Source organism: Nonomuraea sp. NPDC049309, from assembly GCF_043196965.1.
Classification (GTDB): Bacteria; Actinomycetota; Actinomycetes; order Streptosporangiales; family Streptosporangiaceae; genus Nonomuraea; species Nonomuraea fastidiosa.
Genome location: NZ_JBICSH010000004.1, coordinates 581,308 through 638,978 on the forward strand (window position 1 = coordinate 581,308; position 57,671 = coordinate 638,978).

Below are 57,671 nucleotides of genomic sequence, written 5' to 3' on the forward strand. Positions count from 1 at the left end.
GGAGCTCGTACGCGCCCAGTGGGAGCTGCCCGACCGCAGCCACACCGCCGCCATCACCCATGCCATGGACCGCATCAGGGCCGACGCCGCCCGCCACCGCGCCAGCGTGGTGCTGTCGCACTGCTTCGTCACCGGCGGGCAGGCCAGCGACAGCGAGCGCGACATCAGCGTCGGCGGGGTCGCCCACGTGCCGCTGAGCGCGTTCGACGGGGTCGGCTACGTCGCGCTCGGCCACCTGCACGGCCGCCAGCGCATGTCCGAGACCGTCCGCTACTCCGGCTCGCCGATCGCCTACTCCTTCTCCGAGGCCGGCCATGTCAAGGGCTCGTGGCTGGTCACGATGGGGGAGAAGGTGGAGGAGGTCGACTTCGTGCCCGCGCCCGTGCCCCGCCCCGTCGGCCGGCTGCGCGGCGACATCGACGACCTGCTCACCGACCCCCGCTACGCCGCCTACGAGGACCACTGGCTGCAGATCGTCCTCACCGACCCCGTGCGTCCCAAGTCCGCGATGGACCGCCTGCGCGCCCGCTTCCCCCACACGCTCGCCCTCTCCTTCGAGCCGGTCGGAGCCGTCGCCACCGCCGAGCCCGTACGCGTCACCGGGCGGCCCGAGGCGGAGGTCGCGCTCGACTTCGTCAAGGAGGTGCGCGGCGAGCCTGCCGCGCCCGAAGAGGAGGAGCTGCTAAGACAGGCCATCGAGGCGTCCAGGGTGAAGGAGACGATGGCGTAGATGCGCCCCCACAGGCTCACGCTGACGGCGTTCGGCTCCTTCCCCGGCACCGAGACCGTCGACTTCGACGCGCTGGCCGAAGCCGGGCTCTTCCTCGTCCACGGCCCCACGGGGGCGGGCAAGACCACCATCCTCGACGCGCTCTGCTTCGCCCTCTACGGCCAGGTGCCCGGCCAGCGCAACAGCGCCCGCAGCCTGCGCTGCGACCACGCCCCGCCCGGCACCGGGCCGTCCGTCACCCTCGAGGTGTCCATCAGGGGGCGTTTACTGCGCATCCAGCGTTCGCCAGCCTGGCAGCGGCCCAAGCTGCGCGGCACGGGCTTCACCGAGGAGAAGGCCAAGGTGGTCGTCTCGGAGCGGCAGGGCTCCGGCTGGCACGGCCTCACCACCCGCCTCGACGAGGCCGGCGACCTCATCGGCGGGCTGCTCGGCATGAACGCCGACCAGTTCTGCCAGGTCGCCATGCTGCCCCAGGGCGACTTCGCCCGCTTCCTGCGCGCCGGCGGCGACGAGCGCGCCAAGCTGCTCGAACGCCTCTTCAGCGTCAAGGTGTTCACCGCGGCCGAGTCCTGGCTCGCCGAGCACCGCAAGCAGGCCTGGCGCGAGGCCCAGGAGCTGCGGCAGGAGGTCGACTTCGCGGTCAAGCGCGTCGAGGAGGCCGCCGGCCCCGACCTCCTCGCCCGGCTCACCTCTTCCGCGCCGGTGAGCGCCCCCGGGGCCGACGCCCAAGGCACCTCGCCCTCCGCCGCAACCGCATCGGCGGGAGGCCGCGCAGGAGACGCCGCCGCCGACGGGGAGGTGCCGTCGCCGGAGGAGGAGCCGCTGCGGTGGGCGGGCGCGCTGCTCGACGCCGCGCGGGCCGTCGTGACGCGGGCGGAGGAGGAGCACGCCGCGGCCGGTGCCGCCCTGCGGACCGCGCGGACGCGCTTCGAGCAGGCCGCCGCCCTGGCCGAGCGCCAGCGCCGGTACGCCGAGGCGCTCACCCTGCGCCGCACCCTCGACGAGCGCGCCGACGAGCGCGCCGACCTGCAGGCCATCCTCGACGACGCCGCCAGAGCCGACCGCGTCGTCCCGCTCATCACGGCCGCCCGGCAACGCGCCGAGGCCGCCGCCAAGGCCCGCGCCCTGGCCGCCGACGCCATCGCCCGCGCCCGCCCCCTCCTGACCGCCGCCCCGCCCACCGGCACGCGCGAGGCCGCGTCGCCGTGGTCCGCAGGGGAGGCGCCTGCCGCGCAGAGCGCGGCCGGCCAGAGGCGGGTCGATGCGGATGCGCCGAGCGTCGGAGAGCTGGCGGCGCTGGAGCGGGCGCGAAAGGACGAGATCGCGCGGCTGCAGGAGCTGCTGACCGAGGAGGCCAGGCTCTCGGTGGTCAGGCGCGACCTGCTGAGGGTGGAAGACGAGCTGGCCGAGCTGTTGCGCGCCGACGAGCGGGTGAGCGCCCGGCTGGCGGAGCTGCCGGCGTTGATCGAGCGGGCCGAGGCGGGGCTGGCGGCGGCGCGGACGGACGCCGCGCGGATCCCCGCGGCCAAGGCCGCGCGCGACGCGGCCGCGCATCTCATCGAGATCGACCGCGAGCTGGCCGCCCTGGCGGAGGAGCTGGACGTCCTGGCGCAGCGGGAGGCCGAGGTGGCGGCGGCGGAGGCCGAGCTGCCGGGCAGGCTCGCCGAGGCGGAGGCCGCGCTGGACGACGTACGCGCGCAGGCCGCCGCGATCCCCGCCCAGACGGCGGCGCTGGAGGCGGCCAGGGCGGCGCTCGAGGCGACGCGCCGCAGGCAGGCGCTCGCCGCCGAGCTGGAGGAGGCGCGGGCCGTTCACCAGGAGCTCGTCGACCGGGCGCAGGCGGCCCGCGAGCGCTGGCTCGACCTGCGGCAGGCCCGCATCGACGGCATGGCGGCCGAGCTGGCGCGCGACCTCGCCGACGGGCGGCCGTGCGCGGTCTGCGGCTCCGAGCACCATCCCCAGCCCGCCAAGCCCGCGCCGAGCGCCCCGTCGGCCGACGACGAGCGCGAGGCCGAGGCCGCACACGACGCCGCGCTGAGCGAACGCGAGGCCGCCGAACGCGCCCTGGCCTCGCTGGAGTCCCGCCACGCCGACGCGGTCGCGGCCACCGGCGATCTCGACGTGGCCACCGCCGAGGAGCAGGTGCAGCAGGCCGAGCAGGAGCTGGCCCGCCTCCAGGCGGTCGCCGACCGCGAGCCCGCGCTGGCGCAGGCGCTGGAGCGGGTCGAGGCCGACCGCGAACGCGTCCGCGACCAGGCCCGCGAGATCGCCGAGGCGCTGGCCGCCACCCGGGCGCACCGGGCGCAGCGGGAGGCCGAGCGGGCCCGCGTACGCGCCCGGCTCGGCCTCGGCCCCGGCGCGGCGGCCGCGTCCGTGCGTGCCGAGCTCGGCCCCGGCGCGGACGCCGTGGCAGGGTCCGTGCCGGCCGAGTCCGTGCCGGCCGCGTCCGTGCTGGAGGAGGCCGGGCGGGAGCTGCGCAGGCTCCAGGAGTCGGCCGCCGCCGAGCCCCGGCTGGCGCGGGAGGTGGCCGGGCTCGGGCGCGAGCGCACCGAGCTGGAGGAGCAGCGCCGCCAGGTGGCGGCGCGCATCGCGGCCGCCCGTACCAGGCAGGAGGAGCTGAGCGGCGACGCCGGGCGGCTCACCGCGCGGCTCGACGCGGCCCGGGGCGGCGACGCCACGCTGACCGCCCGCCTGTCCCGGCTGAGCGACGAGGCCGAGCTGCTGCGCGAGGCGCTGGAGGCCACGCAGGCCGCGGTGTCCGCGCACGACGAGCTGGCCAGGGCGAAGCAGGCGGCCGAGGAGGCGGCGGCCGAGGCCGGGTTCGGCGACGTACGCGATGCGGAGGCCGCGTACCGGAGCCCGGCCGAGCGCGAGCACAAGGCGGAGCTGCTGCGCCGGCTCGACGACCAGCACGCGGCCGTCAGCGGCGTGCTGGAAGACCCCGAGCTGGTGGCCGCGGCGGCCGAGCCCGCGCCCGACCTCGCCGCCCTGCAGTCCGAGCGCGACGCGCTGGAGGAGACGTACACGCGGCTGGCGAGCGTGCGCGACAGGGCGGCGGCCAGGGCGCGGCGGCTGGCCGAGCTGCACGACGAGCTGGCCGCCCACCTCGAACGCTGGCGTCCCGCCGCCGACCGGCACCGCCTGGCCGAACGCATGGCCTCGCTGGCCAGCGGCACCTCCAGCGACAACCAGTGGAGCATGAGCCTGTCGTCGTTCGTGCTCGGCGAGCGGCTGCGGCAGGTCGTGGCCGCCGCCAACGAGCGGCTCGACCACATGTCCGGCGGCCGCTACCTGCTCAGGCACGACCTGGGCAAGACGGCCGGCTCCCGCACGCGCGCGGGCGGCGGCCTCGGCCTGCGGGTGGTGGACGGCTGGACCGGCGTCGACCGCGACCCGGCCACGCTGTCCGGCGGCGAGAGCTTCATCACCTCGCTGGCCCTGGCGCTCGGCCTCGCCGACGTCGTCACCGCCGAGGCGGGCGGCGCGGAGCTGGGCACGCTCTTTGTGGACGAGGGGTTCGGCACGCTCGACGAGGACACGCTCGACGGCGTGCTCGACATCCTCGACGGGCTGCGCGACGGCGGCCGCGCCGTGGGCATCGTCAGCCACGTGTCGGAGCTGCGCTCCCGGATCACGGCTCAGCTCAAGGTCATCAAGACCCGTACGGGCTCCACGCTGCGCGCCGTCGGCACCGGCTGACCCTCGCGGGGCCGGCCGCCGGGCCGGGTATAGGTTGTGGGCGAGATCGAGGGTTCCAGCTTGCGAGGAGCGGCTCATGCGCGTCGTCGTCACCGGAGCACACGGCAAGGTCGGCAGGGCCGCCGTCAAGGCCCTGCAGGAGGCGGGGCACGAGGTCACCGCCACCGACCTCACCCGCCCGGTCTGGGAGCGCCACGATCCCGGAGAGCCCCGCTACAAGCAGGCCGACCTGACCGACGCCGGGCAGGCGTTCGCCGTGACGCACGGGGCCGACGCCGTGGTGCACGCGGCGGCCATCCCCGATCCCACCATGAACGCGCCGCACGTGGTGTTCCAGAACAATCTGATGGCCACGTTCAACATGATCGAGGCGGCGGTACGGCTGGGCGTCAAGCGGTTCGTGAACATCTCCAGCGAGACCGTGCCCGGGTTCTTCTTCGCCGAGCGGCCGTTCCTGCCGGACTACGCGCCGGTGGACGAGGAGCACCCGATCCGGCCGCAGGACCCGTACGCGCTGTCGAAGTACTTCGGCGAGCAGCTCATGGACGCGGCGGTGCGCCGGTCGGACATCAGGTGCATCTCGCTGCGGCCGAGCTGGGTGCAGCACGAGGGCAACTACGAGCGCAACCTCGGGCCGGAGGTGCGCGGCGAGGCCGAGGTCGGGGCCGGGCTGTGCAGCTACACCGACGTGTACGACCTCGCCGACGCGATCGTGCTGGCCGTCGAGTCCGACCTGCCGGGGCACGAGGTGTTCTACATCGCCGCGCCCGACAACGCGGGCGGGCACGACTTCGCGGCCATGGTACGGCGGACCTACGGCGACAAGATCGAGCTGCGGCCGCTGTCCAGGGTCGACTCGTCGGGCATCTCGTGCGAGAAGGCGTACCGGATGCTCGGCTGGAGGCCCAAGCGGACGTGGCGCGACTACCTGGACGAGAACGGCCGCTCCCGCCAGAAGTGACGGCCGCGCGCGCGTAGCCGGCATTGCGCACGGCCGGCCTCGCTGTGCCGGCCTCAGGCACGGCCGGGCGCATCCGAGTCGGCATTGCGCACGGCCGGGCGCGCGTGTGGCGAGGTGGTCAGGTGAGCGCGCCGATCAGGTCCGGCAGCTCGGAGGGGTGGCGGAAGAGCGTCGCCCCCAGCTCTTCCAGGCGTGCGATCGGCGTGAGGCCGCCGGCGTAGGCGAAGCAGCGCATGCCCGCCCTGATCGCCGCCGTCACCCCGATGGGGCTGTCCTCGACCACCACGCACGCGTCCGGCTCGGCCCCCATCGTGGCGGCGGCGTGCAGGAACAGGTCGGGCGCGGGCTTGCCCGCGGCGACGTCCTCGACGCTGAAGATGCGCCCGTCGAAGTGGTGGGCCAGCCCGGCCAGCCGCAGGTTGCGGCGGATGGTGGGGTGGCGGGCGTTGGAGGCCACGCAGAACGGGATGGTGAGCCGTTCGAGCACGTCGGTGATGCCTTCGACGGCGCGCAGCTCGTTGTGGATGGCCGCGCGGTACTCCGCTCTGAACTGGTCGCGCCAGCCGGGCGGGGCGGACCCGATCTCCTGCTCCCAGGTGCCGCTGGTGGCGCCGACGAACTTCTCGATGTACTCGCTCTCGGTCATCGTCCGGCCCAGGCGGCGCAGGGCCGCCAGCCCGACGCGTACGGAGATGGACTCGCTGTCCACCAGGACGCCGTCACAGTCGAAGATCACCAACTCGACGGGCAAATGACCCCCTTTCTACGCGAATGTTCTGTATGTGAAACCTAACATTGCGCAGGTGATAGCGTCCTCGTATCGCTTCACAAGACGAACGTCCGTATAGTGAGACACCCTATGAAGGTTTCCCCTCAGACCGGCGCCCCCAGCCGGTCGAGGATCGCGGCGGCCAGCCTCATCGGCACCGCGATCGAGTTCTACGACTTCTACATCTACGGCACCGCCGCCGCCCTGGTGCTCAACACCGCGTTCTTCCCCGACATGGACGACATGGCGGGCGACCTGGCCGCGTTCTCCACGTTCGCCGTGGCCTTCATCTCCCGCCCGCTCGGCTCCGCGCTCTTCGGGCACTGGGGCGACCGCATCGGCCGCAAGTCCATGCTCGTCGTCTCGCTGCTGGTGATGGGCCTGTCCACGGTCCTGATCGGCCTGCTGCCCGGCTACGCCGCCCTCGGCGTGATCGCGCCCTTCCTGCTCGTGCTGCTGCGCTTCACCCAGGGCATCGGGCTCGGCGGCGAGTGGGGCGGCGCGGCGCTGCTGGCCACCGAGCACGCCCCGCCCGGCAAGCGCGGCCTGTACGCGATGTTCCCGCAGCTCGGCCCGTCGGCCGGGTTCATCGTCGCCAACGGGATGTTCCTGATCCTCGGCGAGGTGCTGAGCGACGGGCAGTTCGACAGCTGGGGATGGCGGCTGCCGTTCGTGGCCAGCCTGCTGCTGGTGATCGTCGGCCTGTACGTCCGGCTCAAGATCTCCGAGACGCCCGTCTTCCAGGCCGCCATGGACCAGCACCGCATCGCGCGGGTGCCGTTCGCCGGCCTGATGAAGCACCAGTGGCGGCGCGTGCTGCTCGGCGCCGGCGCCATGACCATCGCGTACACGCTCTTCTACACCGCCACCACCTACTGCCTGGCGTACGGCACCGACACCCTCAAGATCCCCAAGACCACGATGCTCGCGCTGTCGATGGTCGGCGTGGTGTTCATGGCGGCCGGCACCGTCGCCTCGGCCATGGTGTCCGACCGGCTCGGCCGCCGCCGCACGCTGATCACCGGCACGATCGGCGCCGTCGTGTGGGGGCTGGTGATGTTCCCGCTGATGGAGACCCGCAACACGTTCCTCGTCGGGCTGGCGCTCGCGGGCGCGCTCGCGCTCATGGGGCTGGTCTTCGGGCCGATGGGGGCGTTCCTGCCCGAGCTGTTCAAGACCGAGTACCGCTACAGCGGCTCGTCCGTCGCCTACAGCCTCGGCGGCGTGCTCGGCGGCGCGGTGCCGCCGCTGGTCGCCACCAGCTTGCAGGCGAGCGGCCTCGGCGTCATGGGGATCGGCGGTTACGTCTCCGCGATGGCGATCCTGAGCCTGCTCTGCCTGCTCGCACTCCCGGAGACCGGCGACCGTACCCTGTGAGGTGTCGTCGACGGAGGGTTTCGCCGGGTGGAGTGGATCGACGCGGCCACGGCGGCCGAGCGGCTCGGGATCAAGCCGGCCACGCTGTACGCGTACGTGAGCCGTGGCGTCGTGCAGCGCCGGCACAGCGAGGACGGCCGGCGCAGCCTCTTCTCCGCCGAAGAGATCGAGCGTCTCGCCCGCCGCGGCCGTCCGCGCGCCCAGCCGCCGGAGCTCGTCATCGAGTCCGCCGTCACCTCGCTCGGCGTGGACCGGCCCTACTACCGGGGTGCGGACGCGCTCGCGCTGGCGCGCACGGCGGCGTTCGAGACCGTCGCCGAGTGGCTGTGGACCGGCGACCCCGGCGTGTGGCGGCGGCCCGCGCCGGGCGAGCGGCGGCTCACACCGGACGGCCGGAGGTCCGAGCCCGGCGAGGGGCTGGAAGCCGCGCCGGGCGGGTGGCGCTTCGAGCCCGGCGAGGGGCCGGGAGCCGCGCCGGGCGGACGGCGCTTCGAGCCCGGCGAGGAGCCGGGGGCCGCGCCGGGCGGGTGGCGCTTCGAGCCCGAGGACGGGCTGCGGGCCGCCGTCGCCGCCCAGCGCGGCCTGCCCGGCGACCTCATGCCGCTCGACCGCCTCCAGGTCGTCGTCACCGTGCTCGGCGCGTCCGACTCGCTGCGCTACCAGCTCGACCCCGGCTCGGTCACCGCCACCGCCCGCCGCCTCATCGCGGGCCTGGTGGACGCGCTGCCCCCGCTCGGCGAGCCGCAGGGCGACACGATCGCCGAACGCCTGTGGTCCCGCCTCTGCCCGCACCCCGCCACGCCCGGCCTGCTCGGCGCGCTCAGGGCCGCGCTGGTGCTGCTCGCCGACCACGAACTCGCCGCCTCCACCCTCGCCGCCCGGGTGGCCGCCTCCGCCAAGGCCGACCCGTACGCCGTCGTCCTCACCGGGCTCGGCGTGCTGGGCGGGCCGCTGCACGGAGGGGCCTCGTACGCCGCGGAACGCCTCCTCGACGAGATCGGCCACCCCGGCGAGGCGCCCCGCGTCATCGGCGAGCGCGTACGGCGCGGCGAGCGCATCCCCGGCTTCGGCCACAGCGTCTACAAGAACGGCGACGCCCGCGGCGCCCTCCTCCTCGACCTGATCAGGAAGGCCGTCGCGGCAACCGGCACCCGCACCGCACCCGGTCCGCCGGCCGAGCACGCGCGTCGGGGCGAGCCCGCGCGCCCTGGGGATCCGGGAGAGGCCGTGCTCCGGCCGGATCGGATCGAGGTCGTGGACGCCGTGCTGGCCGAGATGCGGCGGCGCCGCCTGCCCCACCCCAACGTGGACCTCGCCCTCGCCACCCTCGTCACGGTCAGCGGCATGACGCGCGGCGCGGGCGAGGCCGTCTTCGCGGTGGCCAGGGCGGCGGGCTGGCTGGCGCACGCGATGGAGGAGTACCGCCGCGGCTCCCTCCTCCGCCTCCGCGCCTCCTACACCGGCCCGCCACCGAAGTGACCACGAAGGCCCGGACGCCACCGCCGCCCCCGCGCGGCCCGTCTCCGGCGCCCCGCCCTGCGCGCGTGGGCTCACGCCGTGACCGCGGGGGTGCCGCGCTCCACGTACGCCGCCAGCGCCCGGACCCGCTCCGCGTGCTGGTCGTGCCCCACGATGACGGGCGGCTCGTTGTACGGCATCGCATCCGACGACCGCCGCAGCTTGATGTACTGACCGCACGCGTCGATCGCGTACGGCTCCATGTCGTCCTGGAGCGCCCCGATCACCGTGATCCCGTACGTCTCGCCGATCCGCCGGAACAGCGCCACCGCCTCCCGCCGGTGCTCCTTGCCGAGGTTGCGCCCGAGCTCGTCGAGCACCAGGCACAGGTGGCCGCCCCCGGACGAGGCGATGGCCGCCGCGCACACCAGCTTGACGGCCTTCTCGTCCATGAGCGCGGTGTTGGCCCGCCGGTTGTACGGCACGAACGCCTGCCCCTCGCCCCGCCGCCACTTGGGCGTGACCCGCCACTGCCAGCGCTGCTCGGGGTCGGCGGGCGCGGGCGGGACGGGGAACTCCAGCGTCGCGCCGTAACCGCCGTAGGAGGTGTCGAGCTTGTCGAACTCCTCGGCCACCCGCGCCAGCCGCGCCTTGATCGCGGCGGTCAGCGCGGCGCGGTGCACGGCCGTGGACTGGGCGGCCTCCTCCGCGCCTCTGGCCGCCGCGGCCAGGTCGCGCTGCCGGGAGACGAGCTGGGCCTCGATCTGGCGGCGCTGGTGGCGTTCGTACTCCTCCTGGCCGCGCAGATAGGACGACAGCGACCCGCAGACCGCCGCGAACGTCGCCTGCTCCCGCGCCGTGCTGCCCTCCCGCTCGCTCAGCAGGAAACGCAGCTCCTCGGGCAGCTCGGCGTCCTCGTCGGGGAACGTGTCGCGCAGCGCCTGGTCGAGGTGGCGCTCGGCGATCCGCCACCACTCGTCGGCGGTGCGCGTGCGCTCCTCCTCGGGCAGCGCGTCCAGCCACTCGCGGGCGGCGTCGATGGTGCCGCCCCAGTCTTCGGCGAGCGCGTCGAGCTTGAGCGCCTCGCGTTCGGCGGTGACCTTGGCCTCCTGCTCGCGTGCCTGTGCGCGCTCGCTCTCGTGCCGCTGCCTGCGCCCCTCCAGCCGCTCGATCTCCATGTCGCGGGTACGGGCGCGGAAGTCGAGCGCGGCGGCCTGGCGTTCGGCCTCGGCGACCTTGGGGGCCAGCTCTTCGATGGCGGCGTTCAGCTCGGCCAGCTTGGCCCGCCGCTCGCCCAGCTTGACCTCCAGCTCGGCCAGCCGCACCCCGGCCCGCGCGCCTTCGAGCCGCCGCTGCGCCTCGGCGACCGCCTCCTCCGCGTCGCGCACGGCCTGGGCCGCGCTCTCCTGGACGTCCTTGGCGCGGTTGAGCCGCTGCTCGGCGGCCTTGATGCGGGCCTCACGCCCGGTCGCCACCCCCTCGAACGTCCCGACCACGCTCACCCCGGCCGCGCTCACCAGCACCGAGCCCGGCAGGCCGGACAGGGCTTCGGCGGCCGCGCCGAGCTGGGCGGCGTCCACGATCACGGCGTGCTCGTGCGGCCATCCGCGCAGGCCGCCTGAGGTGGCGGTGTCGCGGGCCTGCTCGGCCACGTCGAGCGCGTCGAGCAGCCCGGTCGCGCCGACCCCCGCCGCCGCCAGCGCGTTGAGCTGGGCCGCCGCCGGGCCGCCCTCGGCGTCGTCGAGCGCCGCCTGCGCCGAGGCCACCTCCTGGTCGGCTACGCCGAGGGCCTTCAGTGCCTCGTTGAGCCGCAGCCGCGCCTCGCCGAGCTCGCGTTCGGCCGCCGGCACGTCGCGCCCGTCGGCGAAGCGGCGGGTCTCCTCCAGCGCGGGGATGAGCCCGCGCAGCTCGTCGGCGGAGTTCTCGGTCACGGCGCGGTCGGCGTCGAGCTTGCTCGCCCGCGCCTGCAGCGCCGCCAGCTCCTTGCGAGCCTGCGACACCTGCCGGTCCAGCGTGTCCTCACGCAGGGTCGCGATCTCCGCCTTGACCAGGGCGACGGCCTCCGCCGCCGCCTCGGCCGCCGCGCGGTGGCGTTCGAGGTCGGCCGCCAGCGCCTCGTCCTTGGCGGCGGCGTCGGCCAGCCTGCGCGCCTGCCGGCCGCGCCAGCACCGCTGCGCGTCGGCCAGCCGGATGCGCGCCTGGTCGCGCCGGTCGAACGTGCTCAGCAGCGCCTTCGACTCCGACTCGAACTCGGCCAGCCGGTCGGCCGCCTGCGCCGCCCGCACCCGCTTGGCGTGCTCGTCGCGGCGGGCCTCGCGCTCCTGCTCCAGCTCGGCGTCCAGGCCGGTCAGCGCGGCGATGGCCTCGAAGACCCGCTCGGGCGAGATCTCGTTGAGCGGCTGGGAGAGCAGGTTGGTGGCGACCTTGCTGCGTACGGACGTGGACAGGAACGACACGCACCTGACCTTGTCGCCGTACAGGACCTTGGTGAGGTCGCGGGCCACGACGTCGCGCCGGCCCGCGGAGCGCGGCAGCGACGCCCAGATCTCGTCGGCCCGCGCCACCCGCTCGGCCTCCGACGGCGACGCCGCGAGGTGGATCCCCTCCCGCCAGCGGATCTCCAGGTGGGGCGCCTCCTGGTTGACCCGCAGCCACACGGTCAGCGCGCCGCCCGAGGTGTCGGGCACGTCGAACAGCTCGCCGTCGGAGGGCTCCCCGCCGAACAGCTCCCCGCCGGACGTCTCCGCGCCGGACGGCTCCCCGCCGGACGGGCCAACGCCGGGCGCCGCCTCCAGGGACGCGGCGGCGGGCGGGGCGAACCCGTCCATCCCGGGCGGCGCGAAGACCCCCACGATGTAGCCGTGGTCGGCGCTCGCCCACTGGCGCGACCCCGCGCCGCTGGCCAGCTCCGCGTTGAACAGCAGCTCCGACACCGCCTTCGCACCCGAGGCGAACCGCCACTGCTCGTCGCCCAGCAGCGCCGTGATCGAGGCGATGAACGACGACTTGCCCGCGCCGTTGGAGTCCTTGGGCCCCGCACCGGCCACCACGATCAGCGTGCCGGGAACGGTGGGCACCGGATGGGTCGACAACCGCGAGATGTTGACCGCCTGCACGGCGATCAGCACGCGGTCCCCGACGACGTTCTCCACCTGCGACACCTAAACCCCCGTAACCCTTCCATCCCTCATCAACGCTGACATGTGACTCATTTGGCAGATCTTCGGGCGAGCACCGCCGCCGCGAGCGGCGTGTTCGGCCCGGCCGCCAGGATCAGCTCCTCCTGCAGCCGCCGCCGCGCCGCCGGAGTGAGCCGGTGGAACTGCGGCCCGGGCACGTAGCCGCCCGCCTCCTCGCCCGCCTTCACCTGGCTGATCAGCCCCGCGTGCCGCAGCACGCGCAGCGCCGACTCCAGCTCGCCGATCGGCAGCTGGGTGTGGCGGCGCAGCTCGTCGGCCGGTGTGGGGTGCGGCGAGAGCCAGGAGTCCTCGGGCAGCAGGCCCTCGGCGCGCGGGATGGCGACCGAGTGCACGAGGATGAGCGTCAGCACCGCGCGCTCGCTCACCCCCAGCCGGGCCGGGCCATCGGCGGCGACGCGGGCGGCGACGGCGTCGTCGTAGCCGGAGATCCAGCGGTCGCGGTGCTGGATCAGCGTACGGCCGCGCCTGGCCAGCATCTCGGCCAGCGTGTGGCGCAGCGCCGGGTCGCGCAGGGCGGCGAAGCGCACCTCCTGCACCGGCTCGGCCGCGTGCTCGACCACCATGAACGCCGCCACCAGCTCGGCCCTGCGCCGCTCGTCGTAGCCGCTCAGCAGGTCGTCGAACTCGGCCATGGCCGGCTCCGCCCTGCCGCCCGCCTCGCCGCCGACGGCGCTCTGCCCGGCGGCCACCAGGTCGTCGTCGGGCACCACGGTCAGCTCGGGACGCGCGGGCTCGGGCAGCCGGCGTACGAGCTCTTGAAGCTGCGCGTGCGACTCGGGCGGCCACAGGGCGCAGCGCGGGCCCAGCGTCACCACGCCGTCGTCCAGCACCACCCACGCGGAGTCGTGCAGCCGCCGCAGCGCGCCCACCGCCCAGTTGCGCATCAGGTCGTCGGTACGGCCGATCAGCTCGCGATAGGTGTCGAGCACCACGTCGACGGGGGCGGGCCGGCCCGGCCACGGGCCGGCCGACAGGTCCTGCCAGCAGCACTTGAGCACCGCCGCCAGCACCCGCCGCGTCTCGCCGGAGCGCTCCACCGGCACCGGCGCCACCTGATGCTCGTCGAGCAGCGACGGCGTCACACCGTCAGGCCACACCGGCAGCGCTTCGCCGGTGGAGTCGGCCCTGGTCAGGCGCATCATGCCGGGCGGCGCGGGCTCGGCGGCGCCGAGCTTGACGGGACCGCCCGAGCGGGCGCGGGCGTGGGCGAGAGCCGCGGGCTCCGGCACGGGACGTTCAGCCATGGACGCGCTCCAGGTAACCCTCGGACAGCCAGGTGGGCTCGCGGTCGGGATCGATGGCGAGCCCGTCGGACCAGACCAGGCGGTAGGGAAGCTCGGGCCGCAGATCGACGGTGGTCAGGTCGGCCAGCACACGCCGCGCCGCCGCCCAGTCGGAGCCCAGCGCGTCGCGCAGCGCCACCCGGTCGGCATCGCCGAGCAGCGACTCCGCCGTCTGCCGCAGCCGCTCGAGCGCGGCGTCCTGCGAGGTGTCCAGCTCGGACTCGGGACCCGGATCGGGCAGGTTGGAACGCGGGGGAGTGGGCTGCGCGGGCGCGGGACGCGGCGCCTCGTCGACCGCGCGGGCGATCGCCGCGGGATCGTGCCAAGGCGCGGGCGCGTCGAACACGAACCCGTCGAGCACCGCCGCCAGCCGCTCCTTCGACGCGGTCTGCGCGAACGTGCGCCACGTCTCGGTCGGCAGCAGCGTGAGATTACGGGTGGTGCCCGCCGAGTCGGCCAGCCGGCCGGCCGCCCGCCGTGAGGCGTCGCTGTAGGCGTAGATGGCCGCGCGCAGGTCGGTGCAGACCCGGTCGAGCTCGGGCCAGCGGGTCAGGATCGTGGCGTGCAGGCCCTGCGCCCGCTGGGCGATCTCCTCGGTGCCCCACAGCTTGGGCGCCTGCTCGCGCAGCTCCTCGATGGTGCCGTGGGTGAGCGTGATCAGCTCGAGCGCCCACAGCCGGAACGCCCGCGCCAGGTTGAGCGCGCTCTGCCTGGCCTCCTCCATCGTGGTGCGCGGATCGGCGACGTTGAGGTCCTCGAGCGCGAGCAGCCGGTGCATCTCCGACTGGCCGCCGTCGTCCATCATCCGCCTGATGAACATCAGCCCCACCACGCTCGTGAACGACGCGCGGTAGCGGAGCTGGTTGGGCTTGGGGAACACCTCGCGGATCGCGCCCAGCCCCTTGAGCACCCGCAGCCGGTTGTCGAACTGGTCGGTGGGGTAGGCCCGGCAGGCGAAGCGCATCTGCTCGTGCGTCAGCCACTCCTCGCCCGCCTCGGCGAACGCCGCGAACAACGTCTCGGCGATGTCGACCATGGCCGGATCGTCGACCACCGCCCCGCTGTCGCGGGCCAGCGCGGCGAACATGCGGCGGTAGGTCGACAGGACCGCCTCGTCGGTCAGCACGGAGTCGAGGGTCAGGGGCTGTTCGGACACGGGCACTAAGGTACGGCTTCGGACCGACACTCCATGCACGCCCGCACCGCCGATCCCATCGCTACCAGCCGGTACGTCCACGCGAGTGATCGGTGAGCGCTAGGGTGATGCACGGTAATACGGGGGCAACGGTGCGCAGTCGTACATGTCGGGGGTGCGGGACTTTGTCCAACTCGCAGCGTGGCGCGACCGCCGGAGCCTCCCCCGGAGGGGCCGCTCTCCGAGGACGCCGGCTGAGAAGGGGACTCAGTTGACCCAGTACCACTACCAGGACCACGCCGAGCAGGCCGCCTACCGCTACCCGGACCCTGCCGAGCAGGCCGCGGCGCCGTACCAGCACCAGCAACCGGCCGTACACTCCCAGCACACCGGGCCGTACGACGCCTCCGCCCAGCAGCAGAGCGCGCAGCTCGCCGGCCAGTTCGCCCAGCGCTTCCACCTGCTCGCGAACAACATCGAACGCGTCATCAGGGGCAAGCACGAAGCCATCGAGCTGGCCCTCATCTGCCTGTTCGCCGAGGGGCACCTGCTGGTCGAGGACGTCCCCGGCACCGGCAAGACCACGCTCGCCCGCTCGCTCGCCGCCAGCGTGGACGCCGAATGGCGGCGCATCCAGTTCACGCCCGACCTGCTGCCCAGCGACATCACCGGCGTGTCGATCTTCAACCAGGCGCAGCAGACGTTCGAGTTCCACCACGGGCCCGTCTTCGCCAACATCGTGCTCGCCGACGAGATCAACCGCGCCTCGCCGAAGACCCAGGCCGCGCTGCTGGAGGTCATGGAGGAGCGCCGGGTCACCGTCGACGCCCAGTCCCACCCGGTGCCCAGGCCGTTCCTCGTCGTCGCCACGCAGAACCCCGTCGACATGGACGGCACGTACCCGCTGCCCGAGGCCCAGCTCGACCGGTTCCTGATGAAGATCTCCGTCGGCTACCCCGACCACGCGTCGGAGGTCGAGGTGCTCAAGGGCATGCCCACCGGGCCGCAGGTGGACCGGCTGCCCGTGGTGGCGCGCTCGTCCGACGTGGCCGGGATGATCGACTTCGCCTCCCGCATCCACGTCGCCGACCCCGTCTACGACTACATCGTCTCGCTGTGCGCGGCCACCCGTACCAGCCCGCACGTCCGCCTCGGCGCGAGCCCGCGCGGCAGTCTCGCCCTGCTGCGCGCCGCCCGCGTCAAGGCCGCCGCCGCGGGGCGGCACTACGTGGTGCCCGAGGACGTCAAGGCGCTCGCCGTACCCGTGCTGGCGCACCGCCTCATCCTCACCCCCGAGGCCGAGCTCCGCGACATCACCCCCGCCGCCGCACTCACCGAACTCCTCACCGCCATGCCGGTCCCCCAGGCGGCCTGAGCTCTGGCCAGGGCCCTCGGGGGAGTCGAGGAGCAACGGCTTCGACCGCCGGAAGAACTCGACCGCATCCGCCACCGCATCCCGCCCCGGCGCACCCGGCGACGTAGGGGTCGTTCTCGTGGTGTTCGAGGGCGGCGGCGGTCTCGGGGGTCAGGGCGCGGGCGAAGAGGTCCTTGACGGCGCGGTCCCAGGAGCGAAGGTCGGCGGTCGGCCGGTCGCCGGCGGCCCTTTGAGCGCGCCCGCCTCGACCAGGCGGGCGAGCGCGATCACGTCGTCCTGGTGGTGGTCGCGCAGCCGTTCGATGTGCCGCCGGGCGGTGTCGATGTGTTCCTGCGGTGTTCCTGCGGTGTTCCTGCGTCGCCATTCCTCGCCTGGTGTGAACGCTCGTAGGGGACGGCGGGGCAGAAAGGCGTCGTAAACGCAGGTGGGAGCGGGCCGTGGTGGAAAAGCGGAAAGCCGTCCGAGGGGGCGTGACAGGTTTCGTGAAATATCCGGAAATCAGAGCCAGTCTCGGCGCTTGAAGACCATGTACAGCACCAGGCACACCACGCCCATGAGCACGATCGCGAACGGATACCCGAACACCCAGTGCGTTTCCGGCATGAAATCGAAATTCATCCCGTAAATGGTCCCGACCAGCGTCGGCGCGAACAGGATGGCCGCCCAGGCGGAGATCTTCTTGACCTCCTCGCCCTGCTGGATGCTGGCCTCCGTCATGCGCGCCATCTCGGCGTTCTGCGCCTGGGTGACCAGCGTGGAGTTGACGACGAGGATGTTCTGCAGCATCTGGCGGAAGGACGAGATGCGCTCGGTCACGGTGATCGCGTGGTCGGCGACGTCGCGCAGGTAGCTCTGCAGCTCGTCGGTGACGCCGTACTTGCGGGCGCCGGCGATGAACCCGTGGATCATGCCGACCAGCGGCGCGGTGGCCCGCTGGAACTCGATGACCTCGCCGGACAGCTCGTAGACGCGCCGCGACACCGACGGGTCGCCGCTGAAGACCTGGACCTCGATCTCCTCGATGTCCTTCTGCAGCCCGGCCACGACCGGCGCGTACCCGTCCACGACGGCGTCGAGTATCGCGTACAGGACGGCCTGGGGGCCCTGGCGCAGCAGGTCGGGGTCCGACTCCATGCGCTTGCGCACGCTCTGCAGGTCGGGCGCCTCGGCGTGGCGCACGGTGATCACGAAGTTGGGGCCGACGAAGACGTGCAGCTCGCCGAACGCGACCTCCTCCACGTCGTCGAGGTAGCGGGCGGCGCGCAGCACGACGAAGAGGGTGTCGCCGTAGCGGTCGGCCTTAGGCCGCTGGGAGCCGACGATGGCGTCCTCAAGGGCCAGCTCGTGCAGCTCGAACTCCTCGCCGAGCTTGACCAGCTCCCACTCCTTGGGCCGGTACAGCCCGATCCACGCCATGGCGTCGGGCATCTGCTTGAGGCGTTCGAAGGCGTCGGCGAGCGAGCCGGGGTTGTCGACCCGCTCGCCGTCGCGGTAGATGGCGTTGTCAATGACGGTGGGCCGGTAGGGAGGCTCCTCCACGGCGCGCGGGTCCATCGAGTGTTCCGGCGCTTCCTCGCGGGGTTCTCCGCCGCGCCTGAGACCCTTCACCCTGGCCATGGGCAACCTCCCAACGGAAACGATCTAGGACGAGCTCATCAGCTCGTTGAGCTGCTGTGTCGCACGGTCTCTGATGGTCTTGCGCCACATGGGCGTCCAGCCGAACACCAGCCCGTGCGGCCGGCCCAGAGCCATCTTCGACCAGCGTTTGAAGTCGAAGTCGTCACGATGACGGACGATCAGGTCGTCTTCGAACCTGAACAGCGCGTCGATCTCGTTGACGACCTGGCGGCCCGTGCTGGAGAAGGTGTAGCGGGCCGTCCAGTGGGCGGTGCCGGTGAAGTCGTCGGCTGTCACGTCACGATATTCGGACTTCAGCCCGTCGCGCACGCCGAGCTGCAGCCGCCACATCCTCATCACCCGGTCGCGCCCCTCGACCTCCTGGAAGATGGGATCGCTGAAACTGACTTCGGGGTGGTAACAGCGCTCCATGGCCGCGAAGTCCGCGCGGCCGAGAGCGTCGTAGAAAGCGCTGATGAGCGCCACGTGCCGATCGTTCACCCTTCTATCAGATCACGGCAGCACCGTTGTCCCAGCACACGGCCCTCAGCCAGGCATCGCCCAGATCGAGGCGGGCCAGCGCGTCGAGCTGGTGCGCGTAGGGGTACGGGATCGTGGGGAAGTCCGTGCCCAGCACCACCTTCCCCGCCAGGCCGAGATCACGCAGCGCGGGCCGCAGCCGGGCGGGGAACGGCATGCGCTGCTCGCTGAAGCCGGTGAAGGCCATGGTGGTGTCCAGCGCGACCCGTTCGTAGCGGGCGGCCAGCGCGAAGAACGGGTCGTACTCGGGCATGCCGAGGTGCGCGATCACCGCCCGCAGCGCCGGATGGCGGCGCAGCACCCCGGCGATGGGTTCGATCCCGACATGTCCCCCCGGTACGGGCACCGAGCTCGCGTGCACCACGACAGGCACCCCCGACTCGGCCAGCAGTCCCCACACGCCGTCCAGCTCGGGCACCCGCGGATCGAACCCGCCCACCTGCAGGTGCACCTTGAAGATCCGGGCGCCGTCGTCGAGCGCCTTCCGCACGTACGTCTCCACGCCCGGCTCGGGGTAGAAGGTCGCGGACGGCAGGCAGCCGGGGGTGCGGCGGGCGAAGCCGAGCGTCCAGGCGTTCAGGTCGGACGCCATGCCGGGCTTGTGCGCGTACGCCAGCGCGGGGAACCTCTGCACGCCCAGCTCGCGCAGCCGCTCGACCCGTCGCCCGACCGGCCACTCGTACGTGATGGGCCACCCGTCGCCCATCAGCGGCCCGCCGTGGTGGAAGTGGTGCCACACCCGGCGTTCCATGCGTTCGGGCAGGAAGTGCACGTGCAGGTCGATCAGGCCGGGCAGCCCCAGCCGCCGCCACCAGCCGGGCACCTCGGCGTCAGATTCCACGCACGACACCCTAAACACCCCGAAGGGCGCTCACCAGGTGGAGATCTGCGGGATCACCTCGCCGCCCAGCAGCTCGATCGCCTTCATCTGGTCGCCGTCGCGGACGGTCACGTACACGGCGGTGAAGCCCAGCTCGTGCAGGCTTCTCAGCTGGTCGAGCACGCGGCCCGCGTCGTCGCCCGGTGCGATCGCCAGCACGCTCGTCTTCTCGATCTCGCCGTAGTCGCGTCCCTCGCGCTCGCAGTGGCCGCGCAGCACCTCGAGCTTGCGGGTGACGTCGGGGCCGCCGAAGATGTTGCAGGCGTCGGCGTACTTGGCGACCAGGCGCAGCGTCTTCTGCTCGCCGGACCCGCCGATCATGATCTTCGGATGCGGGCGGCTGACGCTCTGCGGCGAGTTCAGCGTGCGTTCCAGCCGGTAGTGCCGCCCCTCGTACGGCTCCTCGCCGCCGCTCCACATCTGCCGGCAGATCTGCAGCGTCTCCTCAAGGCGCTCGAAGCGCTCGGCGAGCGGCGGGAACGGCAGGCCGAGCCCGCGCGCCTCCTCCTCGTACCAGGCGGCGCCGATGCCGAGCCACGCGCGCCCGCCGGAGAGCACGTCGAGCGTGGTGACGGTCTTGGCGAGCAGCCCGGGCGCGCGGTAGACGACGCCGGTGACCAGCGTGTGGAGCTGGACCCGCCGCGTCGCCGCGGCGAGGAAGCCGAGCGTCGTGTACGGCTCCAGCATCTCCTGCTCGGGCGGCCCCACCACGCCGATCTGCCAGACGTGGTCCATGACGGTCAGCCGGGCGATGCCCGCGTCCTCGGCCGTACGCGCGATCTCGGCCAGCGTCGGCCCGAGCCGCTCGGCCCCGCCCGGCCAGGTGAAGTGCTGAATGTGCAGTCCGAGTTCCATGGGCCGGTCCCCTCATGATCGAAGTGGCTCCGGCCATTATCACTGCGCGTGCGCCGCCGCTTCCGTAAGGACGTCGCGGCCCCGGCGAAGCGGTTAGGGTTTGTCCTCGATGGACAAGTTCTGGGCCCACCTGATCGCCACGCAAGCCGACCCCGAGCCCTGGGTGGTGGCGGGCTCGGCGCTCGCGGCGCTCGTGATCGTCGGCTTCCGCATGCCCTGGCAGGTCTCCCGCGGCCTGATCACGATCGCCCATGAGGGCGGCCACGCCCTCATGGCGCTGCTCACCCGGCGCAAGCTCGAAGGCATCCGGCTCCACTCCGACACCTCCGGCGTGACCCTGACCAGGGGCAGGCCCACCGGGCCCGGCATGGTGCTGACCGCGATGGCCGGCTACATCGCGCCGCCGCTGCTCGGGCTGGGCGCCGCCTGGCTCACCGAGCGGGGCCACATCACGCTGCTGATCTGGAGCGTGCTGCTGCTGTTAGTGTGCATGCTCCTGCTGATCCGCAATCTGTACGGCGCCCTCATCCTCCTCGTCACCGGCGGCGCCGTCTTCGCGCTGATCATGTACGCCCCCGCCGAAGTCCAGCAGGTCGTGGCCCTCGTCGCGACCTGGTTCCTGCTCTTCGGCGGCATCCGGCCGATCATCGAGCTGCAGCAGAAGCGGCGCCGCAGGCAGGCCAGAGACTCCGACGCCGACCAGCTCGCCCGGCTGACCTTCCTGCCCGGTGGCTTCTACGTGTTCTTCTTCCTGCTCGTGGCGCTGGCCTCCATGGTGTTCGGCGCGTACCTTATGAATCCCCTCTGATCCCGTTATTTCCCACTAAACTCCACAGCAACGGGGGGAGAGTGGAGTGCTGCCAGTCGAGGACGCACCCGGCTACCGGGTACTCGATCAGGTGGGCCAGGGCGGATTCGCCGTCGTTTACCGCGCCTACCAGGAGCGCCTCGACCGGGTCGTGGCGCTGAAGGTGCTGTCCGTCGACCGGGTCGACCAGCGGACCATGCGCAGGTTCCAGCGCGAGCTGCAGCTCACCGGCCGCCTCACCGGCCATCCCAACGTCGTCACCGTCTTCGACACCGGCATGACCGCGTCCGGCAAGCCGTACATCGCGATGGACTTCTTCGAGAACGGCTCGCTGCGCGACAGGATCCGCAAGGAAGGGCCGCTTCCCGTCCCCGACGTGCTGCGCACCGGCGTCAAGCTGGCCGGGGCGCTGGCCGCCGTCCACGAGGCCGGGGTGCTGCACGGCGACATCAAGCCGCAGAACATCCTCATCTCCCGCTACGGCGAGCCGGCGATCGCCGACTTCGGCGTGGCCAGGGTCGTCGACGCGGCGGAGATCTCGGCCACCTCGCAGGCGTTCACGCCGCTGCACGCCGCCCCCGAAGTGCTCACCGGGCAGCCGCACTCGGCCGCCACCGACGTCTACTCGCTCGGCTCCACCCTTTACCACCTGCTGGCCGGGCAGCCCGCCTTCCACAACCCGGCGGACCCGTCGATCGCGCCGCTGATGTACCGGGTGCTGAACGCCGATCCGCCGCCGATCAACCGCCCCGACGTGCCGCCCGCGGTGCTCGCGCCGGTGCTGCGCGCGATGGCCAAGCAGCCGGAGGCCCGGTACGGGTCGGCGCGCGAGCTCGCCCGGCACCTCCAGGCCGTGCAGGCGGAGCTCGGCCTGCCGGTCACCGACCTGATCGGCATCGGCACCGCCTCCCCCGCGTCGCTGAGCGGCACCGCCTTTCCCGCGACGGGCCCGCAGCACTCCGTCCCTTCAGGCACCGGCCCGCAGCACTCCGCCCCTTCAGGCACGGGCTCGCAGTACGTCATCCCTTCCGGTACCGGCGCGCACCACGCCGCACCCTCCGGTACGGAGCCGCACCACTCAACGGGTGCCGGCGCCTTTCCGGCGACAGGGCACCAGGCACAAACCGGAGCCGCCGCGGCCACGAGCGGGGCGTTCCCCGCGACGGGCCAGTACCTTCCCCCGCCTCAGCCGCCCATGGCAGGGCCGCCCGCGCAGGGAGCGTCGCCGATGCAGGGGCCACCGGCAGTGCAGGGGCCGCCGCCGGCGCAGGGATCGCCGTCGTTACCGGCGCCGCCGCCCCAGCCCTCCCAGCCCGCGACGAACCCGGGCGGGAGCAGCGCGCGCACCCGCACCATCGCCCTGATCGCCGCCGCGGTGGCGGTGATCGCGGCCGGCGGCACGGCGCTGGCCGTCTTCCTCTCCCAGCCGCCGGACCGGCCCCGCACCGCCACTCCCACGGCGGCCACGGGCACGCAGCGCCCGGAGGGCGGGCAGGACGTCGCGGCCTACGCGCCCCGGGAGGTCAAGCTGACCGCCGACCAGGGCGCGCTCATCGAGCTGACGTGGAAGCTCCCCGCCGCCGCCCGCCGCCACCCGGTGGTCATCCAGAGTTCACCGGGCGGGAAGGGCAAGCAGACCGTCACCGCGGTCGGGCAGGGCGCGACCTCGGCCAAGGTCACCGGACTCGACCCGGACAGCGGCTACTGCTTCCTGGTCGGCGTGCCGGTGACGATCTCGGAGAACTCGGCGGTCGCCTGGTCGGAGCCGTACTGCATCAGGGGAGCGGTGGCCCGCTCAGCCGAGTAGCTTGCGCGCCGCCTGCTCGATCTCCTCCTCCGACAGCAGCACGTGATCGGCGGCCGGGCCGAGCGGGATGAAGCTGTCGGCCGAGGTCACCCGCGCGACCTTGCCGGTGAAGCCGGCGTCGAGCAGCTCGGCGATGATGCCCTCGGAGACGCCGCCGGAGTGGCGGGTCTCGTCGGCGATCAGCACGCTGCCGGTCAGCTCGGCCGAGCGCAGCAGGTCGTCGATCGGCAGCGGCGCCAGCCAGCGCAGGTCGAGCACGCGGCAGCCGTACCCCTCCTGGGTGAGCCGCACCGCGGCGCGCAGGCTCATCCGCACTCCGTTGCCGAACGTGACGATCGTCAGGTCGCGCCCGTCGCCGTAGGAGCGTGCCTTCCCGATCGGCACGTGCGTCTCGGCCCAGCGCGAGGGCGGCGCGTACGGGGCCAGCCAGCCGCCGTCGCCGTCCTCGAACAGGTCACGGGTGTGGTAGAGCGCGATCGGCTCGAGGAACACGCACACCGACCCCGCCGTACGGGCCGCCGCCAGGCACGTGCGCAGCATGGCCGCGGCGTCGTCGGGCCGTGCGGGCGAGGCGATGACCAGGCCGGGGATGTCGCGCAGCGCGGCCACCGCGTTGTCGTTGTGGAAGTGGCCGCCGAACCCCTTCTGGTAGGCGTAGCCGGCCACCCGCACCACCATCGGGTTGGTGTAGGCGCCGCGCGAGAAGAACGACAGCGTCGAGCCCTCGCCGCGGATCTGGTCGAGCGCGTTGTGCAGGTAGGCGAGATATTGGATCTCGGGTACGGGCAGGAGCCGCGACACGCCCTGCCCGAGCGCGAGGCCCAGGATGGCCTGCTCGTCGAGCAGCGTGTCGAAGACCCGGCCGGGGCCGAACCGCTTCTGCAGCCCCTTGGTCACGCCGTAGACGCCGCCCTTCTTGCCGACGTCCTCGCCGAACACGGTCAGCTCGGGGTAGACGGCCAGCGCGTCGGCGAGCGTGCGGTTGATGGACTCCGACAGGGTCAGCGGCTTGGCGTTCTCCGGCAGCGACCCGGCGAACGCCTTCTCCCGCACCGCGGGCGAGGCCGCCATCGGGCTGATCTTGGCGATCAGCTCGGGCTTGCGCGGCGCGATCGTCTCCATGACCTCGGTGGCCGAGCCGAGCCGCGGGCGGCGCGCGGTCTCCTGGGCGAGGAGCAGGATGTGCTCGCGCGCCAGCTCGTACTGCTTGAGCAGCTCGTCAGGCGTCTCGAGACCCGCCTCCACCAGCATCGCCGCCGTGCGCAGCAGCGGGTCGCGGGCGAGATCGGCCTTGATCTCGCGCTGCGTGCGGTAGGCGGACTCGACGTCGGACCCGGCGTGCCCCATCAGCCGGACGGTCCGCAGGTGCAGGAACGCGGGGGAGCGGTGCTCGCGTACGTGCTCGACGGCGCGCACCGCCACGTCGTACGTCTCGGCCAGGTCGCACCCGTCGGCGGCGAAGTATTCGATGCCCGGACGCCGCACCGCGGCCTCCACCCAGCCCTTGGGCGTGCGGACGCTGATGCCGATGCCGTTGTCCTCGCAGACGAACAGCAGCGGCATGCCCAGCCCCTGGTAGGTGGCGTAGGCGGCGGTGTTGAAACCGGTCTGGGCGCTCGCGTGGTTGATCGAGGCGTCGCCGAAGCTGCACACCGCGATCGCGTCCTCCGGCCAGGCGGACGGCACGCCCAGCGACCGCGCCCGCTCGATCGCGAACGCCACGCCCACCGCCCGCGGCAGGTGGCTGGCGATCGTGGAGGTCTGGGGGATGACGGCCAGGTCGGGATGGCCGAACACCTTGTGCCGCCCGCCCGCGATGGGCTCTTCGGAGGAGGCGGTCAGCCCCAGCAGCACGTCGCGGATGCCCTGCTCGGGCAGCCTGCCCGCCTGCTCGGAGCGGGTGAGGTAGAACGCGCCCGAGCGGTAGTGGAGCAGGGCCGGGTCGCCGGGGCGCAGGGCGGCGGCCACCGCCGCGTTGCCCTCGTGACCGGCCGAGCCGATCGTGTAGAAGCCCTCATCGCGCTCGCGCAGCCACCGGGCCGCGATGTCGAGCAGCCGGCTGTCGAGCTGGCGCCGGTAGAGCGTCCTGCACTGCGCGCCGGTCAGTGACGTGCCGTCGCGGATCGGAAGCCCCGGATCTCGCGGAGTGCCCGCTTCGAGCATTGCAACGGCTTGGGTGAAATGAGTTTCTACTGTGTCGCGCGCCACAACCCCGATTATGTCGTTGATCGGCGCCGACGTCTCCCGGACGTAGGGGAGATGTTGTGGAGCGGTCCGATTAACCCCGAGAGATGACTGTTTGTCAGATTTCACAACGTTCACCATGGGCGCCGCGTCTACTAGGAGGACACGCGTGGCACCCTCAATGCCGCGTTGAAACCAAAGGGGTCTCCAGAAAGGAACCCGCATGTTACAGCGCATCCGTGTAGCCGCCCTCGCCCTCGTCCTCGGGGCAGGGGCACTCGCCGCGGGCCCGGCCGCGGCCGCGGCGGCTCCCGCGCCGAGCATCGGCACCGTCGGCCTCCGGCCCGCGGCCCCGATCGTGGTGTTCGACAAGGACGTCGCCGTCACGTTCACGTTCACCACGAGGAACGCGGAGAAGGCCGAGCTCAAGCTGAACGGCGACGCCGTGCCCGTCACCTCGTCGCGCATCCCGGGCGGCCTGAAGTGGACCGGCACCAAGTCGTTCGGCGCCAGCGCCGCCGGCAAGTGGACGTACACCGCCACCGCCTTCGGCGACGGCACCGCCACCAAGACCGGCTCCTTCGAGGTCGTCAAGGCGCTCACCACCCGGATCGCCGGCTTCAGCGCCGAGCCCGGCCGGGTCACCAGGGGCAAGACCATCAAGGTCACCGGCCGGCTGCTCGCCGGCGGCAAGCCCTACCCCGGTCAGAGCGTCGCCATCACCTTCCGTGAGCGCGGCTCCGGCGCCTACCGCGAGGTCACCAAGGTGACCAGCGGGCGCGGCGGCCGGTTCTCCGCGAACGTGCGCGCCCTGTCCACCGGCTGGTGGCGGGCCGAGTTCGCGGCCACCGCGACGGCGCGGGGCAGCGTCAGCGCCCCCGACCGCGTGGACGTCAGGCGCTCCGACCTCGCCAGCCGGATCTCCGGCTTCGACGTCCGCCCCGAGCCCGCGAACAAGGGCGACAGGCTCCGCTTCAGCGGCTCCCTGACCGCCGAGGGCCGCGGCGGCCTGTCCGGCCAGCGGGTCTCCATCTACTTCCGGGCCGACGGCTCCCACCGGTGGGAGTACGTCACCAGCGACGTGACCGGGCGCGGCGGCCGCTTCCTCGCCACCGCCAGGGCGCAGAAGTCCGGCTGGTGGCGCGCCGAGTACCGCGGCACCCGCGGCGTCAACGGCACCGTCAGCCGCCCCGACCGGGTCCAGGTCAACGAGCCCAAGAAGGACACCCGGCTGATCAAGTTCGACGCCTACCCCGAGCCGGCCAAGCGCGGCGGCACCCTGAAGTTCAGGGGCGTGCTGCTGGCCGAGCACGGCCGTTCGTGGGTGGGCCACGCCGGCAAGGTCGCGCTCTACTTCAAGCCGCTCGGCTCCAAGAAGTGGCAGTACGTCAAGACCACCGCCTCCGGCGGCAGCGGCCGCCTCTCCACCACGGCCAAGGCCTGGCGCTCGGGCCACTGGAAGTTCGTCTTCCCCGGTGACGCGCGCGCCAAGGGCGACGACAGCGCCACGGACTTCGTCCGCGTACGCCGCTGACGTCGCCGGCCTTCGTGCACTGACCTCCACTGACCTCGCGGAGCGTGCACTGACGAGGCCCGGGGGGCACCTCCCCGGGCCTCGTCCTGTCGCTTACCCGGCCACTAGCCGGCCTGCTGATCGGACAGCCTGGCGTCGATCTTGACGAGCAGTGCCTCGAGCCCGCCGAGCTGCTGCTCGATCTTGTCGATCCGGAGATCGCGGCGCTCGCTGTCGCTGTCGATCTTCGTGAGCGTGAGGCCCATCTGGAAGGTCTCGCTCTTGAGCTGCTTGACCTCCGTGGCCAGCGACGCGATGCGATGGTCGACCTCGACGAATCTCTGGTCGACCTGGTCGAGGCGCTGGTCGATCTGCTCGAGGCGCTGGTCGACTTGCTCGAAGCGCTTATCGACTTGCTCGAAGCGCTGGTCGACCTGGTCGAGGCGCTGGTCGACTTGCTCGAAGCGCTTATCGACCTGGTCGAGGCGCTGGTCGACTTGCTCGAAGCGCTTGTCGACCTTGGCGAAGCCGGCCCTCATCTCGGCCCTGATGGCTTGGGCCTCGCGCGTGATCCTCGCGTTGACGTTCTTGCCGACCTGCGAGATGCGGGTGTAGTGGACGTCGAAGCGTTCGGCGATGCTCTGGTGCGGCACGCCACTCACACTAGCCGCCTCGAGCTTTCTTACCCGGCTCTCCAGGTCAAGGTACTTCTCCTCGAGATCCAACATGTCGTTGCGCTCCTCAACGCATTTCCGGGGGGTAGTTGTGACGTGCCGCGCGGCGCATCAGGAAAGCTACCCTCCGTACAAGATCGTGCGCAGGGGGATGTGAAAGTCCTTCCCGTCGCATCGGCGGGCGCCGGGAAGTTAATGAGCCTTAACGGCGGCGTCGATGGCGGAGCGGGCCATCGCGTGCAGCAGCGGCCGCATCTCGCCCGCCGGGAGCTCGCCCGCGCTGTGCGGGGTCGAGTTGAGCAGCCCGAAGACGGCGTGCGTCGCGGCGCGCAGCCGGGCGGCCGGGCATGAGGGGTGCAGCTCGGCGAGCACGGTCACCCACTCCTCGACGTAGAGCCGCTGCAGCCGCCTGATCTGGCGGCGCTGGGGCTCTGGCACGTTGCCCAGCTCCCTGTCGTGCACGGTGATCAGCGCGGGCTGCTCGAGCGCGAACGTGATCTGCACGTCGAGCAGCGCGTCCAGGGTCTGTCTGGGGTCGGGCGATGAGGTGGCGACCGCGACGGCCGACTCGCGCAGCCGCGAGCTGACGTCGAGCAGCATCTCCGACAGCAGCGCGTCCTTGCCGTCGAAGTGCCGGTAGAGAGCGGGGCCCGAGACGCCGACGGCGGCGCCGATGTCCTCGATCGAGACGCCGTGGAAGCCGCGCGCCGCGAACAGCTCGGCGGCCGCCTCCAGGATCTCCGCGCGCCTGTTGCGGCGGCTGCGGGTAGAGGGGGCGGAGGCGGTGGTCACGTCTCACATGCTAGACGATGACGTTAATGGTGACTAACATCCGAGCCATGGGAGGGGAGCCATGAGCAGCGACTGGCCGGTGCTGAAGTCGGCGATCGAGCCGGGCGGCGAGGCGTACAAGCGCAACGCCGAGCTCAATGAGCGGCTGGCCGCCGAGCTGCTCGAACGCCTGGCGGTGGCGGCGCTCGGCGGATCCGAGCGGGCGCGGCGGCGGCACGTCGAGCGGGGCAAGCTGCTCCCGCGCGACCGCGTGGACGGCCTGCTCGACCCGGGTTCGCGCTTCCTGGAGCTGTCGCCGCTCGCGGCCTGCGGCCTGTACGACGACCAGGCGCCCGCCGCCGGCATCATCACCGGCGTCGGCCGCGTCTCGGGCCGCGAATGCGTGATCGTCGCCAACGACGCCACCGTCAAGGGCGGCACGTACTACCCCATGACGGTCAAGAAGCACCTGCGCGCCCAGGAGGTGGCGCTGCACAACCGCCTGCCGTGCGTCTACCTCGTCGACTCCGGCGGCGCGTTCCTGCCCAGACAGGACGAGGTCTTCCCCGACCGCGAGCACTTCGGCCGCATCTTCTACAACCAGGCCACGATGTCGGCGCGCGGCATCCCGCAGATCGCCGCCGTGCTCGGCTCGTGCACGGCGGGCGGCGCGTACGTGCCCGCGATGAGCGACGAGGCGGTCATCGTGCGCAACCAGGGCACGATCTTCCTGGGCGGCCCGCCGCTGGTGAAGGCGGCGACCGGTGAGGAGGTCACGGCCGAGGAGCTGGGCGGCGGCGAGCTGCACGCCCGGGTCAGCGGCGTCACCGACCATCTGGCCGAGGACGACGCTCACGCCCTGGCCATCGTCCGCGACATCGTCGCCACGCTGCCGCCGCGCGCCCCGCGCCCGTGGGAGACGATCACGCCGGAGCCGCCCCGCCATGACCCCCGCGACCTGTACGGCATCATCCCGGCCGACACGCGGCAGCCGTACGACGTGCACGAGGTGATCGCGCGGATCGTCGACGGCTCGCGCTTCCTGGAGTTCAAAGCCGAGTACGGCCCCACCCTCGTCACCGGCTTCGCCCACATCCACGGCCACCCGGTCGGCATCCTGGCCAACAACGGCATCCTGTTCAGCGAGTCGGCGCTCAAGGGCGCCCACTTCATCGAGCTGTGCGACCAGCGCGGCATCCCCCTGGTCTTCCTGCAGAACATCAGCGGGTTCATGGTCGGCAAGGCGTACGAGGCGGGCGGCATCGCCAAGCACGGCGCGAAGATGGTGACGGCGGTGGCGTGCACGCGGGTGCCCAAGTTCACGGTGGTGATCGGGGGCTCGTTCGGCGCGGGCAACTACGCGATGGCGGGGCGGGCGTACTCGCCCAGGTTCCTGTGGATGTGGCCGAACGCCCGCATCTCGGTCATGGGCGGCGAGCAGGCCGCGAACGTGCTCACCACCGTCGGCGACGCCGACCCCGACGCGATCAGGGCGCAGTACGAGCATCAAGGCAACCCGTACTACTCCACGGCCCGGCTCTGGGACGACGGCGTGATCGACCCGCTCGACACCCGCACCGTCCTGGGCCTGGCGCTGTCCGCGGCGGCCAACGCGCCGTTCGAACCCGCCGGCTTCGGCATCTTCCGGATGTGACGCATGTTGTTCGACCGTGTTCTGATCGCCAACAGGGGCGAGATCGCCGTACGGATCATCCGCACGCTGCGCGCGCTCGGCATCGCGGCGGTGGCGGTGCACACGCCGTCCGACGCCGCCTCCAGGCACGTGCGCGAGGCCGACGTCGCGCTCCAGGTGCCGTCCTACCTGGACGCCGAGGCGATCATCGGGGCGGCCCGCGCGTCCGGCGCGCAGGCCGTGCACCCCGGTTACGGGTTCCTCGCGGAGAACGCCGCGTTCGCCCGCAGGTGCGCCGAGTCCGGACTGGTCTTCGTCGGGCCGCCCGCCGCGGCGATCGAGGCCATGGGCGACAAGATCCGCGCCAAGGACACCGTGTCGGCGGCCGGCGTGCCGGTGGTGCCCGGCGTGACCGGGCCGGGCCTTGCGGAGTGGAGCGACTTTCCCGCCCTCATCAAGCCGTCGGCGGGCGGCGGCGGCAAGGGCATGATCCTCGTACGGTCGGCCGCCGAGCTGCCCGAGGCGCTGGCCTCGGCCAGGCGTACGGCGCGGGCCGCGTTCGGCGACGACACCCTGCTCATCGAGCGGTACGTCGAGCGGCCACGCCACATCGAGATCCAGGTGCTGGCCGACGCCCACGGCGGCGTCGTGCACCTCGGCGAGCGCGAGTGCAGCCTGCAGCGCCGCCACCAGAAGATCATCGAGGAGGCGCCGTCGCCGTTCCTCACCCCCGGGACGCGCGCGAGCATGGGCGCGGCGGCGGTCGAGGCCGCCCGCGCCGTCGGCTACGTCGGGGCGGGCACCGTCGAGTTCATCGTGGACGGCGTCACTGGCGCGTACCACTTCATGGAGATGAACACCCGGCTCCAGGTCGAGCACCCCGTCACCGAGCTGGTCACCGGGCTGGACCTGGTGGAGCTGCAGCTCAGGGTGGCGGCGGGGGAGCGGCTGCCGTTCGCGCAGGAGGACGTGCGGCTCGACGGGCACGCGGTGGAGGCCCGGGTGTACGCCGAGGACCCGGCGCGCGGCTTCCTGCCGACCGGGGGGCGCGTGCTCGCACTGCGCGAGCCGGACATGCGCGACCAGGCGGGCCGTACGGTCGTGCGGGTGGACTCGGGGCTGGCCGAAGGGTGCGTGGTCGGCAGCGAGTTCGACCCGATGATGGCCAAGGTGATCGCCTGGGCGCCCGACCGCGCGGCGGCGTACCGGACGCTGGACCGCGCGCTCGCCCGCACGGCCGTGCTCGGCGTCGTCACCAACGTCCCCTTCCTGCGTGCGCTGACCGCGCACCCGGCGGTCGCCGCGGGAGAGCTGGACACCGGCCTGGTCGAGCGGGTCCTGCCCGAGCTGCTGCCCGATGCCGAGACGCCCGAAGAGGTGCGGGCCGCCGCGGGGCTGGTCTTCCACGACCTGCCGCGCGGCGACGACCCGTGGGAGGTCGCCGACGGCTGGCGGATCGGCGAGCGGGCCTGGACGACGTGGCGGCTGGAGTCGCGCGACGGCGTGCACGCCGTGCGGGTGCGCGGCCTGCCCGCCGAGGCGGCCGAGGTCCGCATGGGTGAGGAGGCGGTGCCCGCGCGCATCGACCGCGACGGCGCCGGGCTCGCCGTCACCCTCGGCGGGCGCGGCGAGCGCTACCTGTGCGTACGCGACGGCGACACGCTCTGGCTCGGCCGCGACGGCGCGTCCTGGTCGTTCACCCGCCACCGCATCGGCGACCCCGGCGACCGTCCCGGCGCGGCGACGGCCGGCGACGGCGTCGTCAGGAGCCCCATGCCGGGCACCGTCCTGCTGGTCAAGGCCCAGCAGGGCGAACGGGTCAGCGAGGGACAGCCGCTGGTCATCGTCGAGGCCATGAAGATGGAGCACACGGTCACCGCGCCGCGCGACGGGGTGGTCTCCGAGCTGACCGTCCAGGCGGGGCAGCCGGTGGACATGGACGCCGTCCTGGCCGTGGTCACCGCCGAGGAGGCGTGATGCCGTACCCGATGAGAGGTCTTCCGCAGCAGGTCACGATCTACGAGGTCGGGCCGCGCGACGGCCTGCAGAACGAGTCCGCCGTCGTCCCCGTCGAGGTCAAGGCCGAGTTCATCGACCGGCTCGCCGACGCGGGACACAAGGTGATCGAGGCGACCAGCTTCGTGCACCCCAAGTGGGTGCCCCAGCTCGCCGACGCCGACGAGCTGCTGCGCCGCCTGCACCGGCGCACCGGCGTGCGCTATCCCGTGCTCGTGCCCAACGAGCGCGGCCTCGACCGGGCGCTGGAGCTCGGCGTCGACGAGATCGCCGTTTTCGCCAGCGCCACCGAGACCTTCGCCGCCAAGAACCTCAACCGCAGCCTGGAGAGCCAGTTCGACATGTTCGAGCCGGTCGTGGCCAGGGCGCTGGACAACGGCATCAAGGTGCGCGCGTACGTCTCCATGTGCTTCGGCGACCCCTGGGAGGGGCCCACCCCGATCGCGCAGGTCGTCTCCGTCGGCGAGCGGCTGCTCGGGCTCGGCTGCTACCAGCTCTCCCTGGGCGACACCATCGGCGTCGGCACCCCCGGCCACGTCACCGAGCTGATCCGCGCCTTCCGCTCGCCGGACCGGCTCGCCGTGCACTTCCACGACACCTACGGGCAGGCGCTGGCCAACACCCTGGCCGCGCTCCACTGCGGCGTCACCACCATCGACGCCTCCACCGGCGGGATCGGCGGCTGTCCCTACGCGGAGTCGGCCACCGGCAACCTCGCCACAGAAGACCTCGTCTGGATGCTGAGGGGACTCGGCATCGAGACGGGGCTCGACCTGGGCAAGCTCGTCGCCACCAGCACCTGGCTGGCGGAGCTGCTCGGGCGGCCGAGCCCGTCCCGCGTCGTACAGGCGCTGTCGAAAGGCTGACCATGCTCAATGACGAGTACGAAGAGCTGCGCAAGACCGTCGAGGCGTTCGCCCGCGAGGTGGTCGCGCCCGTGATCGGGGACTTCTACGAGCGCGAGGAGTTCCCGTACGACATCGTGCGCCAGATGGGCGCCATGGGGCTGTTCGGCCTGCCCATCCCCGAGGAGTACGGCGGCATGGGCGGCGACTACTTCGCCCTCTGCCTGGCCCTGGAGGAGCTGGCCAGGGTCGACTCCAGCGTCGCGATCACCCTGGAGGCGGCGGTCTCGCTCGGGGCGATGCCGATCTACCGGTTCGGCACGGACGAGCAGCGCCGTACGTGGCTGCCGAAGCTGGCCTCCGGCGAGATGCTGGGCGCGTTCGGGCTGACCGAGCCGGGCGGCGGCTCCGACGTGCCGGGCGGCATGCGCACCACGGCCGTGCTCGACGGCGGCGAATGGGTGATCAACGGGACGAAGTCGTTCATCACGAACTCCGGCACCGGCATCACCGGCGTCGTCGGCGTGGCCGCGCTCACCGGCGAGGGCGAGATCTCCACCATCCTCGTGCCGAGCGGCACGCCCGGGTTCACGGTCTCGAAGAAGTACTCCAAGGTCGGCTGGAACGCCTCCGACACCCGCGAGCTGGCCTTCACCGACTGCCGCGTGCCCGCGGAGAACCTGCTCGGCGAGCGCGGCCGCGGCTACGCGCAGTTCCTGCGCACGCTCGACGAGGGCCGCGTCGCCATCGCCGCGCTCGGCGTCGGCCTGGCCCAGGGTTGCGTGGACGAGTGCCTCAAGTACGTCAGGGAGCGCAAGGCGTTCGGCCACCCCATCGGCCACTACCAGGCCATCCAGTTCAAGATCGCCGACATGGAGGCCCGCGCGCACACCGCCCGCCTGGCCTACTACCACGCCGCCGAGAAGATGCTCGCGGGCGAGCCGTTCAAGAAGGAGGCGGCGATCGCCAAGCTCGTCTCCTCCAATGCCGCCATGGACAACTCCCGCGAGGCAACCCAGATCTTCGGCGGGTACGGCTTCATGAACGAGTTCCCCGTGGCCCGTTTCTACCGCGACGCCAAGGTGCTGGAGATCGGCGAGGGCACCAGTGAAGTGCAGCGCATGCTCATCGCCCGACAACTCGGACTTGGTGATTTGTGACATGCTCCGCCCGTTTTATCCCGTCACGAAAAGCAGGGAAACGTCAAGCAAGGGTTTGCGTCGGCCGTGACCGACGATCTAGGGTCGTTGGTCATGACGGCTGACGATCTTCTCATCAGGAGAGCGGAGAAAGCGGACGCGGACGAGGTGTTCGCGCTGGCCCGCGAGTTCGGCCTGACCTTCAGTCCCGAGCGCGAGGCCTTCGACGCCGCGCTGCCCGCGCTGCTGGCCAACGACGATGCCCTGCTGCTCGCGGCCGTCGTCAACGGGCGGGTGCGCGGCTACCTCCTCGGCTTCGTCCACCTGACGCTCTTCGCCAACGGGCCGGTCGCCTGGGTGGAGGAGGCCATGGTCGAGTCGGGCTCCCGCCGGCAGGGCATCGGCCGGCGGTTGCTCGAGGAGTTCGAGGCGTGGGCCCGCTCGCGTGAGGCCGGCTACGTCGCGATGGCCACGCGGCGGGCGCCGGAGTTCTACCACGCGCTGGGCTACGAGGCGTCGGCCACGTTCTTCCGCAAGGTCCTGCGCTGACCTGCGGCGCGGCGTCTCGGCTCAGCGGAGTGCGCCGCCACCGGACCCTCCGCATGGCGACGTCCCGCGAGAGGGTCGTGTTCGCTCGCGGGAGAAGCCGCCGGAGAGGCCCCTTTCCCAGGAGATTCTGTCGCCACAGGATGGCATGCTGAGGGCGTGATGAGCATCCACGCCGTGAGCCCGCTGTTCGTCGGGCGTTCCCGCGAGCTCGCCGCGCTCGGCGACGCTCTGGACAGGGCGCGCGCCGGCATGCCGGCCACCGTGCTCGTCGGCGGCGAGGCGGGGGCCGGTAAGACCCGTCTCATCAACGAGTTCATCGGCCGACGAGCCGGCGACGCGCTGGTGCTCGTCGGCGGCTGCCTGGAGCTGGGCACGGAGGGCCTGCCGTTCGCGCCGTTCACCGCCGTGCTGCGGCGGCTGGTCCGCGAGCTGGGCCGCGACGCCGTCGCCGCGCTGGTGCCCGGCGGCAGCACACGGGGTCTCGCCAGGCTGCTGCCGGAGTTCGGCGAGCCGGGCAAAGAGGGCGCCGAGGCCCGGGCGCGGCTGTTCGAGGAGGTTCTCGGCCTGCTCGAACGCCTGGCGGAGGAGCGCCCCGTCGTCCTCGTCGTCGAAGACGCCCACTGGGCCGACCGCTCCACCCGCGACCTGCTGACGTTCCTGGTCCGCTACCAGCGCACGGCCGCCCGCGTGCTGCTGGTGGTGACGTACCGCACCGACGAGCTCCACCGCGCCCACCCGCTGCGGCCGCTGCTCGCCGAGCTGGGCAGGGTCGAGTGGGTGAGCAGGGTCGAGCTGGGCAGGCTCACCCGCAAGGAGACCGCCGCGCTGGCCGCCGGCATGCTGGAGCGCGAGCCGTCCCAGGCCGACATGGACCTCATCTACGCCCGCAGCGAGGGCAACCCGCTGTTCGCCGAGGCGCTGCTCACCGAGTCGGGCGCGGGCGAGTCGCTGCCGGAGTCGCTGCGCGACCTGCTGCTCGCGGCCGTCGAGCGGCTGCCCGGCGAGACGCAGGACCTGCTGCGGGTGGCCAGCGCCGGCGGGCAGCGCATCGAGCACGCCCTGCTCAGCGCCGTGGCGGGGCTCGACGACGCCGCACTGTCGCGCGCGCTGCGGCCGGCCGTCGCGGGCAACGTCCTGGTCGTCGACGGCGAGGGCTACGCCTTCCGCCACGCCCTCATCCGCGAGGCGCTCCACGACGACCTGCTGCCCGGCGAGCGCATCCGCCTGCACACCCGCTACGCCGAGGCGCTGGAGCGCGACCTGTCGATCCTGCCCGCCCCGCGCGGTGCGATCGAGCTGGCGCACCACTGGCACCTCGCCCACGACTCCACCTGGGCGCTCGTCAGCGCCTGGCGCGCCGCGGCCGCCGCCCGCAAGTCCACCGCCTACGACGAGCAGCTCCGCATGCTCTCCCGGGTGCTCGAGCTGTGGGATCAGGTGCCCGACGCGGCCGAGCGCATCGGCGCCGACCGGCTCGACGTGCTCAGGCAGACCGCCGTCGTCGCCCACCTCGCCGGCGAGTTCGAACGCGCCATCGCCCTGGCCGGCGCCGCGCTCGACGACCTCGCCCGCGACCCCGGGCTCGAAGCCGACCCCGTCAGGGCCGTCACCCTGCTGCGCCAGCGCGGCCACGCCCGCTACGACCTCGGCCGCCCCGGCTTCCTCGACGACCTGCGCAGGGCCGCCGAGCTCGTGCCCGACGACCGGCCCCGCCTGCGCGGCAAGGTGCTCGAGTCGCTGGCCCGCATGCTCCACGGCCCGGAAAACGTCGCCGAGCGCGCCGCCACGGCCCGGCTCGCCAGGGACATCGGCCACTCCCTGGGCGACGCCACCATCGAGGCCCACGCCATCATCGACCTCAGCTGGGCGCTGGCCGACTACTCCGCAATGGAGCCGCAGCTCGAGGCGTTCGCCGAGGCCCGGCGCATCGCCAGGCGCGGCGACGCCTACGGCGCGCTCATGCGCTGCGCCATCAGCGAGTCCGACACGCTGGAGGGCGCGGGGCGCCACGAGGAGGCCGCCCGGGTCGCCAGGGAGGGCATCGACGAGGCCGCACACTACGGCCTGGCCCGCACCGCCGGCACCTTCCTGTCGATCAACCTGGCCGAGCCGCTGGTGTCGCTCGGGCGGTGGGACGAAGCGCTCCAGGTCATCGAGCACGCCCTCGACCTCGCGCCGCCCGCCCCGTACGCCGCCAGCCTGCAGGGCCTGGCCACCGACATCGCGCTCGCCCGCGGCGAGCACGACCGGGCCGACCGGCTGCTCGACCTCGCCCGCAAGGTGCTGCGCGGCGGCGCCCACCGCGAGCAGTCCGTGCTGCCGCACCTGTGCAGGGAGGTGCGGCTGCTCGCCGTCCGCGGCCGGCTCGGGGAGGCCCTCACGGAGGCAGCGCGGGCCCTGGACGAACGCGGCCTGCGCACCAGCCCGCGCTACGCCTGGCCGGTGCTGACCATGTTCGGCGAGCTCGTCCGCGCGGCGGTGCCCACCCCGCGCTTCCTCGAGGCGATCGCCGGGCTGGGGACCGCCGGCCTGGTCAGCGGGTACGCCGCCGGAGGCTCGGACGGCGGTGCCGCCGGGTCACTCGCGGGCGAGGACGCCGCCGACTACGAGACCGCCGCCGATGGGGCGGCGAGCGGCGCCGCGCTCGCCGGGCAGGCGCTGGCGCTGCTGCCGAGGCTGCGGGCGCTCGGGCACGAGCTGGGTGTCGAGGGGCGGCTGCAGGAGGCGCACCGGCTCACCTTCACCGCGCTCACCGGCCCGGAGAAGCCGCTGGACGACGACGTCGACCCGGCCGCCTGGCAGCTCGCGGCCTGCGAGCAGGCGGTGGAGGCGTGGGTGGCGCTGCGGCAGCCGTACGCGGAGGCGCAGTGCCGGCTGGCGGCCGGTCAGGCGGCGCTCGCCTGCGGCGACCGGCAGAAGGTCGCCGCCCACGTCGATCGGGCCCGTGCGCTGGCCCGCGATCTGGGCGCTGCGCCGCTGCTCGAAAAGCTCGACGTGCTCGGCAGGCGCGCCAGGATCGGCGGGCCGGACGACGGCGGCGAGCGCCAGCCGCTGGGGCTGACCGCCCGCGAGCTGGAGGTGCTGCGGGAGGTGACGAACGGTCGCAGCAACCGCGAGATCGCGGAGGAGCTGGTCATCTCGGTCAAGACGGTGAGCGTGCACGTCTCCAACATCCTGGCCAAGCTCGGCGTCGCCACCCGAGGCGAAGCCGCCGCCACCGCCCACCGCCTCGGCCTCTTCAACTGACCGCCCCCGAGAGGCTCGGTCCCGGGGTCGCTCGGGGGCGATGTGCGGCTTGGGGGCGTCGCTCGGCTCGGGCGTTGCTCGGTGGGTGGTGTGGCTTGGGGCGGTGCTCGGGTTGGGCGTTGCTCGGTGGGTGGTGTGGCTTGGGGCGGTGCTCGGTTCGAGCGTTGCCTGAGGGGTGGTGTGCGGCTTGGGCGTTGCCCGGGGCGATGTGCGGCTCGGGGTTCGCCCGCGAAGGGCTCAGCTTGGGGCTGCTCAGGGCGCTCAGCTCATCGATGAACGTGCCCGTCCGGGCCGGGGAGCTGTCGCGCCCGGCGCTGTGGCCGTCGCGGGTCTCGGTCTGGCTCGTCGTCGCCGCGTCGCGACCATGGCGCCGAGCCCAGGGATCAGCCGCTTCGCCCCGGCGGGGCCGCGGCCGCCCCAGCAGGTGCGCGCGGAAGGCCGGACGACCGAGACCCGGGGGCCGGTCGGCCGGTGAGGCAGGGCGCCGGGCCGGTGAGGCGGTGAGGTGGGGCGTCGGCTGATGAGGCGGGGCGCCGGCCGGTGAGGCGGGGCGCCGGGCCGGTGAGGCGGGGCGCCGGCCGGTGGAGGGGTGGGGTCTTGCCTGCTCCAGCGCGTGCGCGGCCGGTCTGCATGGTGGGCGTGAAGCGGCCTCCGGCGCGGGTGCGATTGGTGCCCGTGGCAGAGATGAAGCGGTCCCGGTGCGGGTGCGGCCGGTTCGCGGGGTGGAGTGGTGCGGAACCGGTGAGGGCGATGCCCGCCCGGCGGGGCGTGGTCCGCGTCAGGCGGTCAGTTGGGCTTCGAGGCGGTAGCCGTCGACCGTGACGTAGACCTGGTCGCCGGGGCGGGCGTTCAGGCGCATGAGCACCGGCTGGAGCGAGTCGAAGACGGGCTGCTGACCCTGCCAGACCAGGACGATGGCGTTGTCGCCCGGGCCGGTGACCGACAGCAGGGTGCCGGGGCGCATGCCGAGCTGGGCCGCGTACCGCTCGGGGACCGGCACGGGGCCGCCGCGCAGGTGCTCGGGGGTGACCTCGATGCGCTGCCAGCGGCGCGGGTCGGCCGATGGGCTGGGCGGCGGCGGGGGAGGCGTGGGCGGCTGACCGGCCAGCGCGCCGGAGAGCACGGGCGAGCGGCCGCCCGACAGCGCCGAGAGGGTGGCGAGCGCGGCGGACGGGTCGATGGAGCCGGCCGCGGGCGGGATGGGCTGGCCGCCTCGGTGGTGGTGGCCGTTGGCGCCGGGGGTCCTGCGGGGGAGCGGCTGGGCCGGAGGCGGGGCCGGGGTGGATGAGGAGCCGCGGTTCTCGCTCTCCGGGGGCAGCGCGTCGAGCCACGCCTTGGCGGAGTGGGCGCGGATGCCGAGTTCGCTCAGCAGCTCGACGGGGTCCGCGTCGGGCGGGGCGGAGGCGAGGAGCTGCCGCGTACGCTGCTGCAGGCCCTGCAGGTCGCCGACGACGAGCCAGCCGTCCTGCAGCCGCCGGTCGGGCATGAGCGTCACCAGCACCCGCCACAGCGGCGTGCGCAGCGACGGGACGACCACCGGGTGGGCCGGGTCGGCGCCGATGAGCTGTTCTTCGGTGGCCGCCGCGCCCAGCCACTCCGTCAGCCGGAACATGTGGCCGGTGACCGGCGCGGACTCGGAGGAGCGCAGCCACTGCAGGACGCGTTCCTCGGCGGTGCGCTGGGCCTGCGAGAGCGCCTCACGCTCGACGAGCATCTTGTGGGCGAGCGTACGCAGGCTCACCGGGTCCTCGGCGAAGAGCCGGTGCTGGGCGACGGCCAGTTCCAGCTTGTCGAGGTTGCGGAACAGGTTGTCCACGACCCTGACCATGGCGTGGTCGGGGTCGTTGGGCACGGGGCTGGAGGCGGGCTTGGCGGGGCCGCCGGTGCCGGGGACGGCGGGGATCGAGCCCGTGTGCGGGCCGCCCGCGGAGGCCGCCGCGCTGCCCGGAGCGCCGGTGTCCTGGCGGGCGGGACGCTGCGGGAGGCGTTCCTGCTGGCCTGGTACGGGACGCTGCGGCAGGCCGGAGCCGCCGCCCTGCCCCGCACCCGGAGCCCCGTTCCCGCCGGCAGCGGGGAAGGAGCCGGTCTGGCGCGGGCCGGACGCGCCGTCGGAGACGGCCGGGAAGGAGCCCGTCTGACGGGGGCCGGGTGCGCCGTCGGGACGGCGCTGACCGTCGCCGGGCACGCCGGGGAAGGAGCCGGTCTGCCGGGGGTCGGACGCCGCGGGGAACGAACCGGTCGTCCGCGACCCGGGCGGTGCGGGGAACGAGCCGCTGGTACGGGGGTCGCCGCCCGAGGCGGGGAACGTCCCGCTCGTGCGGGAGTCTTCGCCCGCGGCGGGGAACGTCCCGCTGGTGCGCGGGTCTCCACCGGCGGCGGGGAAGGAGCCGCTGGTGCGCGGGTCTGCTCCGGACGGGCCGTCGGCGGAGGCGGCGGCCGGGAAGGAGCCGGTCTGGCGCGAGCCGGCCGGGTCGGAGACCGCGGGGAAGGAGCCCGTCTGGCGGGGACCGGGGGCCGCGGGGAAGGAGCCGGTCTGGCGGGAGCCGGGCGCGCCCTCGGGGAGGGCACCGGGACGCTGCTGTTCGCCGGAGGCGGCCGCGGCGGGGCGCTGGGGCAGCGGGCCGCTCTGCGCGCCGGCGCCCTCGCCCGGCGCCGGCCCGGCAGCGGTGTCGCCCTGGGCAGCGTACGGACCGGTCTGCGCCGCGGCGGGCTGCGCGGCGGGATCGCCCGGTACGGCGGGCACGGGACCGGAGGGGGCGTCCTGCGCGGGGAACGCGCCCGACGGGACGCCCTGGCCGCGCTGGAGCGGCCGGGTGACCTCGGGGTGCCCGGATGCGGCGGGCGTGGGAGAGGCGGCGGCGGGCGCGTCGGCGGCCTGGGCCGGGATGCGGCCGAGGATTTCGCGGAAGACCGAGCCGATGACGACTTCGGGCGTGGCCGAGGGCGTGCCGAGGTCGCTCGGGGACAGGCGGCGCAGCCGCTGCCAGCCGCCGAGGCCGGTGATCGCCGTGCGGGTGGCGTCGGGCCAGCCGGGCAGCGCGGGGTCGATGTGGTGCACCGTCAGCGCGGGCAGCAGGTCGGACAGAGGCAGGTGGTCCCAGCGGGACGCGGCGAGCCGGGCGAGGCGTTCGCAGATCCAGTCGAGCCCGGTCATGCCGAGGGCTTTGGGCAGCGGTACGGAGTGCCACCACCCCGCGGGCAGACGGGGGTCGCCCAACGCCTCGGCCACCTGCTGGGGACGGCTCCAACGCAGCGCAGGGACCAGGTCGCTCAGGCAGATCGATGACTCGACTTCCATCGGCGGACCTTATCCTCCCCAGTGAGCCGCGTGTGCTGCCCGTGACGCATGTGGCTAATGGTGCAGCCTACGCGGCAAGCTATCAATCAGTGTGAATAGGGTAAAGACGGTTCAGATCCAAACCGTACCGTGGACGGCCGCCCACCTGGGCCACACATTCGGCACCGGCACGGCAACCCGCCTCCAGAGCCGCCCGCGGCCCCGCGCCGCGCAGCGTCGTGGCGATGTATCCCGCGGCGAAGGCGTCACCGGCTCCCGTGGAGTCGACGACGTCAGCGGGCCGGCCTTCGGCCGTCGCCACCACCTCACCGTCTCGCGCGGCCAGAGCCCCTCCGGCGCCGAGCTTCACGACCGCTGTGCCATATCTCTCACTCAAGAGTACGGCGGCACGCTCGGCCGATGCCGCCCCGGTCAGCACGAGCGCCTCGTCGAGGTTGGGCAGGATGAGATCGGCCGGGGCGGTCTCGCGGATGAAACGTTCAGGGCCGAAGTCCCGCAGCGGCCCGGATGAGGCGGGATCGACGCTGATCCGGACGCCCGCGGCGGCGGCGTCGGCCATCGCGCGGGCGGCCAGGCGCAGGCCCGGCTCGGCGAACAGGACGTAGGCGGACAGATGCAGGCGGCTGACGCCGTCGAGCAGGGCCGGATCCCAGTCGGCCTCGGAGATGAGGCCGCCCGCGCCGCGGTTGGTGAGCATCGAGCGTTCACCGCTGCTGTCCACCATGGCGATCACCACGGCCGTGGGGTGGTCGGGATCGACGGAGAAGTGGGGCCGGACGCCCGTCCTGATCAGCTCGGCGGCGTGCCACTCGCTGCTGTCGTAGCCGAGCCTGGCCAGCAGGCGCACCTCGGCGCCCAGGCAGGCGGCCCATGCGGCGGTGTTGGCGCCGGAGCCGCCGGGACGCAGCACGATGTCGGCGGCCATGTCGGCGCCGGCCCGCACGGGCGAGCTGTGCCTGGCCACCACGTCGGTGACGACGTCGCCGACGATCAGGAGGGCGCCACCGGTCACGGTCGCGCCCAGGCCACGGCGATGCGGGCGGCCAGCGCGGCGTTGCCGCGCACGGCGGCGAGGTTGGCCTCGAGCGAGGCGCCCTTGGTGCCGTCCACCAGGTAGCCGAGCAGGAACGGGGTGATCGCCTGGCCCTTGACGCCCTCGCGCTCGGCGGCGGCCAGCGCCTCGGCGAGGACCCGGTCGTGCAGCTCGGGGTCGAGCTGCTGCTCCTCCGGCACCGGGTTGGCGACGATGAGGGCCGTCTCGGGACCGCCGAGCGCGTCCTGGCCGCGCATGACGGCCGCCGCCTCCTCGGCCGACTCGATGCGCCACTCGACCGGCCGGCCTGAGGAGTGGAGGTAGAAGCCGGGGAAGGTGTCGGTGCGGAACCCGGCGACGCTCACCCCGCGCGTCTCCAGCCGCTGCAGCGTGGCCGGCACGTCGAGGATCGACTTCACGCCCGCGCACACGACCGTGATGCGGGTGCGGGCGAGCGTGTCGAGGTCGGCGGACTCGTCCTGGTCCTCGGTCCACTGGCGGTGCACGCCGCCCAGGCCGCCGGTGGCGAAGACGCGGATGCCGGCGCGGGCTGCCAGGAACGACGTGGCCGACACGGTGGTCGCGCCGCTCGCCTTCAGTGCCGCCGCCAGGGGCAGGTCGCGCTGGCCCAGCTTGCGCAGGCCGGACTCGGTGGCGATGCGCTCGAGCTCCACCTCGTTCAGCCCGATGCGGGGCACCCCGTCGAGCACCGCGATCGTGGCGGGCACGGCGCCCCCGTCGCGGACGATGGCCTCCAGCTCGCGCGCCACCTCCAGGTTGCGCGGCTGCGGCAGCCCGTGGGAGATGATCGTGGATTCCAGTGCCACGACCGGCGCGCCGCTCGCCAGGGCCTCGGCGACCTCGTCGGACGGCTGCAGGACGGCGTCGGTGGTGCTGCGCATGGTGAGGCTCGTGCTCCTTGGATGTGGTGGTGGCCCAGCGGGGGAGGAACGGTGACTCTGCTGAGATTCGTTCCGAACCGAGCAGCGTACGACCCCGTGGCCCGCCCGTCCACCCGACGATCCACGGCCGCCGGAGGCACGAACCCGCACGTGGCGCACGGGGGCGAACGGGTCGTATGGTGCCAGGATGAGTGCGTATGACGTGGTCGTGGCCGGAGGCGGGCACAACGGACTGGTGGCGGCGGCGTACCTGGCGCAGGCCGGGCGGCGGGTGCTGGTGCTGGAGCGGCACGAGCACGTCGGCGGCCTGGCGATCTCGGCGCAGGCGTTCCCCGGCGTGGACGTGCGGCTGTCGCGTTACTCCTACCTCGTGAGCCTGCTGCCCTCGAAGATCGTCCGGGATCTCGGGCTGGAGCTGGAGCTGCGCCGCCGGCGCTACGCCTCCTACACGCCCGTGGGCGAGACCGGCCTGCTGGTGGACAACGAGGACGGCCTGCGCACGGCGGCCTCGTTCAGGAACGTGACGGGCGGCGATGCCGACCACGAGGCGTGGCGGCGCTTCTACGGGATGGTCGCCGAGGTCGCGCGGGTGCTGGCGCCCACCCTGCTGGAGCCGCTGCGCCCGCGGGCCGAGATCGAGCGGATGGTCGGTCCCGAGGCGTGGGGCGAGCTGTTCGGGCGGCCGATCGGGCAGAGCGTGGCCGAGCGGTTCGCCGACGACACCGTACGCGGGGTCGTGCTCACCGACGCGCTCATCGGCACGTTCGCCGACCCCGACACCGACCTGCTGGCCAACCGCTGCTTCCTCTACCACGTGATCGGCGACGGCACCGGCGACTGGAACGTCCCCGTCGGCGGCATGGGCGCGGTCTCCGGCGCGCTGGAGGCGGCGGCCAGGCGGGCGGGCGCCGAGATCAGGACGGGCGCGGAGATCGTCGGCATCGACCCGGGTGGCGAGGTGACGTTCACCGAAGGCGGGGCCGAGCACACGGTGCGAGGCGGGCACGTGCTGGTCAACCTGCCGCCCGCGGTGCTCGACCGGGTGATGGGACGGCCCGCGGCCGTGCCCGAGGGCGCGCAGCTCAAGGTCAACATGGTGCTGTCGCGGCTGCCCCGGCTGAAGGATCCCGAGGTGGATCCGCGTGCGGCCTTCAGCGGGACGTTCCACATCAACGAGGGGCGCGACCAGCTCGCGCGGGCGTACGAGCAGGCGGCCGGGGGCGAGATCCCCGAGCTGCCGCCCGCCGAGGTCTACTGCCACTCGCTGACCGACCCGTCGATCATCGGCCCCGAGCTGCGGGGACGGGCGGAGACGATGACGCTGTTCGGCCTGCACATGCCCGCCCGCCTGTTCCGCGAGGACCCGGAGAGGGCGCGCAAGCTGGCGCTCGAGGCCACCTTCGCCTCCATCGACTCCGTGCTCGCCGAGCCCATCGAGGACTGCCTGCTCACCACCCCCGACGGCACCCCGTGCGTCGAGGTCAAGACGCCCGTGGACCTGGAGGCCGACGCGGGTCTGCCCGGCGGCCACATCTTCCACACCGACCTGAGCTGGCCGTACGCCGACGCCGACACCGGTGGCGACGCCGGCGGCTGGGGCGTCGAGACCGAGCACGAGCGCATCCTGCTGTGCGGCGCCGCCGCGCGCAGAGGCGGCGGCGTCAGCGGCATCGGCGGCCACAACGCCGCCATGGCCCTGCTCACGCGCTGAGAACGACCGGTCGGCGGCCTCCGGGCTCACGGGCCTAAAACGGCCGTCAGCCCTCCGGCGGCTCTGGCGCGGCCGGGGCCGCCGGGTCGCCGGCGATGAGCTTGGAGGCGACGCGCAGCGCCACCTCGTTCATCCGTGACAGGTCCGCGTCCGGGCCGAACAGGACGGGCACGTTGGCGAGGATCACCGCGATGACCGCCAGCCTGGCCTCGAACTGCCGCTCCATGCTCTCGTCCGGCGCGCACAGCAGCGAGACCATGGAGAACACGCCCTCCCGCAGGCGATCACCGCCCGGGTGGTGCTCCAGCGCGCCCTGGTTCACCTGGGCGAATCTGAACAGCGGCCGCCACTGGTCCGACAGCAGCCCGGAGATGCGCCGCAGGATCTCCTGCCGCGCCTCGGTGGTGGCCGGTTGCTCCCGGCCCCAGGCCACCAGCTCCTCGATCGACTCCACCAGCCGTTCGATCACCCCGGCGAGGATCTCCTCCTTCGTACGGAAGTGGTAGTACAGCGCCGGCCTGGTGATCTGCAGCCGCTCCGCCACCTCCTGCAACGAGGTCTTGTCGTATCCCCGCTCGGCGAACAGCTCCAACGCGACCTGCTGGATCCGCTCTCGTGTGTCCGTTCGCCGTCCTGCCATCTCGCTCCCTCTGTTGACGGCCGGCCACCGGCATTGTTTACTTTCGCGTAAGTAAGCAATGCGGCCCGGCTATGTACGGAGCAGACTATGGCGGAAACCTTCCCTGTCCAGCGCACGTGCCCGTTCGCTCCGCCTCCCGAGTACAAGGGCTGGCGCGACCAGGCGCCCCTCGTCAAGGCCGAGACCGCTCGCGGCGAGGTGTGGCTCGTCACCCGGCATGCCGAGGCCCAGCAGGTGCTCTCCGGCTCCGGCTTCAGCACCGACCCCAGGACGCCCGGCCATCCGAACGCCCTCGACACCGCGAACATGACGCCCGAGGAGATCGCCGCCGCCCAGGAGTTCGGCGTCGGTTTCTTCATCGACTACGACCCGCCCGAGCACACCCGCTACCGCCGCCTGCTCATCCCCGAGTTCACGGTCCGCCGGATCAGGGAGATGCGCCCGGACATCCAGCGGATCGCCGACGAGCTGATCGACGACATGGTGGCCAAGGGCGACGAGGCCGAGCTGGTGGAGGCGTACGGGCTGGCGCTGCCCTCGCTGGTCATCTGCCGGCTCCTCGGCGTCCCGTACGCCGACCACGACTTCTTCCAGTCCCGCACCCGGACGATCGTGACCCCCTCCGTCGACGAGGGCACCAGGCGCGCCGCGACGTCCGAGATCAGGTCCTACCTGGGCGACCTCATCGCCCGCGTCGAGGCCGCCCCCAAGGACGACCTGCTGGGCCGGCTGGCCACCAGCGGCAGGCTCACCCACAAGGAGATGACCGGCGTCGCCTTCCTGCTGCTGGTCGCCGGCCACGAGACGACGGCGAACATGATCCCGCTGTCCGCCTACACCCTGCTGCGCCACCCCGATCGGCTCGCCGCCCTGCGGGCGAACCCGGACGCCTGGCCGGCCGCCGTGGAAGAGCTACTGCGCTACCACTCCATCGCCGACTTCGTGGCGTTCGACCGGGTCGCCATCGAGGACCAGGAGCTCGGCGGGCGGCTCATCAGGAAGGGCGAGGGCGTGTACGTGCTGGGCGCCTCGGCCAACCGGGACGAGCGGGCGTTCGAGCGTCCGGACGAGTTCGACATCGAGCGCAGCGCCCGCCACCACGTGGCCTTCGGCTACGGCGTGCACCAGTGTCTCGGCCAGAACCTCGCGCGGGCCGAGCTGGAGATCGCGCTGCGCACGCTGTTCGGCCGCCTGCCCGGTCTGCGCGTCACCGTGCCCGAGGAGGAGCTGAAGCCGAAGTACGGCAACGGTGTCTTCGGCCTCACGCGCATGCCCGTCGCGTGGTGATCCTCAGTAAACGGAGGTGAGATCGTTCATCCGCTTCTCATGATGACGTCTTACCTTTGGTAAGTATGAGTGAGCCCGCACGTCTTTTGGTGGTCGATGACGAGCCCGCACTGCGCGAGGCGCTGCAGTCGAGCCTGGAGTTCGAGGGCTACAAGGTCGCCACCGCCGACGACGGGCAGCAGGCGCTCGACGCGCTGGCGGCGGAGGCGTACGACGCGGTGCTGCTCGACGTGATGATGCCGCGGCTCGACGGGCTCACCGCCTGCCGTAGGCTCCGATCCGCCGGCAACCACGTGCCCATCCTCATGCTCACCGCCCGCGACGCCGTCGGCGACCGGGTGTCGGGGCTCGACGCTGGGGCCGACGACTACCTGGTCAAGCCGTTCGAGCTGGACGAGCTGCTGGCCCGGGTGCGCGCGCTGCTGCGGCGCGGCGCGCTGAGCGCGAGCGCCCCCGAGGGCGACGTGCTCGCCTACGGCGACCTGCGCATGGACCCGGCGACCAGAGAGGTCACCAGGGGCGAGCGCAGGCTCGACCTGACCCGCACCGAATACCTGCTCATGGAGCTGTTCCTGTCCCACCCCCGCCAGGTGCTGACCCGCGACCAGATACTCAGCGAGGTGTGGGGCTTCGACTTCGAGCCGACCTCCAACTCGCTCGACGTCTACGTCATGTACCTGCGGCGCAAGACCGAGGCCGGCGGCGAGCCGCGCGTGATCCACACCGTGCGCGGGGTGGGGTACGTCCTGCGGAACTCCCCATGAGCGCGAACGCGAGCAAGGCGGCGGCCGGCGGGCTGCGTGCCCGCCTCGTCGCGCTGTCGCGGCGCGGCAGCCTGCGCACGCGGCTGACGCTGCTCGTCACGGTGGCCGTGGCGGTGGCCATCGCGGCCTGCGCGGGCCTGTCCTACTACATCGTGCAGACGCGGCTGCGCAGCAACCTCGACATGAGCATCGTGGAGTCGCTGAAGGACAGCGACCGCGAGTACCTCAAGCGCCACTGCACGCCCGAGGGCACGCAGGGCATGTTCGACGGCATGGCGACGCTGCTGCGCTCCGACGGCAGCACGTGCTCGATCGGGCCGCCCATCGTGCCGGTGTACGAGAAGGACTCCGAGGCGTTCGGGCCGTGCGAGCCGGTGTACCGCGACGGATACACCAGCGACGGCACGCCGGTCCGCGTGGTGGCGCTCAACTTCGAAGACGGCGTGGCCGTGATGGAGGCCAGGCCGATGTGGCTGATCAGCAACACGCTGCGGCGCTCGGCCCTCATGCTCGCCGGCATCACCGCGCTCGGCGTCATCGGCGCGGCCTGGGCCGGGCTCGTCATCTCGCGGGCCGCGCTGCGCCCGGTGGGCGAGCTGACCAAGGCCGTCGAGCACATCGCGCAGACCGAGGACCTCGGCACCCGCATCCCCGTCACCGGCAACGACGAGATCGCCCGCCTGTCGTCGTCGTTCAACGCCATGACGGCGGCGCTGGCCGGGTCGAGGGAGCGGCAGAAACAGCTCGTCGCCGACGCGGGTCACGAGCTGCGCACGCCGCTCACCACCCTGCGCACGAACATCGACCTGCTGCTGCGCAGCGAGCAGACCGGACGCAGCCTCGACCCGGCCGCCAAGGAGCGGCTGCTGGTCAACATCAAGGCGCAGTTCGCCGAGCTGTCCACGCTGGTCGCCGACCTGCTCCAGCTCGCCAGGGGCGACAACGACCACGAGCCGCACGCCGAGCTGGCGCTGCACGAGGTGGTGACCGCGGCGGTCGAGCGGGCCAGGCTGCGCGGCGCCGACGTGCGCACGGATCTGAGCCCCTGGTACCTCGTGGGCAACGCCTCCGCCCTGGAACGTGCCGTGCTCAACCTCATGGACAACGCGGCCAAGTTCAGCCCCGGAGGACGGATCGAGGTGCGGCTGCGCGACGGCCGGCTGACCGTCCGCGACCACGGCCCCGGCCTGCCGGAGGAGGAGCTGCCGCACGTCTTCGAACGGTTCTGGCGCTCGCCGTCCGCGCGCAGCCTGCCGGGCTCCGGCCTGGGTCTCGCGATCGTCAAGCAGGCCGTGGACGAGGCGGGCGGCACCGTACGCCTGGACAACGCCCCCGGCGGCGGCGCGATCGCCACCATGGACCTGCCGGGCAGCCCGGTCCGCCAGTCCGAGTCCTGAATCCGGGCTGTGCGTTGCGGCCCGCGGGGGCGGTGGCGTGGGCGGTGGTGTGGGCGGTGGCGTGGGCGATCGTCACGGCGGAGAACGCCGACGGGCCCGAGGTGCAGAAGGTGATCGGCAGGGGCGGCTGCCGCGGCCGGGTCAGGCGGGGAGCGCGGCGAGGAGGAAGGCGAGACGGGCGGCGGCCGACTCGACGTCGTCGGTGGTGCCGAGGCGGTAGCCCCAGGAGGTGATGAACGCGCCCTCGTCGGAGCAGGTCACGGTCTCGGCGAGGGTGGAGGAGAACCGGTTGCGGACCGATACGTACGCCGGGTCGCAGGCCAGCGCGATGCTCTGGACCGACAGGTCCGCGTGACGACCCGCGTGCCAGGCGAAGCGCTCGAGGCTGAGCGCGGTATCAAGCATCATGCGTCACCTCCGCAACGTCTCGCGACAGAATTGCACGATCTTGGTGCGGGAGGCAAGCAATTGCTGTGGTTAATGTGGACTTTGTTTCCGGTAATCGTGAAGAACGGAGATGATGACCTCCCTCCCGGCCTCGTCGAACTTCGCGGTCTTGACGTAATCGTCGAAGGCCCGCACGTAAAAGGCGATGTCCTCGGGGTCGCGCAGCACGAGGTCCTTCGTCATCGTGGCGACCGCCACCATCGACTCGTTGTAGATCCAGAAGCCGTTGATCGGGCTGGACGGCAGCTCGGCGTCGAACGGGATGACGCCGAACTCGACGTTGGGCAGCGTGCTGACCGCGAGCAGGCGGTCGAGCTGGCCGCGCATCACGTCCGGCGGGGCCAGCGTCGTGCGCAGCGCGGCCTCGGTGACGACGAACCTGAAGGTGCGCGTGCGGTCGTACAGGATCTCCTGGCGCTGCATGCGCACCCGGACCGCCGCGTCGATCTGGTCGGCGGCGCTGTAGAGGCGCTTGACCTTGCGGAAGACGTGCCGGGCGTACTCGGAGGTCTGCAGCAGGCCCACGATGATGCCGGGCTCGAAGACGCGGAAGAGCTTGGTGCGGGCTTCGAGGTCGCGGACGTCCTCCTGGAGCGCGGCCAGGCCGCTGCGGTGGCGCTGCTTCCAGTCGTCGTGGCGTTCGAGCAGGGCGAGCGACTGCTGGATGAGCCTGTCGGTGGTGTCGGGTGAGGCGTTGACCGCCTGCGCCCACACGACCACGTCGTCCTCGGTGGCCGTCTGGCGGGCGTTCTCCAGGCGGGAGACTTTGGAGGGCTGCCAGCGCAGTCGCTCGGCCAGCTCCTTGCCCGACAGGTGGGCGGCCTCACGCAATTGGCGTAATTGGCTGCCGAGGTCGATGCGCGCCTGCTGAAAGGACGTCACGCCGCAGAAGGCTAGCCCCGGTCGCACCGATCATGCCAGCTTCCGGTACAAATGTGACCAAGCGGTTGCTGTGAGTGTTCCGCCGCTGGTCGGGAAAGCGGTTACCGTCCCATTCCGGGGCCGTGTCAGGCGTCCCGGAGGACCCTCCTCGCGATGTCGGTGAGGAGCTCGCGGGGGACCTCGACCGCGGCCTCGCCGTCCAGGAGGTCGCGGAGATCGGCGAGCGCCTCCGCGTCGGTGACGCGCAGGCCTTGCACCACGATGGTGCCGCGGTCGGTCTCGTACAGGGTGGGGCAGGCGCCGGCCTCCGAGGTGGAGCCGAGGAACCGCAAGCGCATGACGATCCTTCCCCGATGGCTGATGCAATTGCGCGCAATTGTAGGGGTCGGGGGAGGGCTTGTGATCATTTGTCGGGAAATCGTGATGTATGGCGGGTGGGGAAATGCGCTATTTGCGGTGATTTATGGCGATTTAGTAGTGCAATACCGGTGTCAGGTGAGGCCGCCGTCCATGAACTCCCGCGCCCGCTCGAACAATCCCAGCGTCGTCGCGTGCAACAGATCACCGATGTCCTTGGGCGCCTTGCCGGCGCACGCCCGCGCGTGCGTGCCCTCCAGCACGATGCCCAGCTTGAAGCAGGCCATCACCGCGTACCACTCGATGGCCGACATGTCCCGCTCGGACAGCTCGGCGTAGTAGGCGATGATCTCCTGCGGCGCGGGCAGGCCGGGCACGTGCCCGGCGCTCGTCGGCCAGGTCGCGAGCAGCCAGCCCAGGTCGAGCAGCGGGTCGCCGATCGTGCACATCTCCCAGTCCACGATCGCCGCCACGCGCGGGCCGTCCCAGGCGAACATGAGGTTCGCGAAGTGGTAGTCGCCGTGCATGATGCCCGGCGTGAACGCCCGCGGCAGGTGGCTCGTCAGCCAGCCGGCGGTCTCGCGCAGGCCCGGGATGTCGGGCCCCGGATAGCCGTCCAGCTCCCCGTACGAGTCGAGCTCCTTCAGCCAGCGCGGCACCTGCCGCTCCAGGAACCCGTCCGGCCGGCCGAACCCCGGCAGCACCGCCGGATCGACCCGCCCCAGCTCCGCCAGCGCCGCCGCGGCCTCCAGGCCCATGCGATGCCTGATCGCCGGGTCGGAGGCGTGCGGCTCCGGCAGCCCCGTCGACGGGTTGAACCCGTCCACCGGCTCCATCAGGTAGTACACCGGGTCGCAGAGGGTCTGCGCGGCCACCAGCGCCGGCGCCGGGACCCGCGTGCCGCGCAGCGCCCTCAGCACCCGCGCCTCGCGCCGCAGCACCTCGTTGCTCTTGCGGCGGGCGTGCACGGGCGGGCGGCGCAGCACGTACGAGCGGCCGCCGCGCTCGAAGCGGACCATGACGTTCTGCGTGCCGCCGGTCACCGGCGCCACGTCCGTGATGGGGCCCTCGGGCAGGCCCTGAGCGTTCATCCACACGCCCAGGGCGTCGAAATCGATCGTGCCTACGTCGATGTGGGTGGAGGTCATGAGCCGCCCCTCGACCGAACGAAGTTCTGGCGCATGACCTTATGAGAGCGGATCGCGCCCGGTCAACCCCGCTTTCACCCCTGACCTGCCTCGGACGCGCCGATGGCGCGGGGCGCGCGCATCCTTCAGCGGATCCTCGGCCGCGGCGACGCCGCCTCCCGCGAGGTGATCGGTGCGGTGGCGGCCGCCAAGCCCGACGACGAGAGCCGCCGGACCGCGCTGAGGCCGGCCATCGGGAAGGAGTTCCGCGCCGACCCGCTGCTGCGCGATGTGCGAGGATGCGGCGGGTGACGTACGTGGCCGCGATCGACGTGGGCGGCACCAGCATGAAGGGCGGGCTGATCGCCCGCGACGGGACGATCCTCCACTTCGAACGCCGGCCCACGCCGCGCGCCGAAGGCCCGGACCGCGTCGTCGCCGCCGTGGCCCGCTTCGCCGCCGATCTCACCCGCCCCTGGGACCCCGCCCGCCCGCCCACGCCCGTCCCCTTGGAACCCGTCGCCGGACGGGCCGTCCCCCGGCTCCCGGCGGAGGGGCCTGCCGGTGGGGCGCCGCCTGCGGTGCCGGGGCCGGTCGCCGGGGAGCGGCCGGCGGCGGTCGGAGTGGCGGTGCCGGGGCTGGTCAGCCGTACGCACGCGGTCTTCTCCGCGGCGTTCGGATGGCGCGACGTGCCCGCCGCCGCGTTCGCCGACGTGGACCTGCCGGTCGCGCTCGGCCACGACGTGCGGTCGGCGGGGGAGGCCGAGCTGACGTACGGGGACGGCGAGGAGAACGCGCTCTACCTGCCCCCATCGGCACCGGTATCGCGGGGGCGGTGGTGGCGTCGGGCGAGCTGTACGCCGGTACGGCCGGCTGGGCCGGGCAGATCGGGCACATCCCGGTCCGGCCGGACGGGCTCGCGTGCGGGTGCGGGCAGCGGGGGTGCCTGGCGGCGTACGCGTCGGGGTCGGCCGTGGCGGCGCGCTGCGGGATGCCGGGAGCCGAGGACGTGGTCCGGCTGGCCGCTCAGGGCGACGCACGGGCCGCGGCGGTGTGGGGCGAGGCGGTGGAGGCGCTCGCGCTGGCGCTCGCCACGTACACGCTGGTGGCCGATCCCGCGGCGGTCGTGATCGGGGGCGGCGTGTCGCTGGCCGGGGACGCGCTTGTGGCGCCCCTCCGCGAGCGCCTTGCCGCCCGGCTCGCCTTCCGCCCCGCTCCCGCCGTACGCGTCTCCCGCCTCGGCCCCCTGGCCGGCCTGCTGGGCGCGGGCCTGCTCGGCCGGCGGGCCGCAGGCGCCGCTTGACGGCTCGGCCGCGGGCACCGCGGTCAGGGGGAACAGGCACTGGGGGTCAGGGGGAAAGGGCGGCCGGGATCTCGACGGGGCGGGCGCGCAGCTCTTCGCCCAGGGCTTTGGCCTGCGGATCCAGGCGCGTGCTCGCCGCGACGCCTCGGCCCAGCAGGCCGTGTATCACGAAGTTGATGGCCTTGAGGTTGGGCAGGTCGTACCGCTCCACCCGGTACGGCCGCAGTCCGGGCAAGAGGTCCTTCAGGGTCTCCGGGGTGAGGTACGCGGCCAGCCAGTCGTAGCGGGCGGTGCCGTCGGTCCACACGCCCAGGTTCGCGTTCCCGCCCTTGTCGCCCGAACGGGCGCCGGCGATCCGGCCCAGCGGGAGCCGCACGGTCCTCCCGGAGAAGGCCGTCGCAGGGCGATGGCCGGGGACCTCGATGGCGGGCGGCGGTCCGGCCGGCGGGGGCGGCTGCTCGAAGGGGATCTCCTCGCCGTCCACGAAGACGCGGGGGCGGACCTGGCCGGCCGGGACGAGGACGGGCCAGTGCACGCCGTACGGGGAGGCGTCGCCCGGCGGGGTGAGGGTGTAGAAGCCGGGGAAGCTCGCGAGGCCGGTCTCGACGACGGCCGAGGAGAAGGCGCGGCCCGCCGTGCGGCGGTCGGCGGACTTCACGGTGATGCGCAACAGCGCCGTCCCGCCCTCCGCCTCTGCGCCGCCTTCGGCCACACGGCCGGGGTCCGCCGCCGCGGGGGCGGTCCCGGCGCCGAGCGGGAGGTCCGGGTGGGTGCCTAAGGGGGTGAGGGCGACGGTGACCTCGTCGAAGGTCTCGCGGGGGATGCGGGCCCACAGGGCCTCCTCGGCGGCCCTGGCCTTGGCGGGAAGGTCGAGACCGGTCAGGACGAGGGTCATCGTGTTGCGGTAGCCGCCCAGGTAGTTGACCGACGCCTTGAGCGTCGGGGGCGGCGGTTCGCCGCGCACGCCGGAGATGCGGACCCGGTCGGGCCCGTCGCCGGCGAGCGTGATGGTGTCGAAGCGGGCGATCACGTCGGGGCCGAGGTAGCGGGGGCCGCCGAGCTCGTAGACGAGCTGCGCGGTGACGGTGCCGACGGAGACGAGCCCGCCGGTGCCGGGGTGCTTGGTGATGACGCAGGAGCCGTCGGCGTGCAGCTCGGCGAGCGGGAAGCCGCAATGCGCCAGATCGGGAACGTCCTGGAAGAACGCGTAGTTTCCGCCGGTCGCCTGGCAGCCGCACTCGATGACGTGCCCGGCCACCACGGACCCGGCGAGCGCGTCGAGGTCGCCGGGCCCCCAGCCGTACCGCCAGATGCCGGGCCCGGTCACCAGGGCCGTGTCGGTCACGCGCCCGGTCACCACGACGTCGGCGCCCGCGGAGAGGGCGGCGGCGATCGGGCGGCCGCCGAGGTAGGCGTTGGCGGTGAGCGGGGCGGCGCCGAGGCGCTCGCCGGTGTCGGCGTTGACGAGGTCGAGTGGCAGGCCGGTGAGGTCGTCGCCGGTGACGTACGCGATGGACGGGCTCAGGCCGAGGCGGGAGGCCAGCTCGTGCACGGCCTCGGCGCAGCCGGCGGGGTCGAGGCCGCCCGCGTTCGACACGATCTTGATGCCGCGGTCGAGGCAGGGCCCGAGCACGTCTTCGAGCTGCCGCAGGAACGTCGGCGCGTACCCGGGGCGGCCCTTGAGCCGGTTGCCGGCCAGGATGAACATGGTGAGCTCGGCCAGCCAGTCGCCGGTCAGCACGTCGATGGGGCCGCCTTCGACCATCTCGCGGGCGGCCGACAGCCGGTCGCCGTAGAAGCCGCTGCAGTTGGCGACGCGCAGCACCGTCACACCACCCAGGCGGGCGGGCGCTTGGCCTTGAACGCGGCGATGCCCTCCCGTCCCTCCTCGGAGGTGAAGCGCTCGGCCGACAGCTCGGCCATGCGCCGCAGCCCTTCCTGGAACGACATCCCCGGCACCTCCCTGACCAGCCGCTTGGTGACGGCGAGCGCTTCGGGCCCGCCCTTGATCAGCATGTCGGTGTAGCGGGCGACGGCCGCGTCCAGCTCCTCCTCGGGGACGGCTCGCGACAGCAGCCCGATCTCGACGGCCCGCGCCGCGTCGAACACCTCGCCGGTCAGGAAGTACTCGGCCGCCGCCCTGGCCGACAGCCTCCGCAGCACCGGCACGGCGATCATGGCGGGCGCGACGCCCAGGCGTACCTCGCTGAACGCGAACGAGGCCGTCAGCGGCGCGATCGCGAAGTCGCAGGCGGCGACCAGCCCGATGCCGCCCGCCCTGGCGGTGCCGTTGAGCCGGCAGACGACGGGCTTGGGGCTCTCCCAGATCAGCTCCAGGATGTCGGGGAACGACGCGGTGACCGGCGCGTTCCCGCCCTGCTCCTTGAGGTCGGCGCCCGAGCAGAACACCGGCCCGGTGCCGGTCAGCACGATCACCCGGGCGGCCGGCTCGTCCAGCGCCCACCGCAGGTGCTCCGACAGCTCGCCGAGCAGGGCCACCGACAGCGCGTTGCGGTTGTGCGGCGAGTCGAGCGTGATCGTCGCGACGCCCGCGGCGAGGTCCCTGTGCACCAGGCCCGTCATGTGTTCTCCTCCTGGATGATCGCCAGCACGGCGCCCGCGTCGACCTGCCGGCCCTTCTCCACGTGCACGCCGGACACCACCCCGTCGGCCGGCGCGGTGATCCGGTGCTCCATCTTCATCGCTTCGAGGACGAGGACGGTCTGTCCCCTGGTCACCCGGTCGCCGGGCGCCACCTCGACGCGCAGCACGCTACCGGGCATGGGGGCGAGGAGCGATCCAGGCGCGGTGTGCTCGGCGGGTTCGGGCAGGCGGGGGAGCGGGGTGAGCCGCGCCGCGCCCTCGGCGTGGTCGACGTAGAGCGGGCCGTCCTCCGCGTATCTGGCCACCTCGTACGTACGCCGCACGCCGTCGCGCTCCAGCACCACCTCATCCGGGCCCGCGCTGACCACGTGGACGCCGGGAGGCGGCGGGTCGTACTCGACGGGTCCGGTCTCCTCGAAGGTGACGCGGCGGGGCTGGGAGCGGACGTTGCGCCAGCCGGACGGCAGCCCGGCGAGGACCCGGGCGCGCCGCCGGTTGGCGGCGGCCATGGCGAGCGCGGCGGCCAGCGGCACGAGGTCGCCGCCCGGCGCGGCGGTGCCGGGGCCGGGGGGAGCGCCGGAGGGTTCGGAGACGGCGGGGAGAGGTCCGTCCAGGAGACCGGTGTGGGTGTCACCGGCCACAAAATCACGACTTCTCAGGATGTCGAGGAGGAGATCGCGGTTCGTCGGGACGCCGTGCAGCCTCGCCCGCCGCAGCGCCCCCGCCAGCCTCCGCACCGCCTCCGCCCGCGTCGCCCCGTGCGCGACCACCTTGGCCAGCATCGCGTCGTAGTACGGCGGCACCACGGACCCCGACTCCACGCCCGCGTCCACCCGCACATCGCCCGGCACCTCGAACCGCCACAACGTCCCGCTCTGCGGCACGAAGGAGGAGTCCTCGGCGTACAGGCGGGCCTCCACCGCCCACCCCGACGGCTCGGGCGGAGACGGCGGCAGCGCCGCGCCCTCGGCCACCTCGATCTGCAGCCGGACGAGATCGACGCCGTACACCAGCTCGGTCACCGGATGCTCGACCTGGAGCCGGGTGTTCATCTCCAGGAACGCCACCCGGTCGCCCTTGACCAGGAACTCGACCGTGCCCGCCCCGACGTAGCCGATCTTGCGTACCGCCCTGGCGGCGGCCTCGAACAGCAGCTCCCGCGTCGCGGCCGTGACGCCGGGCGACGGGCACTCCTCGATCACCTTCTGGTGCCGCCGCTGCACGCTGCACTCGCGCTCGCCCAGCGTCCACACGCCGCCGTGCCGGTCGGCCAGCACCTGCACCTCGACGTGCCTGGCGCGTTCGAGCAGCGGCTCGGCGAAGACCGTGCCGTCGCCGAAGGCCGCCGCCGACTCGCGCCGCGCCGACGCCACGGCCTCGGCCAGCTCGCCGGGCCCGCGCACCACCCGCATCCCGCGTCCGCCGCCGCCCGCCGACGCCTTCACCAGCAGCGGGAACTCCCCGGGAGCGGCCAGGTCGAGCGAGGGCAGCACCGGCACCCCCGCCTCCTCCATCAGCCGCTTCGCCCCGATCTTGGTGCCCATGGCGGCGATCGCCTCGGGCGGCGGCCCGACCCACACCAGGCCCGCCTCCAGCACGGCCCGGGCGAAATCGGCGTTCTCCGACAGGAACCCGTAGCCGGGATGCACCGCGTCGGCCCCGCTCGCCTCGCAGGCCGCGAGGATCCGCCCGATGTCCAGATACGTCTCGGCGGCCGGCCCGCCCGGCAGGCGTACCGCGAGATCGGCCTCGGCCACGTGCGGCGCGCCCGCGTCGGCGTCGGAGAAGACGGCGACCGTGGAGATCCCGAGCGACCGGCAGGTACGGAAGACGCGCCGGGCGATCTCGCCCCGGTTCGCGACGAGCAGGCGGGTGATCACGGCCGGAACACCCCGTAACCCGCGGGCTCCGGCACCGGCGCGCTGTTGATCGCCGACAGGCACATGCCGAGCACCGTCCGCGTGTCACGCGGGTCGATCACCCCGTCGTCGTACAGGCGGCCCGATAGGAAGAACGCCGCGGACTCCGCCTCGATCTGCTGCTCCACCATGGCCCGCATGGCCGCGTCCGCCTCCTCGTCGTACGGCTTGCCCTTGGCCAGCGCCGACGCTCTGCCCACGATGGACAGCACCCCGGCGAGCTGTGCGGGACCCATCACCGCGGACTTCGCGCTCGGCCAGCTGAACAGGAAGCGGGGCTCGTACGCGCGCCCGCACATGCCGTAGTTGCCCGCCCCGTACGAGGCGCCCATGACCACGGTCAGATGCGGCACCGTCGAGTTCGACACCGCGTTGATCATCATCGCGCCGTGCTTGATGATGCCGCCCTGCTCGTAGTCCTTGCCGACCATGTAGCCGGTCGTGTTCTGCAGGAACAGCAGCGGGGTGCGGGTCTGGTTCGCGAGCTGGATGAACTGGGTCGCCTTCTGCGACTCCTCGCTGAACAGCACCCCGTGCGCGTTGGCCAGCACCCCGATCCGGTAGCCGTGGATGCTCGCCCACCCCGTCACCAGCGAGGCGCCGTACAGGGGCTTGAACTCGTCGAACTCGCTGCCGTCCACCACCCGGGCGATCACCTCGCGCGGGTCGAACGGCACCTTCAGATCCTCGGGCACGATGCCCAGCAGCTCGTCCGCCGGATACGCCGGCTCGCGCACATCGGGGTCGGGCGCGCGGCCCAGCTTGCGCCAGCCGAGCGAGGCGATGATGCGGCGGCCGATGCGTAAGGCGTCGTACTCGTCCTGTGCCAGGTGGTCGGCCAGGCCGCTGATCCTGGCGTGCATCTCCGCGCCGCCCAGCGACTCGTCGTCGGACTCCTCGCCGGTCGCCATCTTCACCAGCGGCGGGCCGCCCAGG

The 57,671-nt window shown here is 73.1% G+C and carries 44 protein-coding genes (2 of these 44 only partly in view); 21 read left to right on the top strand and 23 right to left on the bottom strand.

The features are described 5' to 3' along the window. The 3 genes from ACGFIM_RS27735 to ACGFIM_RS27745 form a co-directional block, all read left to right on the top strand. A protein-coding gene (locus tag ACGFIM_RS27735; RefSeq protein ID WP_393205502.1) for an exonuclease SbcCD subunit D crosses the window boundary here: on the top strand, window positions 1-730 show its 3' portion. Its footprint begins 389 nt before the window's first position; only the last 730 of its 1,119 coding nucleotides appear in the window; its start codon lies off the left edge, out of view; the stop codon is at window positions 728-730. Next, window positions 731-4,429, top strand: a complete 3,699-nt coding sequence (locus tag ACGFIM_RS27740) for an AAA family ATPase (RefSeq protein WP_393205505.1) — start codon at window positions 731-733, stop codon at window positions 4,427-4,429. Between the two features lie 76 nt (window positions 4,430-4,505). Beyond that, window positions 4,506-5,390 carry an NAD-dependent epimerase/dehydratase family protein gene (locus tag ACGFIM_RS27745; protein WP_393205508.1) on the top strand — a complete coding sequence of 295 codons (885 nt, stop codon included), beginning with the start codon at window positions 4,506-4,508 and terminating at the stop codon, window positions 5,388-5,390. 118 nt (window positions 5,391-5,508) lie between these two features. On the opposite strand, the gene ACGFIM_RS27750 is transcribed toward ACGFIM_RS27745, so the two are convergent. After that, window positions 5,509-6,141: an HAD family hydrolase gene (locus ACGFIM_RS27750; protein WP_393205511.1), complete on the bottom strand. Its 633-nt coding sequence runs from the start codon at window positions 6,139-6,141 to the stop codon at window positions 5,509-5,511. Window positions 6,142-6,249: 108 nt separating this feature from the next. On the opposite strand from ACGFIM_RS27750, the gene ACGFIM_RS27755 reads away from it, so the two are divergent. Both ACGFIM_RS27755 and ACGFIM_RS27760 read left to right on the top strand, forming a co-directional pair. After that, complete coding sequence (locus tag ACGFIM_RS27755) at window positions 6,250-7,536, top strand: MFS transporter (RefSeq protein WP_393205514.1); 1,287 nt, start codon at window positions 6,250-6,252, stop codon at window positions 7,534-7,536. Window positions 7,537-7,563: 27 nt separating this feature from the next. Beyond that, window positions 7,564-9,015, top strand: a complete 1,452-nt coding sequence (locus ACGFIM_RS27760; protein ID WP_393205517.1) for a citrate synthase — start codon at window positions 7,564-7,566, stop codon at window positions 9,013-9,015. A 71-nt stretch (window positions 9,016-9,086) separates the two neighbouring features. Here ACGFIM_RS27760 and ACGFIM_RS27765 read toward each other — a convergent pair whose 3' ends face one another. From ACGFIM_RS27765 to ACGFIM_RS27775, 3 genes are read right to left on the bottom strand one after another with little or no spacing between them, the layout of a single operon-like run. Further along, entirely contained in the window at window positions 9,087-12,146 is a 3,060-nt protein-coding gene (locus ACGFIM_RS27765; RefSeq protein ID WP_393205520.1) for a chromosome partitioning protein ParA, read from the bottom strand. Window positions 12,147-12,202: 56 nt separating this feature from the next. Next, on the bottom strand, window positions 12,203-13,438 hold the full coding sequence (locus ACGFIM_RS27770; RefSeq protein WP_364067625.1) for a hypothetical protein: 1,236 nt from the start codon (window positions 13,436-13,438) through the stop codon (window positions 12,203-12,205). Beyond that, window positions 13,431-14,633 (bottom strand): hypothetical protein, encoded by a 1,203-nt coding sequence (locus ACGFIM_RS27775; RefSeq protein ID WP_364067627.1) that lies wholly within the window; start codon window positions 14,631-14,633, stop codon window positions 13,431-13,433. Before ACGFIM_RS27775 ends, ACGFIM_RS27770 begins: the two co-directional genes overlap by 8 nt. A gap of 250 nt (window positions 14,634-14,883) precedes the next feature. Between ACGFIM_RS27775 and ACGFIM_RS27780 the strand changes: the two genes are divergently transcribed. Further along, a complete protein-coding gene (locus tag ACGFIM_RS27780) occupies window positions 14,884-15,987 on the top strand; it encodes an AAA family ATPase (protein WP_393205524.1) in 1,104 nt (367 codons plus the stop codon). Between the two features lie 498 nt (window positions 15,988-16,485). Here the strand turns inward: ACGFIM_RS27780 and corA are convergent, their stop codons facing one another. From corA to ACGFIM_RS27800, 4 genes are all read right to left on the bottom strand, one after another. After that, on the bottom strand, window positions 16,486-17,526 hold the full coding sequence (corA, locus tag ACGFIM_RS27785) for a magnesium/cobalt transporter CorA (protein WP_393205527.1): 1,041 nt from the start codon (window positions 17,524-17,526) through the stop codon (window positions 16,486-16,488). 102 nt (window positions 17,527-17,628) lie between these two features. Then, window positions 17,629-18,105, bottom strand: coding sequence for a nuclear transport factor 2 family protein (locus tag ACGFIM_RS27790; protein WP_364067633.1), 477 nt, complete (start codon window positions 18,103-18,105; stop codon window positions 17,629-17,631). Between the two features lie 7 nt (window positions 18,106-18,112). Continuing rightward, window positions 18,113-18,994, bottom strand: coding sequence for an amidohydrolase family protein (locus tag ACGFIM_RS27795; RefSeq protein ID WP_393205530.1), 882 nt, complete (start codon window positions 18,992-18,994; stop codon window positions 18,113-18,115). A 21-nt stretch (window positions 18,995-19,015) separates the two neighbouring features. Next, window positions 19,016-19,879: an LLM class F420-dependent oxidoreductase gene (locus tag ACGFIM_RS27800; protein WP_393205533.1), complete on the bottom strand. Its 864-nt coding sequence runs from the start codon at window positions 19,877-19,879 to the stop codon at window positions 19,016-19,018. A 109-nt stretch (window positions 19,880-19,988) separates the two neighbouring features. Between ACGFIM_RS27800 and ACGFIM_RS27805 the strand changes: the two genes are divergently transcribed. Both ACGFIM_RS27805 and ACGFIM_RS27810 read left to right on the top strand, forming a co-directional pair. Then, on the top strand, window positions 19,989-20,687 hold the full coding sequence (locus ACGFIM_RS27805) for a M50 family metallopeptidase (protein WP_393205536.1): 699 nt from the start codon (window positions 19,989-19,991) through the stop codon (window positions 20,685-20,687). 46 nt (window positions 20,688-20,733) lie between these two features. Further along, on the top strand, window positions 20,734-22,494 hold the full coding sequence (locus ACGFIM_RS27810) for a protein kinase (protein WP_393205539.1): 1,761 nt from the start codon (window positions 20,734-20,736) through the stop codon (window positions 22,492-22,494). On the opposite strand, the gene ACGFIM_RS27815 is transcribed toward ACGFIM_RS27810, so the two are convergent. Then, a complete protein-coding gene (locus tag ACGFIM_RS27815; protein WP_393205542.1) occupies window positions 22,483-24,657 on the bottom strand; it encodes a thiamine pyrophosphate-dependent enzyme in 2,175 nt (724 codons plus the stop codon). The two genes, ACGFIM_RS27810 and ACGFIM_RS27815, sit on opposite strands and share 12 nt — an antisense overlap. Window positions 24,658-24,901: 244 nt before the next feature. On the opposite strand from ACGFIM_RS27815, the gene ACGFIM_RS27820 reads away from it, so the two are divergent. Continuing rightward, window positions 24,902-26,212, top strand: coding sequence for a hypothetical protein (locus ACGFIM_RS27820; RefSeq protein WP_393205545.1), 1,311 nt, complete (start codon window positions 24,902-24,904; stop codon window positions 26,210-26,212). A 104-nt stretch (window positions 26,213-26,316) separates the two neighbouring features. Here ACGFIM_RS27820 and ACGFIM_RS27825 read toward each other — a convergent pair whose 3' ends face one another. Continuing rightward, window positions 26,317-26,919, bottom strand: a complete 603-nt coding sequence (locus ACGFIM_RS27825; RefSeq protein ID WP_393205548.1) for a hypothetical protein — start codon at window positions 26,917-26,919, stop codon at window positions 26,317-26,319. A 138-nt stretch (window positions 26,920-27,057) separates the two neighbouring features. Then, window positions 27,058-27,657 (bottom strand): TetR/AcrR family transcriptional regulator, encoded by a 600-nt coding sequence (locus tag ACGFIM_RS27830; protein ID WP_393205551.1) that lies wholly within the window; start codon window positions 27,655-27,657, stop codon window positions 27,058-27,060. 61 nt (window positions 27,658-27,718) lie between these two features. On the opposite strand from ACGFIM_RS27830, the gene ACGFIM_RS27835 reads away from it, so the two are divergent. From ACGFIM_RS27835 to ACGFIM_RS27860, 6 genes are all read left to right on the top strand, one after another. Then, the gene (locus ACGFIM_RS27835) at window positions 27,719-29,290 is read left to right on the top strand and encodes a carboxyl transferase domain-containing protein (RefSeq protein ID WP_393205554.1); all 1,572 of its coding nucleotides are present in this window, start codon (window positions 27,719-27,721) and stop codon (window positions 29,288-29,290) included. Window positions 29,291-29,293: 3 nt separating this feature from the next. Beyond that, window positions 29,294-31,246, top strand: a complete 1,953-nt coding sequence (locus ACGFIM_RS27840) for an acetyl/propionyl/methylcrotonyl-CoA carboxylase subunit alpha (protein WP_393205556.1) — start codon at window positions 29,294-29,296, stop codon at window positions 31,244-31,246. Next, window positions 31,246-32,151, top strand: coding sequence for a hydroxymethylglutaryl-CoA lyase (locus ACGFIM_RS27845; protein WP_393205558.1), 906 nt, complete (start codon window positions 31,246-31,248; stop codon window positions 32,149-32,151). The genes ACGFIM_RS27840 and ACGFIM_RS27845 overlap by 1 nt, the downstream gene beginning before the upstream one ends. A gap of 2 nt (window positions 32,152-32,153) precedes the next feature. Next, window positions 32,154-33,290: an acyl-CoA dehydrogenase family protein gene (locus ACGFIM_RS27850; protein WP_393205561.1), complete on the top strand. Its 1,137-nt coding sequence runs from the start codon at window positions 32,154-32,156 to the stop codon at window positions 33,288-33,290. Window positions 33,291-33,383: 93 nt separating this feature from the next. Next, a complete protein-coding gene (locus tag ACGFIM_RS27855; RefSeq protein ID WP_393205564.1) occupies window positions 33,384-33,818 on the top strand; it encodes a GNAT family N-acetyltransferase in 435 nt (144 codons plus the stop codon). 159 nt (window positions 33,819-33,977) lie between these two features. Further along, window positions 33,978-37,064, top strand: a complete 3,087-nt coding sequence (locus tag ACGFIM_RS27860; protein WP_393205924.1) for an AAA family ATPase — start codon at window positions 33,978-33,980, stop codon at window positions 37,062-37,064. A gap of 778 nt (window positions 37,065-37,842) precedes the next feature. Here ACGFIM_RS27860 and ACGFIM_RS27865 read toward each other — a convergent pair. The 3 genes from ACGFIM_RS27865 to ACGFIM_RS27875 all read right to left on the bottom strand — a co-directional run bounded on the left by ACGFIM_RS27865 (window position 37,843) and on the right by ACGFIM_RS27875 (window position 42,297). Beyond that, window positions 37,843-40,362, bottom strand: a complete 2,520-nt coding sequence (locus ACGFIM_RS27865) for a hypothetical protein (protein ID WP_393205567.1) — start codon at window positions 40,360-40,362, stop codon at window positions 37,843-37,845. An 82-nt stretch (window positions 40,363-40,444) separates the two neighbouring features. Then, entirely contained in the window at window positions 40,445-41,374 is a 930-nt protein-coding gene (locus tag ACGFIM_RS27870) for a carbohydrate kinase family protein (RefSeq protein ID WP_393205570.1), read from the bottom strand. Continuing rightward, on the bottom strand, window positions 41,371-42,297 hold the full coding sequence (locus ACGFIM_RS27875; protein WP_393205573.1) for a pseudouridine-5'-phosphate glycosidase: 927 nt from the start codon (window positions 42,295-42,297) through the stop codon (window positions 41,371-41,373). Before ACGFIM_RS27875 ends, ACGFIM_RS27870 begins: the two co-directional genes overlap by 4 nt. 187 nt (window positions 42,298-42,484) lie before the next feature. On the opposite strand from ACGFIM_RS27875, the gene ACGFIM_RS27880 reads away from it, so the two are divergent. Further along, window positions 42,485-44,008 carry a phytoene desaturase family protein gene (locus ACGFIM_RS27880; RefSeq protein WP_393205575.1) on the top strand — a complete coding sequence of 508 codons (1,524 nt, stop codon included), beginning with the start codon at window positions 42,485-42,487 and terminating at the stop codon, window positions 44,006-44,008. Window positions 44,009-44,054: 46 nt separating this feature from the next. Here ACGFIM_RS27880 and ACGFIM_RS27885 read toward each other — a convergent pair whose 3' ends face one another. Further along, complete coding sequence (locus ACGFIM_RS27885; protein WP_393205578.1) at window positions 44,055-44,648, bottom strand: TetR/AcrR family transcriptional regulator; 594 nt, start codon at window positions 44,646-44,648, stop codon at window positions 44,055-44,057. 87 nt (window positions 44,649-44,735) lie between these two features. Here ACGFIM_RS27885 and ACGFIM_RS27890 point away from each other — a divergent pair, with 87 nt between their 5' ends. The 3 genes from ACGFIM_RS27890 to ACGFIM_RS27900 all read left to right on the top strand — a co-directional run bounded on the left by ACGFIM_RS27890 (window position 44,736) and on the right by ACGFIM_RS27900 (window position 48,096). Continuing rightward, window positions 44,736-45,935 carry a cytochrome P450 gene (locus ACGFIM_RS27890; protein ID WP_393205581.1) on the top strand — a complete coding sequence of 400 codons (1,200 nt, stop codon included), beginning with the start codon at window positions 44,736-44,738 and terminating at the stop codon, window positions 45,933-45,935. A gap of 65 nt (window positions 45,936-46,000) precedes the next feature. Further along, the gene (locus tag ACGFIM_RS27895) at window positions 46,001-46,699 is read left to right on the top strand and encodes a response regulator transcription factor (RefSeq protein WP_393205584.1); all 699 of its coding nucleotides are present in this window, start codon (window positions 46,001-46,003) and stop codon (window positions 46,697-46,699) included. After that, window positions 46,696-48,096: a sensor histidine kinase gene (locus ACGFIM_RS27900; protein WP_393205587.1), complete on the top strand. Its 1,401-nt coding sequence runs from the start codon at window positions 46,696-46,698 to the stop codon at window positions 48,094-48,096. The genes ACGFIM_RS27895 and ACGFIM_RS27900 overlap by 4 nt, the downstream gene beginning before the upstream one ends. Window positions 48,097-48,237: 141 nt before the next feature. On the opposite strand, the gene ACGFIM_RS27905 is transcribed toward ACGFIM_RS27900, so the two are convergent. The 4 genes from ACGFIM_RS27905 to ACGFIM_RS27920 all read right to left on the bottom strand — a co-directional run bounded on the left by ACGFIM_RS27905 (window position 48,238) and on the right by ACGFIM_RS27920 (window position 50,930). Continuing rightward, window positions 48,238-48,504, bottom strand: coding sequence for a hypothetical protein (locus tag ACGFIM_RS27905; protein ID WP_364067675.1), 267 nt, complete (start codon window positions 48,502-48,504; stop codon window positions 48,238-48,240). Between the two features lie 69 nt (window positions 48,505-48,573). Then, window positions 48,574-49,425 carry a helix-turn-helix domain-containing protein gene (locus tag ACGFIM_RS27910; protein WP_393205591.1) on the bottom strand — a complete coding sequence of 284 codons (852 nt, stop codon included), beginning with the start codon at window positions 49,423-49,425 and terminating at the stop codon, window positions 48,574-48,576. A gap of 125 nt (window positions 49,426-49,550) precedes the next feature. Next, complete coding sequence (locus ACGFIM_RS27915; protein WP_393205594.1) at window positions 49,551-49,763, bottom strand: hypothetical protein; 213 nt, start codon at window positions 49,761-49,763, stop codon at window positions 49,551-49,553. A 153-nt stretch (window positions 49,764-49,916) separates the two neighbouring features. Next, window positions 49,917-50,930, bottom strand: coding sequence for a phosphotransferase family protein (locus ACGFIM_RS27920; protein ID WP_393205597.1), 1,014 nt, complete (start codon window positions 50,928-50,930; stop codon window positions 49,917-49,919). Window positions 50,931-51,032: 102 nt separating this feature from the next. Here ACGFIM_RS27920 and ACGFIM_RS27925 point away from each other — a divergent pair, with 102 nt between their 5' ends. Together ACGFIM_RS27925 and ACGFIM_RS27930 are read left to right on the top strand one after the other, a co-directional pair. Then, window positions 51,033-51,221, top strand: a complete 189-nt coding sequence (locus ACGFIM_RS27925) for a hypothetical protein (RefSeq protein ID WP_393205600.1) — start codon at window positions 51,033-51,035, stop codon at window positions 51,219-51,221. A gap of 523 nt (window positions 51,222-51,744) precedes the next feature. Then, a complete protein-coding gene (locus ACGFIM_RS27930) occupies window positions 51,745-52,212 on the top strand; it encodes an ROK family protein (RefSeq protein ID WP_393205603.1) in 468 nt (155 codons plus the stop codon). Window positions 52,213-52,258: 46 nt separating this feature from the next. On the opposite strand, the gene ACGFIM_RS27935 is transcribed toward ACGFIM_RS27930, so the two are convergent. The 4 genes from ACGFIM_RS27935 to ACGFIM_RS27950 form a co-directional block, all read right to left on the bottom strand. Then, on the bottom strand, window positions 52,259-53,977 hold the full coding sequence (locus tag ACGFIM_RS27935; RefSeq protein WP_393205927.1) for an acyclic terpene utilization AtuA family protein: 1,719 nt from the start codon (window positions 53,975-53,977) through the stop codon (window positions 52,259-52,261). 62 nt (window positions 53,978-54,039) lie between these two features. Continuing rightward, a complete protein-coding gene (locus ACGFIM_RS27940) occupies window positions 54,040-54,795 on the bottom strand; it encodes an enoyl-CoA hydratase-related protein (protein ID WP_393205606.1) in 756 nt (251 codons plus the stop codon). Next, window positions 54,792-56,696 (bottom strand): biotin carboxylase N-terminal domain-containing protein, encoded by a 1,905-nt coding sequence (locus ACGFIM_RS27945; RefSeq protein WP_393205608.1) that lies wholly within the window; start codon window positions 56,694-56,696, stop codon window positions 54,792-54,794. The genes ACGFIM_RS27940 and ACGFIM_RS27945 overlap by 4 nt, the downstream gene beginning before the upstream one ends. Then, window positions 56,693-57,671, bottom strand: the 3' portion of a protein-coding gene (locus tag ACGFIM_RS27950) for an acyl-CoA carboxylase subunit beta (protein WP_393205930.1). The gene runs 557 nt beyond the window's last position; the window shows 979 of its 1,536 coding nt (coding positions 558-1,536); the start codon falls outside the window, past its right edge — the gene reads right to left on this strand; its stop codon occupies window positions 56,693-56,695. The genes ACGFIM_RS27945 and ACGFIM_RS27950 overlap by 4 nt, the downstream gene beginning before the upstream one ends.

Coding starts and splice junctions, on each gene's coding strand:
- ACGFIM_RS27805 (WP_393205536.1), top strand. CDS start 19,989: ATGGACAAGTTCTGGGCCCACCTGATCGCCACGCAAGCCGACCCCGAG.
- ACGFIM_RS27880 (WP_393205575.1), top strand. CDS start 42,485: ATGAGTGCGTATGACGTGGTCGTGGCCGGAGGCGGGCACAACGGACTG.
- ACGFIM_RS27845 (WP_393205558.1), top strand. CDS start 31,246: ATGCCGTACCCGATGAGAGGTCTTCCGCAGCAGGTCACGATCTACGAG.
- ACGFIM_RS27755 (WP_393205514.1), top strand. CDS start 6,250: ATGAAGGTTTCCCCTCAGACCGGCGCCCCCAGCCGGTCGAGGATCGCG.
- ACGFIM_RS27915 (WP_393205594.1), bottom strand. CDS start 49,763: ATGCGCTTGCGGTTCCTCGGCTCCACCTCGGAGGCCGGCGCCTGCCCC.
- ACGFIM_RS27835 (WP_393205554.1), top strand. CDS start 27,719: ATGAGCAGCGACTGGCCGGTGCTGAAGTCGGCGATCGAGCCGGGCGGC.
- ACGFIM_RS27935 (WP_393205927.1), bottom strand. CDS start 53,977: ATGGTCGAAGGCGGCCCCATCGACGTGCTGACCGGCGACTGGCTGGCC.
- ACGFIM_RS27860 (WP_393205924.1), top strand. CDS start 33,978: ATGAGCATCCACGCCGTGAGCCCGCTGTTCGTCGGGCGTTCCCGCGAG.
- ACGFIM_RS27895 (WP_393205584.1), top strand. CDS start 46,001: ATGAGTGAGCCCGCACGTCTTTTGGTGGTCGATGACGAGCCCGCACTG.
- ACGFIM_RS27940 (WP_393205606.1), bottom strand. CDS start 54,795: ATGACGGGCCTGGTGCACAGGGACCTCGCCGCGGGCGTCGCGACGATC.
- ACGFIM_RS27820 (WP_393205545.1), top strand. CDS start 24,902: ATGTTACAGCGCATCCGTGTAGCCGCCCTCGCCCTCGTCCTCGGGGCA.
- ACGFIM_RS27800 (WP_393205533.1), bottom strand. CDS start 19,879: ATGGAACTCGGACTGCACATTCAGCACTTCACCTGGCCGGGCGGGGCC.
- ACGFIM_RS27825 (WP_393205548.1), bottom strand. CDS start 26,919: ATGTTGGATCTCGAGGAGAAGTACCTTGACCTGGAGAGCCGGGTAAGA.
- ACGFIM_RS27905 (WP_364067675.1), bottom strand. CDS start 48,504: ATGATGCTTGATACCGCGCTCAGCCTCGAGCGCTTCGCCTGGCACGCG.
- ACGFIM_RS27815 (WP_393205542.1), bottom strand. CDS start 24,657: ATGCTCGAAGCGGGCACTCCGCGAGATCCGGGGCTTCCGATCCGCGAC.
- ACGFIM_RS27885 (WP_393205578.1), bottom strand. CDS start 44,648: ATGGCAGGACGGCGAACGGACACACGAGAGCGGATCCAGCAGGTCGCG.
- ACGFIM_RS27740 (WP_393205505.1), top strand. CDS start 731: ATGCGCCCCCACAGGCTCACGCTGACGGCGTTCGGCTCCTTCCCCGGC.
- ACGFIM_RS27865 (WP_393205567.1), bottom strand. CDS start 40,362: ATGGAAGTCGAGTCATCGATCTGCCTGAGCGACCTGGTCCCTGCGCTG.
- ACGFIM_RS27925 (WP_393205600.1), top strand. CDS start 51,033: ATGGCGCGGGGCGCGCGCATCCTTCAGCGGATCCTCGGCCGCGGCGAC.
- ACGFIM_RS27770 (WP_364067625.1), bottom strand. CDS start 13,438: ATGGCTGAACGTCCCGTGCCGGAGCCCGCGGCTCTCGCCCACGCCCGC.
- ACGFIM_RS27900 (WP_393205587.1), top strand. CDS start 46,696: ATGAGCGCGAACGCGAGCAAGGCGGCGGCCGGCGGGCTGCGTGCCCGC.
- ACGFIM_RS27850 (WP_393205561.1), top strand. CDS start 32,154: ATGCTCAATGACGAGTACGAAGAGCTGCGCAAGACCGTCGAGGCGTTC.
- ACGFIM_RS27875 (WP_393205573.1), bottom strand. CDS start 42,297: ATGCGCAGCACCACCGACGCCGTCCTGCAGCCGTCCGACGAGGTCGCC.
- ACGFIM_RS27920 (WP_393205597.1), bottom strand. CDS start 50,930: ATGACCTCCACCCACATCGACGTAGGCACGATCGATTTCGACGCCCTG.
- ACGFIM_RS27890 (WP_393205581.1), top strand. CDS start 44,736: ATGGCGGAAACCTTCCCTGTCCAGCGCACGTGCCCGTTCGCTCCGCCT.
- ACGFIM_RS27855 (WP_393205564.1), top strand. CDS start 33,384: ATGACGGCTGACGATCTTCTCATCAGGAGAGCGGAGAAAGCGGACGCG.
- ACGFIM_RS27840 (WP_393205556.1), top strand. CDS start 29,294: ATGTTGTTCGACCGTGTTCTGATCGCCAACAGGGGCGAGATCGCCGTA.
- ACGFIM_RS27745 (WP_393205508.1), top strand. CDS start 4,506: ATGCGCGTCGTCGTCACCGGAGCACACGGCAAGGTCGGCAGGGCCGCC.